Origin of the sequence: Micromonospora sonneratiae, from assembly GCF_042679305.1 — a bacterium.
Taxonomy (GTDB): domain Bacteria; phylum Actinomycetota; class Actinomycetes; order Mycobacteriales; family Micromonosporaceae; genus Micromonospora_H; species Micromonospora_H sonneratiae.
Map to the genome: position 1 here is coordinate 1 of NZ_JBHTMP010000060.1, position 40,673 is coordinate 40,673.

Consider the following 40,673-nt stretch of genomic DNA (forward strand, 5'->3'; position numbering starts at 1 on the left):
GCAGCGCGCCGGCTGCCGGTGGTGCGCCGGCAGCGCCCCGTACCCCGGCGGGGACCGCCGCACCGGCGACCACGGCGTCGTCGGCCGCCGCCGGCGACACCCCCAGCGGTACGCCCGTCGTCGCGACCTCCCCGGCTGAACCGCTGGCCTGGACCGGTGGCGAGGAACTCGTCCGGGAGGGGCGGAGCGGGATACCGGCCAGCACCCTGTTCGGCATCGGCCTGCTGGCGGTCCTCGGCATCGCCGCTGGTGTCACGGTCCGGCGTCGCCGGACCCGCCCCAGCGGCCCGGACGACTGACCGGTGGCGGCCCTGTCCGCGCGGCTGCCCCGCACCCTGCATCCGGGTGCGTGGTGGCTGTGGGCGCTCGGGCTGGCCACCGCTGCCAGCCGTACCACGAATCCGTTGCTGCTGGCGATGATCCTCGCCGTGGCCGGGTTCGTCGTCGTCCGCCGCCGTGGCGACGCCCCCTGGGCGATGGCCTTCCGCATGTACCTGCTGCTCGGCGGGTTCATCATCGCCGCGCGGCTGGTCTTCCGGGTCATCTTCGGGGGCGGCCAGGGGGACCACATCCTGTTCACCCTGCCGCAGATTCCACTCCCGCAGTGGGCCGCCGGTATCCGGCTGTTCGGCCCGGTCGCGCTGGAACAGCTGCTCGGCGGGTTCTACGACGGGCTGCGGCTGGCGACCATGCTCACCTGCCTCGGGGCGGCCAACGCCCTGGCCAACCCCAAACGGATGCTCAAGGCCGTGCCGAACGCCCTGTACGAGGTCGGCACCGCGGTCGTCGTCGCGCTCTCCGTCGCCCCGCAACTGGTCGAGAGTGTCCTGCGGGTCCGGCGGGCCCGCCGCCTGCGGGGTGGTGGTGGCCGAGGGATGCGGTCACTTCGCGCCATCGTCATCCCGGTCCTGGCCGATGCCCTGGACCGGTCCCTGGCGCTTGCCGCAGCGATGGACTCACGTGGCTACGGCCGTACCGGCGACGTCCCCCGTGGCACCCGGCTGCTGACCGGCATCCTGGTCGTCACCGGGATGATCGGCGTATGCGCCGGCGGATACGGGCTGCTCGACGGTAGCGCCCCCCGCTACCTCGGGGTCCCGATGCTGGTCGCCGGTCTCGCGGTGGCCACCGTCGGAATGCTGCTCGGTGGGCGGCGGGTACGGCGCAGCGTCTACCGCCCCGACCGGTGGAGGATCGCCGAGCACGGGGTGGCGGCCAGCGGTCTGGCCGCCGGCGCGCTGCTCTATCTCAGTGGCAGTGTCGATCCGGGGGACCTGTATCCCACCCTGAGCCCGCTGAGCTGGCCCGAGCTGTCACCACTGCCGACCCTCGCGGTCCTGGCCGGACTGCTGCCCGCCTGGCTGGCCCCACCCGCACCCACCGGTACGGACGGCCCGCCGAGTCCCATACCGCGGCAGCCGGCCGTGTCCGCCCGTACCGCCGCGGAGGCCCACTGATGATTATTTTCGACGGCGTCACGATCACCTACGCCGACGCGGTCGCGCCGACCCTGCGCGACGTCGACCTGCACGTCGACGAGGGGGAGTTGTGCCTGGTCGTCGGGGGTACGGGTGCCGGTAAGTCCACCCTGCTCGGTGCCATCAACGGGCTGGTTCCCCGGTTCACCGGGGGCCGGTTGGGCGGCCGGGTCGCCGTCGACGGCATGGAGACCGGCCGGCAACCGCCCCGCGAGTTCGCCGCCCTCGTCGGGGTCGTCGGCCAGGATCCGCTGGCCGGGTTCGTCACCGACACCGTCGAGGAGGAACTCGCGTACGGCATGGAGCAGTTGGCGGTGCCAGCTGACGTGATGCGCAAGCGGGTGGAGGAGACCCTCGACCTGCTCGGCATCGCCGAGTTGCGCCGCCGACCACTGCGTACCCTCTCCGGCGGACAGCAGCAGCGGGTGGCCATCGGGGCCGTGCTGACCAGCCACCCGAGGGTGCTCGTCCTCGACGAGCCGACCTCCGCCCTGGACCCGACCGCCGCCGAGGACGTCCTCGCCGCGATCACCCGGCTCGTCCACGATCTCGGGGTCACGGTGGTGGTCGCCGAGCATCGGATGGAACGAGTGGTCCAGTACGCCGATCGGCTCATCCACCTGCCCGGAGACGGCACCGTCCGGCACGGCCCACCGGCGGAGATCCTGGCCGAGAGCGTGATCGCGCCACCGGTGGTCGAGTTGGGCCGGCTGGCCGGCTGGTCCCCGCTGCCGTTGTCGGTGCGCGACGCCCGGCGGCGGGCCGGACCGCTGCGCGCCCGGTTGGCGAACCTGGCCCCGGCGGATCGGGGAACCGACCGGCCCAGCCCCCGACCGGCCGACGAACCGGGCGAGCCGGCGTTGCAGGGGCGACGGATCACCGTCCGGTACGGAGATGTGGTCGCCGTACGGGGGGTGGACCTGAACCTGCGCCGGGGGGAGGTGACGGCGCTGATGGGGCGCAACGGCTCGGGCAAGTCGTCGCTGCTGTGGGCGTTGCAGGGCAGTGGTCCACGGCATGGTGGCAGCGTGACGGTGGCGGGCGTCGACCCGTCGACGGTGCCCGCCCGCCGGGCCAGGCGGCTCGTCGGGCTCGTCCCACAGAGCGCCAGCGACCTGCTCTACCTGGACACGGTGGCGGCCGAGTGCGACCAGGCCGACGGGGAGTCGGCGGTGCCGGGCGGCACCTGCCGGGCGCTGTTGGATCGGATCACCCCCGGCATCGCCGGGGACCGGCATCCCCGGGACCTGTCCGAGGGGCAACGGCTGGCCCTCGTGCTGGCCATCCAGCTCACCGCCGCGCCCGACGTGGTCCTGCTCGACGAACCCACGCGTGGTCTGGACTACCGGGCCAAACGCCGGTTCACGGCGATCGTCCGGGAACTCGCCGCCGAGGGACGGGCAGTGGTCCTGGCCACCCACGACGTCGAACTCGTCGCGGTGGCCGCCGACCGGGTCGTCGTGATGGCCGAAGGTGAGATCGTCGCCGACGGGCCCACCGCGCAGGTGGTGGTCGCCTCGCCCGCCTTCGCGCCGCAGGTCGCCAAGATCCTGTCACCACAGCCGTGGCTGACGGTGGGCGAGATCGCGGACGCGTTGGGCGAGGCCGGCAGCCGGACCGGGGTCGGGGTGCAACACGGGGTCGGCCCGTGACCGGCCGGGTGGTACGGATAGGTCCACGCAGCGCGGTCGTGCTGGCGATGGCCAGTCTGGCCGGACTCGCCATGTTCTTCTGGCCGCTGTTCGCCCCCGCGCGCCCGGAGGCGGTCGCACACACCGGTGACGCCCCGCTGATCTTCCTGGTCACCCTGCCGGTTCTGGTGGCCGTCGTCCTCGCCGAGCTGACCTCCGGTGGCATCGACGCCAAGGCGCTGGCCATGCTCGGCGTGCTGGCGGCGATCAACGCCGGGCTCCGGCCGTTGGGTGCCGGTACCGCCGGGATCGAGACGGTCTTCTTCATGCTGGTGCTGGCCGGTCGGGTCTTCGGCCCCGGGTTCGGGTTTCTGCTCGGCTCCATCTCACTGTTCGCCTCCGCTCTGCTCACCGCAGGCGTCGGGCCGTGGCTGCCGTTCCAGATGCTGGCGGCCTCGTGGGTCGGTCTCGGTGCCGGACTCCTGCCCGGGGCGGTACGGGGACGCTGGGAGATCGCCCTGTTGGCCGGCTACGGCGCTCTCGCCGCGTACCTCTTCGGCTTCGTCATGAACATGTGGTTCTGGCCGTTCACCGCCAGCATCGACACCCAGCTGTCCTACGTGCCCGGGGCGCCGGTGCTGGAGAACCTGCACCGCTTCGTCGTCTTCACCGCCTACACGTCCACCCTCGGCTGGGACACCGGTCGGGCGGTCACCAACGTCGTCGCCATCGTCCTGATCGGTCCGGCGGTGCTGGCCGTACTCCGGCGGGCGGCCCGTCGGGCAGCCTTCGACGCACCGGTGACCTTCGACACGGTCGATGTCGGACGCGCGGTGTACCAGCGGATCAATCAGCCAATTCATCGACAAACTTCGGTCTAATGTGGGTGTGGGAGATGACAGGGTTCGTTCGAAGGGTTATGTTATGCATACCTAAGTAAGGCAACCCTCACTTGGGTGCTGGTGAGGGGGTGCATGCCGCCCCGATCGGGGAGGAGACGAATGCGCCAGAGTGGAATCGCCGGGGTGACCGCGCTGGTCACCGGAGCGGGCCAGGGCATCGGCCTGGCTGTCGCGCGGGCGCTGCTCACACACGGGGCCCGGGTCGCCGCCGTCGACCGGGACCCTGAGGGCGTCGACCGGCTGGCCGAGGAACACCCCGACGCTGTCGTCGGCTACCGGGCCGACGTGGCACAGCCAGCGGAGATCGACGCCGTGGTGGACGCCGCCGAGCGTGAGCTCGGCCCGATCGGGATCCTGGCCAACGTGGCCGGGGTGCTCCGGGGCGGCCCGGTGGTCGACTACCGCGACGAGGACTGGGCGGCGACGTTCGCGGTCAACACCTCCGGTGTTTTCCACACCTCCCGGGCGGTGGCCCGACGGATGGTTCCCCGTCGACGCGGTGCGATCGTCACCGTGGCCTCGAACGCCGCCGGTGTGCCGAGGGTCGGGATGGCCGCGTACGCCGCATCCAAGGCCGCCGCGACCATGTTCACCAAGTGCCTCGGTCTGGAACTGGCGGAACACGGCATCCGGTGCAACGTCGTCGCCCCCGGATCGACGGACACCCCGATGCAGCGCGCACTGTGGACCGAGGAGGGGCCGGCCAGGGTCATCGCCGGCGCACCCGACACCTACCGGGTCGGCATCCCGCTGGGCCGGCTGGCCGAGCCGGACGACATCGCCGACGCCGTGGTGTTCCTGGTCTCCGACCAGGCCCGGCACATCACCATGCACGACCTGTACGTCGACGGTGGTGCGACCTTGCGTGCCTGACCGGTCCCGTGCCGCTTCCGGGACATCCCGCGCCCCCATCCAGGTCGTACCCGTCCACCCAGCGCAGCCGTTTGCCTGCCGAAGGGAGCCACCACCGTGACCACCACCTCGCCGCAGGCCACCGCCAGCGACCTGCTGTCGGTCTACCAGCCGGGCGCATCGTCGCTGTTCGCCTCGCCGCGCGGCACGCTGCTGGCGGAGGGAACATACTTCGCGGTGCCACCTTCTGCCCGACCCCGTGGGCTGGGTGACCTGGCCGAGCGGGTGCAGGCCGTGTTCGGTGTCGCCGATGCCGCCGGCCACCAGGCCCGGATGGTCGTCGGAGCCGTGCCCTTCGACCCTGCTGCGCCGGCGCACCTCGTCGTACCGCAACGGGTCCGTCGGTCCGGGCCGCTACCCGCACCGACGTCCGCTCCGGACACACGCCAGGGGCCGGCCTGCGCCGTCACCGCCGAACCCGATGCACGTGACTATGCCGAGGCAGTCGGCCGGGCGGTCAGCCGGATCCGGGCCGGCGAATACACGAAGGTCGTACTCGCCCGGTCCCTGCGACTGACCCCGGCCGGGCCGCTGGACCTGCCGTACCTGCTCCGAGCCCTCGCCCGTCGGGACCCGAACGGCTACACCTTCGCGATGGACGTGGGCGACGGTCGTACCCTCGTCGGGGCGAGCCCGGAGCTGCTGGTCTCCCGGACCGGTCGGCGGGTGGTGGCCAACCCGATAGCGGGCTCCGCGGCCCGCCACCCCGATCCGGCGGAGGACGCCCGGCGTGGCGCGGCGTTGCTGGCCTCGGTCAAGGACCGGCACGAGCACGCGGTGGTGGTCGACGCGGTCGCGGCCGGTCTACGGCCACTGTGTGCCCGGCTGGACGTGCCGGCCGAGCCGTCACTGGTGCGTACGGCGGCCATGTGGCACCTGTCCACGACCGTCACCGCCGAGGTCTCCGACCCGGCCGTCTCAGCCCTGGCACTGGCCTGCGCGTTGCACCCGACGCCGGCGGTGTGCGGTGCCCCCACCGACGACGCCCGGGCGGCCATCGCCGAGCTCGAGGCCTTCGACCGGGGCTTCTACACCGGGCTGGTGGGCTGGGGGGACGCCGACGGTGACGGCGAGTGGGTGGTGACCCTGCGCTGTGGGCTGGTCGACGGGGACAGCTTGCGGTTGTACGCCGGGGCCGGCGTCGTCGCCGACTCCTCACCGGAGGCGGAACTGGCCGAGACCACGGCCAAGTTCACCACCTTCCTGACCGCGATGGGACTCACCGATGTGGCCTGAAGAATTCGCGGCACGCTACCGTGCCCTGGGCTACTGGCGGGGCGAGACCTTCAACGACCTGCTGGCGGCCTCGGCCCGGCGGTACGGCGACCGGATCGCCGTGGTCGGTGGCGACGTCCGGGTCAGCTATGCCGAGTTGGCTGTTCGCGCCGAGCGGTTGGCTGCCGGTCTGCACACCCTCGGCATCCGGCACGGCGACCGGGTGGTGGTGCAACTGCCCAACGTCGTCGAGTTCTTCGACGTCATCTTCGCGCTGTTCCGCATCGGGGCGCTGCCGGTGTTCGCGTTGCCCGCGCACCGGGCTGCGGAGATCGGCTACTTCTGCGGGCACACCGAGGCCGTCGCGTTCGTCACGACCGACGTGCACGAGGGATTCGACTACCGGGGATTGGCCGCAGCGGCCGGTGACGCGACGGTCATCGTCGCCGGTGACCCCGGCGGGCACACGGCACTCGCCGACCTGTACGCCGACCCGGTCGACCTGCCACCCGGGCCGGCCGCCGACGACCTGGCCTTCCTCCAGTTGTCCGGCGGCAGTACCGGACTGCCGAAGCTGATCCCGCGTACCCACGACGACTACCTGTACAGCGTGCGGGCCAGCGCCGAGATCTGCGAACTGGACACCGACAGCGTCTACCTGTGCGCGTTGCCGGTCGCGCACAACTTCCCGCTCTCCTCGCCGGGGGTGCTCGGCGTGCTGTACGCCGGTGGCCGGATCGTGTTGGCCCCGCGACCGGACCCGGCCACCGCCTTCGAGCTGATCGACCGGGAGGGCGTGACGATCACGGCGGTCGTACCGCCGTTGGCGCTGCTCTGGTTGGATGCCGCCGCCCGCCCCGGCAGGACCACCGATCTGTCCAGCCTGCGGGTACTCCAGGTGGGCGGGGCGAAACTGGCCGACGAGGTCGCCCGTCGGGTCACGCCCACCCTCGGCTGCCACCTCCAGCAGGTGTTCGGGATGGCCGAGGGCCTGGTCAACTACACCCGGTTCGGCGACCCCGACGACATCGTCCTGCACACCCAGGGTCGCCCCATCTCACCCGACGACGAGATCCGGGTGGTCGACGACGACGACGTCGAGGTGCCGGCCGGCGAGGTCGGTCATCTGCTGACCCGGGGCCCGTACACGATCCGGGGCTACTGGCGGGCCGAGGAGCACAACGCGACCGCCTTCACCCCGGACGGCTTCTACCGCACCGGCGACCTCGTCCGGATCGTCGACGGTGGCTACCTCGTGGTCACCGGTCGCGCCAAGGACCAGATCAACCGGGGCGGCGAGAAGATCGCCGCCGAGGAGGTGGAGAACCACATCCTGGCCCACCCCGGTGTGCACGACGTCGCCGTGGTGGCGGTCCCCGACGCCTACCTCGGCGAGCGGACGTACGCCTTCGTCGTGCCCCGCCCGGAGGCGGACCCGCTGACCGCGCCCCTGATCCGGGGCTTCGTACGGCAGCGCGGGCTGGCCGCCTACAAGATCCCCGACAAGGTGGAGTTCGTCGACGAGTTCCCCGTCACCGGCGTCGGCAAGGTCAGCCGCAAGGACCTGCGTGCCGCACTCCGGACCCGCCTCGCGGGTCCCACCGCACCAGTTGCGGGCCCCACCGCTTCAGTTGCGGGCCCCACCGCTTCAGTTGCGGGCCCCACCGCACCAGTTGCGGGCCCTACCGCACCAGTTGCGGGCCCCACCGCTTCAGTTGCGGGTCCCACCGCACCAAAGGAAGGCTGACCGTGCTGCCCAGCATCGCACCGTATCCGCTGCCCACCGAGGCCGAGTTGCCCGCCAACCGGGTGACCTGGCGTCCCGACCCGGCCCGCGCGGTCCTGCTCGTCCACGACATGCAGAACCACTTCCTCAACGCGTTCACCGCCGACGAGGCTCCGCTGCCGGGACTGATCGAGAACATCGCGGCGATTCGCAAGCACTGCGTCGACCTGGGGGTGCCGGTGGTCTACTCGGCCCAACCCGGCGGTCAGACCCCACAGCAGCGTGGTCTGCTGCTCGACTTCTGGGGCGACGGTCTGGCCGACGATCCCAGGGCCGCTGCCATCACCGATGCGCTGACCCCCGGCCCCGACGACATCCGGCTCACCAAGTGGCGCTACAGCGCCTTCGTCCGTACCGACCTGGCCACGCTGCTGGGCGACCGGGACCAGTTGCTCATCACCGGCGTGTACGGCCACATCGGCGTACTGGCCACCGCACTGGATGCTTTCATGCGGGACATCCAGCCGTTCGTGCTGGCCGACGCGGTGGCCGACTTCAGCGCCGAGCACCACCGGGACACCCTGCGGCACGTCGCCCAACGCTGCGGGTACGTCACCACGACCCGGACCACCGCCGACGCGCTGCTGGGGGTGGCCGCGTGAACCTCGAAACCGTACGGGCCCAGGTGCTGGCGGTGCTGGACGAGCCGGTGGGTGACGACGACAACCTTCTCGACGCCGGGCTGGACTCGGTACGACTGATGACGCTGGTCGAGCGGTGGCAGTCCGACGGGCGTGAGGTGTCCTTCCTCGACCTCGCCGAGCAGCCGACGATCGCCGGGTTCGCCGCCCTGCTGGCCGACGCCCGATGAGCGCCACCCTCGCCCCGGCCGGGCCGAGCGTGGTCGCCGGACTGCCCACCCCGGCACAGTTGCGGGCGGTGTATCCGGTCGGGCCGCAGCAGCAGGCGGAGATCGCCCGGCACCGACGGGCGATCGTCGACGTGCTCGACGGCACGGACGACCGGCTCCTCGTCGTCGTCGGTCCGTGCTCGGTCCACGACACCTCGGCCGGTCTGCACTACGCACGGCAACTGGCGGACGTGGCGGCCGAACTCGGCGACGACCTGCTGATCGTGCTGCGGACCTATCTGGAGAAGCCGCGCACGACGGTCGGCTGGAAGGGCCTGCTGGTCGACCCGTACCTGGACGACACGCAGGACCTCTGCGCCGGTCTGCGTCTCGGCCGGGAGTTCCTCTGCCAGGCCGCCGATCTCGGACTGCCGCTGGCGTACGAATTCGTGGAGCCGATGTTCGCCCCGTACCTGGCCGACCTGGTCTCGTGGGCGGCCATCGGCGCACGGACCGTGGCCAGCCAGCCACATCGCCAGCTGGCGTCGGCGTTGCCGATGCCGGTCGGGATGAAGAACACCACCAGCGGTGACGTCCGGGCCGCCGCCGAGGCGGTGCATGCCGCGGCCGTGGCACACGTCTACGCCGGGCTGACCCTGGACGGCCACCCCGCGGTGCTGCACAGCGCGGGCAACCGGGACTGCCACGTGGTCCTGCGCGGTGGCCCCACGCCGAACTACGACGCGGTCTCGGTGGCCTCCGCCCTGGCGATCCTGTGGGACGCCGGACTGCCGGCCCGGTTGATGGTGGACGCGTCGCACGGCAACAGCGGTAAGGACCACCGGCGGCAGCCGCTGGTGGTCGCCGATCTGGCGGCACAACTGGCCGCCGGGGAACGCGGCCTGGTCGGGGTGATGGTCGAGTCCTTCCTCGGCGAGGGACGGCAGGAGATCGACTCGACCCCACTGCGCTACGGCGTGAGCGTCACCGACGGCTGCCTCGGCTGGACCGCCACCCGGGACGCCCTGGACACCCTGGCCGGCGCGGTACGGCAGCGGCGCCGGGCCAGCGCGGCGCTCCCGCCGTCACCGGTTGCCGGGCAGCCGGCTGGACTGGCCGGCCGGTCGTGACCGACCCGGTGTCGCTGACCGAGGCGCAGGCCGGGATCTGGGCAGGTCAGCAGCTCGACCCGAACAGCCCGGCCTACAACGCGGGGGAGTACGTCGAACTGCACGGCCCGCTCGACGTGGTCGGGTTCGAGTCGGCGCTGCGCCGGGCGGTTGCCGAGGCGGAGGCGCTGCATACCCGGTTCGCCCCCGGACCGGTGCAGCTCGTCGAGCCGTCGGCGGACTGGCCACTGCACCGCCTCGCGGCAGCGTCCCGGGAGGAGGCCGAGGCGTGGATGCGGGCCGACCTGGCCACCCCGGTCGACCTGGCGACCGGGCCGCTCTTCGGCCAGGCGTTGATCACCATTGGCCCGGACCACCACCTCTGGTACCAGCGGGTGCACCACATCGCCGCCGACGGGTACGCCTTTGCCCTGCTGGCCCGTCGGGTCGCCCAGTTGTACACCGCCGCCCGTACCGGTGGCGATCCGGACCGGGGGCGCTTCGCGCCGTACCGACCGGTGCTCGACGAGGACCTCGGCTACCAGGGCTCCGAGCGACGGGCCACCGACCGCGACTTCTGGACCGCCTACCTGGCTGGTGCGCCGACGCCCGCCACGTTGGCACCACCCGCACCGATGAGCCACGGCGTGCTGCGGCACCGCGTGGCGCTGGCCGGGGTACTGGACGCCGCCGGCACCCGGTGGCCGGATCTGGTGCTGGCCGCGGTGGTTGCCCTGCTGCACCGCCGTACCGGCGCCGACGAGGTCGTCCTCGGCCTGCCGGTGATGGGCCGGCTCGGCTCCGCGTCGCTGCGGGTGCCGTGCATGGGCATGAACATCGTGCCGCTGCGGATCGCCGTCCCACCGGTGGCGACCCTGGCCGAGTTGGCGGCCGTCGTCGCCACCGAACTGCGGGCGACCCGGCCCCATCACCGTTACCGCTACGAGCAGCTGCGTCGTGACCTGGGCCTGGTCGGCGGTGACCGGCGGCTGTTCGGCCCGGTCGTCAACATCATGCCGTTCGAGTACCGGCTCGGCTTCGACGGGTTGACGGCCACCAGCCACAACGTGTCCGCCGGGCCGGTGGAGGACCTGTCCTTCGCGGTGGCCGACCGGGGGCAGGGCCGCTACCTCGACCTGGACGCCAATCCCGCCGCCTACGACGGTACCGACCTGACCGGGTACGCCGAGGAACTGCTCGACCTGCTGGCTGCCGCCGGTCAGGACCGGCCGGTGACCCGACCGGCGACCGTCCTCGACGGCGGACCGCTACCCGGGTCGCCCGTACCGGTCACCGACCTGATCAGCGCGGCGGCCCGCCGCCAGCCGGACCGGGTCGCCATCGTCGACGGGGCCCGGCAGAGGACGTACGCCCAACTGTTGGCGGACGCGACCGGCATCGCCGGTCGACTGGCCGAACTGGGGGCCGGACCGGGAACGCTGGTCGCGGTGGCGCTGCCCCGTGGGGCCGACGCGGTGACCGCGATCCTGGGCACGCTGCTGTCCGGTGCCGCCTACCTACCGCTCGACCCGGACGGACCGCTCGAGCGCGCCGGGGCCGTACTGGCCGACGCCCGTCCCGCACTGACCATCACCCGCGACGGCATCCAGGCCCGGGCGGACGGGGTCGACCGGACGTCCGACCTCGGCTACGTCATCTACACCTCTGGTTCCACCGGTCGGCCCAACGGGGTTGCGGTCGGCCGGGACGCGCTGGCCCACTTCGTCGCCGGGGCCACCCACCGGTACGGCATCACCGCCGCCGACCGCGTGCTCCAGTTCGCCCCGCTGCACTTCGACGCCAGCGTGGAGGAGATCTTCCTGACCCTGTGCGCGGGCGGCACCCTGGTGGTGCGTACCGAGCGGATGCTGGACTCCGTCGCGGATCTGCTGGCCGGCTGCGCCGAGTACGGCGTCACCGTGCTGGACCTGCCCACCGCGTACTGGCACGAACTCGCCTATGCGGCCCTGCCACTGCCGGCGTCGATCCGTACGGTGATCATCGGTGGCGAGGCGGCCCTACCGGAACGGGTCGCCCGCTGGCACGACACGGTCGGGCCGAAGGTGACGCTACTGAACACGTACGGCCCGACCGAGGCCACCGTGGTGGCGACGGTGGCCACGCTGACCGCCGACGACCCCGAGGCACCGATCGGCCGTCCGTTGCCGGGGGTGCGCTGCGCGGTCGTCAACGGGGAACTACGGTTGCTCGGCGGCGGCCTGGCCAGCGGCTATCTCGGCCGGCCGGAGCTGACCGCCGCCCGCTTCGTCGGGGCGGGGGAGCAGCGGGCGTACCGTACCGGTGACCGGGTGCGGGTACGCGCCGACGGGCAGTTGGTGTTCACCGGCCGGGTCGACGACGAGTTCAAGATCAGCGGTCACCGGGTCGACCCTGCCGAGATCGAGTCGGTGCTCCTGCGGCATCCGGCCGTGGCCGAGGCCGCCGTGGTGGGGCGCACCGGTTCCGGTGGCGTCAAGCACCTGGTCGCCCACGTCGTCACCGACCTTCCCGACGCGCAGTTGCGTGAGCACGCTGGCCGTACGCTGCCGGCGGCGATGGTGCCGACGGTCTTCGTGCGTACGGCCCGGCTGCCGCGTACCCCGAACGGGAAGATCGACCGCAACGCCCTGCGGGCGGTCCCGATCGAGCCGACCGAAGCGGTGGCCGGAGCCACCGACACCGAGCGCCGGGTGCTGGCCGTCCTGCGGGAGGTCCTCGGCGCGACCGAGGTCGGGGTACACGACGACTTCTTTGCCCTCGGCGGCCAGTCGTTGCAGACCATCCAGATCGCCAACCGGCTCGGGGTGCCGGTCGCGACCGTCTTTGCACATTCGACCGCAGCCGGGCTGGCCGGGGTGCTCGGGCACCGATCCGATCCGTCGACCCCGGCACCGGTCGAGGTCGAGCAGGTGGCCGAGCATGTGGCCGACGCGCTGCTGCCGGCCGACATCGGCCCTCGGTCGCCGGCAGTGGAGACCGGACGGGTGCTGCTCACCGGGGCCACCGGGTTCGTCGGGGTCCATCTGCTGGCCGAACTGCTGGCCACCCGCCCGGATACCCGGGTTGCCTGCCTGGTCCGCGCCGACGATGTGACGACCGGTCTGGCCCGGATCGAGGAGGCGCTGGCCCGACGCGGGCTGTCGGTTCCGCTCGACCGGGTGGAGGTCGTGGTCGGCGAGGTGGCCAAGCCGTACGCCGGGCCGCCGGTGGACGAGGTCTACCACGCTGCGGCATCGGTCAGCGTCGTACGCGGCTACCGCAGCCTCCGGCCGACCAACGTGGACGGTACGAGGAACGTGCTGGCGCTGGGGGTGCCGTTCCACCACATCTCCACCCTCGCGGTCTGCGCCGATCCCGGCTTCGTCCCGGCGCACGACGGGTTGCGGGACGGCTACCAGAGGTCCAAGTGGGCGGCGGAGGAACTGGTCCGTCAGGCCGGTGATCGGGGACTCCCGGTCACCGTCTACCGGCTGGGGCGGGTGGTCGGCCCAGCCGACACGGGTTACGTGAATCCCGACGACCTGGTGTGGCGCATCCTGCGGGCCGGCGTACCCCGAGGGGTGCTGCCCGATCTCGGTGTCGCCGAGCCGTGGACACCGGTCGACTGGGTGGCCGCGACGGTGGTCGCGCTGGCCCGGGCCGGGGCGACCGGCGTGCACAACCTGGTCCCGGCACCGCCGGTACGGCTGACGGATGTGGCCGACTGGGTACGGGACTACGGGTTCGACGTCGAACTGGTGCCACTGGCGTCGTGGCGGGAACGGGTCCGGGCGGACGCCTCGGACAGTGACGCCGCCACGCTGGCGTTCTTCGACCAGGCCGACCCGGTCGGTACCCCCGCGCCGGCGCGGGTGCAGCAGCCCGCGGTCGGTCCGCCCTGCCCGTCGATCGGCCGGGAGCTCATGCACCGTTACCTCGACCACGCTGTCGCGACCGGGTTGCTACCAGGAGGGATGTGACGCTGTCGGCCCCCATGGGGGACCGGCGTGGGGCCGAGGGCAGCCAGGGCTTATGTTAGCCTTACCAAACCTGAGCTTAAGAGGTGATCGTCGTGGCGGGACCTGCCCGGCTACATGCCGAGGGACTCGCGCTCGCCTACGACCAGCGGGTCGTCGCCGAGCAGTTGACCGTGACGATTCCGGACAACTCCTTCACCGTGATCGTCGGGCCGAACGCCTGCGGGAAGTCCACCCTGCTACGGGCGCTGTCCCGGATGCTGCGTCCCCGGTCCGGTGCGGTCCACCTGGACGGTAAGCAGATCACGGCGTACCCGCCGAAGGAGCTGGCCCGCCGACTCGGGTTGCTGCCCCAGACGCCGATCGCGCCGGACGGGATCACCGTGGTCGACCTGGTCGCCCGTGGCCGCTATCCGTATCAGACGGTGTGGCGTCAGTGGTCGCGGGAGGACGAGCGGATCGTACGCGAGTCGATGCTGGCCACCGGTGTGACGGACCTGGCCCACCGGCGGGTCGACGAGTTGTCCGGCGGACAGCGGCAGCGGGTGTGGCTGGCCATGGCACTGGCCCAACGTACCGATCTGCTGCTGCTGGACGAGCCGACGACCTTCCTCGACATCACCCACCAGATCGAGGTACTCGACCTCTGTGCCGACCTTCAGGAGGCCGGCCGGACGCTGGTCGCGGTCCTGCACGACCTCAACCAGGCCTGCCGGTACGCCACCCACATCATCGCGATGCGCGACGGTGTGGTGGTCGCGGAGGGCGTGCCGGCCGACATCGTCGACGCCGAACTGGTGCGCCGGGTGTTCGACCTGGAGTGCGAGGTGATCACCGACCCGCAGTCCGGTAGCCCGTTGGTGGTGCCGGTCGCCCGGCGTCGGGCCAGGGCCGCGCTGGTCAACGTATGACCACCGCATCCATCCACACCGGACCGGTCAAGGTCCCGACGGAGCAGACGGAGCCGCCCCGGCTCGGCCGCTTCCGTGGCCGGCGCTGGCTCGGTCTGCTGGTCGGCCTCGTGATCCTCGTCACCAGCCTGTTGCTCAGCGTCGCCGTCGGCGCGCGGGCGATCCCGCCCGACACCGTCTGGCAGCTGTTGTGGCACCCGGACGGATCAGAGCTTTCCGTCACCATCCACGACCTGCGCATTCCGCGTACCCTGCTCGGGCTGCTGGTCGGCGTCGGGCTCGGTCTGGCCGGCGTGCTCATGCAGGCGTTGACCCGCAACCCACTGGCCGATCCCGGCCTGTTCGGCGTCAACGCCGGTGCGGCGTTCGCGGTCGTGTGCTCGGTGGTGTTCCTCGGCCTCACCGAGCCGTCGCAGTACCTGTGGTTCGCGCTGCTGGGCGCGGGTCTCACCGCCGCTGTGGTGTACGTCCTCGGCGGTGGCGGCCGTCCATCCTCACACACCCGACTGGCCCTGGCCGGATTCGCGGTCGCAGCGGCCCTCCACGCGGTCACCCACGGCTTCACCACGATGAACGCCACCGCCTACGACGAGATTCGGTTCTGGCTGGTGGGGACGTTCGCTGGCCGTAGTGCCGAGGTCGTCGCCGGGGTGGCGCCGCTGATCGTCGTGGGTGCGGTCCTGGCCCTGTTCCTCGGCCGGTCACTGAACGCGCTCGCCCTCGGTGACGATTCCGGCCGCGCACTCGGCGCCCGACCGGGACGTACCCGGGCAATCGGCACGGTCGCCGTCCTGTTGCTCTGCGGGGCGGCCACCGCCGGGGCCGGGCCGATCTCCTTCCTGGGCCTGGCGGTGCCGCACATGGTACGTCTGGTCACCGGCCCGGACCACCGCTGGCTGCTGGCCTACAGTGCCGTGTACGCACCCGCACTGCTGCTGCTGGCCGATGTGCTCGGTCGGGTGATCGCCTTCCCGGGTGAGGTGCCGGTGGGCATCGTCATGGCCTTCCTCGGTGCGCCGATCTTCATTGTCCTGTTGCGTCGCCGCCACACGATGACGCACTGAATCGTCAAGCGAGGTAACCCCGTGACGGCCATCGACCACCGCCCGGTCGGCATGGGCGACGCAACGCTGACTCCCGCCCTGCGCTCGCCCGACGACCGGTTCTCCGTACGACTGCGCCGCCGCCCCCTGGTGGTGAGTCTTCTCCTGCTGGCGCTGGCACTGGGTACCGCGCTGTTCTCGCTGAGCTGGGGCAGTGCGGTGAGTGTCGGGGACACCCTGGCCGCGCTGGTCGGTGCCGGAACCCCGGCGGCGGATCTGGTGGTCTTCCAGTTCCGGCTGCCCCGGGTGCTGGGCGCGCTGCTGGTCGGGATCTGTCTGGGGGTGGCCGGAGCGCAGTTCCAGAGCCTGACCCGCAACCCGTTGGGCAGCCCGGACATCGTCGGTTTCACCAGTGGCGCGTCGGCCGGTGCCGTGTTCGTGCTGCTGGTCATCGGTGAACAGGCCATGGCCGTGTCCACCGGCGCGATCGGATTCGGGCTGGCCACCGCCGTCATCATGTACCTGCTGTCCTGGCGACGTGGTGTGAACGGGGTGCGACTGGTCCTGGTCGGTGTCGCGGTCAGCGCGATGCTCGAATCGGTGACCGCCTACCTGCTCATCCAGGCCGACATCTACGAGTCGCAGGCGGCGCACGTCTGGCTCGTGGGCAGCCTCGCCGCGACCAGATGGGACCAGATCTGGCTGCTCCTGGTCGCCGCCGTGGTGCTGGTGCCGGTGGCCGTGATCTTCTCCCGCCCGCTCGACCAACTGAGCCTGGGGGACGAGGCCGCGTACGCACTCGGGCTACGGGTCGAGCGGACCCGTCTGGTGGTTCTCGCGACGGCGGTCGTGCTGGCCGGTGTGTCGGTGGCCGCAGTGGGGCCGATCGCGTTCGTGGCACTGTCCGCCCCGCAACTGGCCCGCCGCCTCACCGCCGGTCCGGGGGTCGGCATCATCCCGGCCGCGTTCATGGGAGCCCTGTTGCTGTGTGTCGCCGACCTGGTGGCGCGCCTGTTGCCGCTGCCCGGTCAGCTCCCGGTCGGGGTGGTCACCGGCGGACTGGGCGGTTGCTACCTCGCCTGGCTGCTGTGGCGGGAGCACCGCTCCGGCCGCGCCTGAACCGGTCCGCCCGTGTTTGCGGCCACTCAGTCGAGGCAGAACTCGTTGCCCTCGATGTCCTGCATCACGATGCACGACTCGTTGTCTTCATCGGCGAGCAGTAGCTGCACGCGTACCGCACCGAGCGCGACCAGCCGTGCGCATTCGGCCTCGAGTACGGCCAGGCGCTCTTCGCCCACGAGCCCGGTGCCGACCCGAACGTCGAGATGCAGCCGGTTCTTGACGACCTTGCCTTCGGGAACGCGCTGGAAGTACAGTCGCGGGCCCACGCCTGAGGGATCACTGCAGGCGAACCATGAACCCCGATCCTCCGGCGGCTGCGTGCGGTCGAAATCTTCCCAGGTAGCAAACCCCTCCGGTGGCGGGGGTGCGACGTACCCCAACACCTCGCACCAGAAACGAGCGACGCGCTGGGGTTCTGCGCAGTCGAAGGTGACCTGGATCTGCTTGACCGATGCCATCGGGCAACCATAGAGGCTGGATCTTTCTTCGTCTCCACGGGCCCGCCCCCGGCCGGGTTGTGGCGCGGGCGGCCGACTCTTGCAGAAGAGCGGGACCTTGGCCGTGGGATGACGATCCTGACGGCACCGTCCCGTACCGGTGCCGGTGGTGGGCGCGGCGGCGGATGACGATGCTCACCGAAAACTGCGGGCTCCCGGACCGTGCCGGGAACCCGCAGTTTCGGATCGTCGTCGGGATCAGACCGCGAAGGCCTTCTCGACGCGCTCGAGTACCGCGGTGGCGCTGAAGTAGTCCATCCGGAACGAGTCCAGGCCCAGGTCGTACGCCCGGTTCTGGGTCACGGCGGGCAGCGACTTCCACAGCGGCGCGGCCTTGGCAGTGTCGATCTGCTCCTGGTTGTGACCGACGAAGAAGACGGAGCTGTCCGCCAGCGCCGGGCCGAGGTTCTCCTGGGCGATGGTGACGACGTCGGTGCGGTTACCACCCTCAGGGCCACCGCTGGCCTTGAAGTTCTCCGGAACCTCGTGCACCTTCAGTCCGAGGGCGGCGAGGAGCTTACCCTGCGCCGACTCCTTGGTGAAGATGACGATCTGCGTGCCGTTGTTGCGCAGCGGAGCGACGTCCTGCGTCGGGGCCTTGATCTTTCCCTTGACCTCGGTCACCCGGGTGTCGAACTTGCCCAGGATCTCCTTGGCCTTGTCGGCCAGGCCGATCGCATCGCCGAGCTTGCTGGTCAGGTCCTGCCAGGAGATGTTGTCGTACCGGTAGATCAGGGTCGGTGCGATGCCCTTGAGCTGGTCGTAGAACTTCGCCGTGCTGTCGGCTCCGGATGCGGCACCGATGATGAGGTCGGGCTTGGCTCCGACCACCTTCTCCAGGTTCGGCTCGGCCCCGGCGTAGACGACCTCGACGTTGCGCTGCTTGGCGATGTCGGCCCACTGTAGGAAGTAGCCGGTCTTGTCCGAGAACGGGCCGGGGGCGACCTGGGTGGCTACCACCGGGGCGTCCAGGGCCAACAGGTGCCCGGTGAGCGTGACGCTGAGCGAGACGATCCGCTTCGGCTTGGCCGGGACGTTGTCGGTGGTCCCCGCGTCGTGTGTGACGCTGCGGGTCTTGTCCGCGCCAGCGGTGTCCGAATCCCCGGTGTCCGAGCCACAGCCCGCGAGGGCCGTGAGGGCGACGACTGCGGCGGTGGTGATGAGCCCGACCCGCCGCCGGATGCCCGGCCGGTCGGTGCTGCCCGGTTCCCCAGGCGACCGACGGGAAAGCGCTGTCCGCACTTTTTCTCCTCCTTGCATAGGCCAGCGGGTCACGGCGCTGCCTGGCCGAATCGATAGGCCCGCGTTCGCAGGTTAGGCTAACCTATCTTCAAGTCGGGTGGTGGTGCGGGTAGGTGCGCAGTGACCACAGCCGGGCGGCAGGGGCGGCATACCTGGCATCACTGTGGACGAAACGGATCAGGTCAGGCAGACCCAGCTCGTCGCAACGTGGTATCCCGAGGTGTGGGCGTCCAGCCGTACCGGCTCGGACGGCGGCACTCGGAGCGTGAAATAGCCGGCCGGGTCGATGGTCGACTCGTCGAAGGTGCCCCTGCTCGTCCGCGCGGTCACCCGGCCGCCACTGGCGGGGGAGAGTTGGCCGATCACACCGGTGCTGGTGACCTCGATCTCGACCAGCACGTCACCGCTGCTGAACGCCAGGGTGCGCGAGCCGGATCCGGACCGGGTGAGACCAGCCGGCTCCATGTCACACGCCGAGTCGAACGCCAGTTGGGCAACCGCGAGTTCCTCGTCCACGTTGCGCCAGGCCCACGCCCCGCGAGCGGCGGTCAGGAACTCGGCCGGAACCGAGTCGGCTGCCCGTAGGGCGTCCCGTAACTCCGTCAGCAGGGCGTCGTCATCGTCCAGCCGCCATGATCCCATCACGATCACCTTCCCCACCTTCGGCCCGTCGCAGGGCGCTGACGAACGCGAGGATCGCCGGGCAGTTCCGCAGCTTGTGCAGGCACCGTGCCTGGGTCGGCCCGATGCTGCCGATCGGCATCGCCAGCCGCTGGCTGATCTCGCGGTAACTGGCCGGCGGATCGGCGGCCAGCAGGGACAACAGATCCCGGCAACGCTTCGGTAGCTGTGCGAAGCCGTCTCGCAATGCCTGGTGCTGCTCTGCCCGGAGCAGGTGCTCGTCCGGGCTGGCCGAATCCACCAACAACGGCATCCCGGAGGGCGACTCGAGCGAGTCGTCGTACGGGTCGAACGGTTGGGTGCGTCGGCCGACCCGGAGCAGCCGATGACACTCCCGTTGGGTGGTGGCCGCCAGCCAGGCATCCAGGTCGGCCGGATCCTCGATCCGGTCGAGATGCTCCACCAGACGCAGCCAGACGGTCTGGTTGACGTCGGCCGCGTCGACCCGGTCCATCCCGTACGACCTGATCACCGACAGGACGAGTGGGGTGTACCGCCGGACCAGTTCGGCCCAGGCGTCCTCGTTGCCGGTCGTGGCAGCGGCCACCAGGTCGACGGTGTTTCCGTTCATCGCGCCCCTGTCTCCTTGGTGCCAGTATCCATCCGCTGCGCCGCGCGGTCATCCGACGAGCACCCCGTAGTCCGGGTGCCATCGTGGCGTGGCCAGTAGCGCGAGCCGGGCCTGTTCGGCATCGAGGTTGCCAGCGGTCATCATCGCAGCCAACCGACCGGAGACGTGAGCGGTCGCGAACGAGGTGCCGCTCCAGCCGGCGAAGCCGTGGAACACCCGGACCGGCAGGCCGGTCAGGGCGAGTTGGCCGGGGACGTACGTACTGACCCGGTCACCGAAGGCGCATGCCGCCACCCAGGGGCCGAAACTGCTCTGCGGGTCCGGCTCGATGCCGGTGCCGGCCAGCCGCACCGCGCCGACCGACAGCACGTCCGCCAGAGCCGCCGGCCAGGTCGGGCGGCTGGTTCCCGCGTTGCCGGCGGCGGCCACCACGACGACCCGATCCGGCAGCGCGGCCACCGCGTTGGCGATCGGCAGGGACGGCAGGTCGTCCTGGGTGAAGCAACCCAACGACAGGTTGACGACGGTCACCGCCTGGCCGAGCCGCCCCAGAGCGTTGACGAGCATCTCCTCGTCGCCCACCCCGAACCGGTTCAGCGCCTGCTCGGGATCGAACCGGACACCCGGTGCCGCCTGGCGTACCACCCCGGCGACGAAGGTGCCGTGGCCACCCTGTACGGCCAGCTGGTCACTGTGGACGTACACCGGGTCCTCGTCGTCGGTTTCGGGCACGTAGCTGCCACCCAACCAGAGCGGGTGCAGCGCGCCGGCGTCCCGCCAGATGCCGGTGTCGCAGATGCCCACCGTCACCCCGGCCCCCTCGCCGAGCCGAGTCGGGTCAGGTGCGGGCAGGGGAGCGGCCACCCGGGGTGGCGTACCCGGGTTGCCCATGATGTTGCCGAAGCCCATCGTCAGATGGTGTGGCTGCACCGCCGGGACCGGCGACGTCGGCCACTGCTTCGGGTCACGTAACCGTCGGATGATGGACGGGACGTCCACCTCGGTGGCGAAGACCAACTTCGTGACGCCGGCGAACCGGTTGCCGAGCTGCGCCGGAAGGCCGTACTCCCGCAGTTTCGCGGCCACCCGCTGTGCGTCGGCATTCGCCGCGAGGATCTGCCGTGGTCGGTAACCGAACTCCCGACCCGGCTCCAGGTGGCGCCGGACCCTCGGGTCGCTGGCCAGTGCGGCCTCGACGGCCTGCTGGTACGCCTGCTCCTCCTCACCGGGTTCGGCCGCACCGGCGCTGAAGGCGACACCGGGTGGGACGGCCGCCACCAGTGGAACGCCGGCAACCGCTGCCGAAAAGATCATGAACTGCCGGCGGGAGACTCCGCCGGTCGGCCGCAACTCCATGAAGTGGTCTGACGACACCGTTCCTCCCAGAACCAGCGTGACAGTGAGTGGGCCTGACGTCGTGTGGTCGCCGGGTCAGGGGCAGCCGGCGCGGCGATCGGCCATGTATATAGTCTCACCTCAATGAGTTCGTTGTCCGAACAATTCACGACACCTGCCAGTGGATGATTGACCGGATTGACCCGGGGATGCCGGATCGGTCACGCTCTCCGCATGGCCGACAGCGAGGACTCCGACCACAACCTGGCCGAGGTTGCGCTCGCCGCCGTGCAGCGTTCCCCCCGCGAGGCGATCGCGATCGGACGACAGGTGCCCGTCTCGGCACCGGCCGACGAACGGTCCACCGCTGACCGGGCCATCGGCCTGGCGCTGCGCGAACTCAACGACCTGCCCGGCGCGTTACGACACCTGCGTCGTGCCGTACAGGTGGCCCAACGGGGCGGTTCACCACGGGCGACCGCGCTGGCTCAGATGAGCCTCGGTTACGTGTTGGCCAACGCTGGTCGCAACACGGCGGCATTGCGTACGGTCAGCGCCGCGCTGGCCCAACTGACCGGAGCGGACGCCGGTCGGGCCCGGATGCAACGCGGCGTGGTGTGGCACTACCGGGGCCGCTACACCGAAGCGGTACGCGACTACGCGGCGGCGGTGGAGATCGCGCAACGCGAGGGTGACCTGCTGCTGGAGGCCCGGGCCCGGAACAACCGGGGACTGCTGAACGCGCACCGGGGCACGGCCCGGGGCACCGAGGACGACCTGGACCGGTCAGCCGCGATATTCACCAGACTCGGCCTGGACCTGGCCGCCGCCGACACCCGCTGGAACATGGGCATCGCCGTCGCGCAGCGTGGTGACGTCGCGGGGGCCCTGCGTACCTTCGACGAGGGGGACGAGGCGTACCGGCGGCTGGCGGTGCCCCGTCCGGCACTGCTGCTGGACCGGTTCGAACTGCTGCTCTCGGTGCCGCTGGTCGACGAGGCGGTCCACGTCGCCACCGTCGCGGTGGCGGAACTGCGACGCAAGGGTATGGCCTCGGATCTCGCCGAGGCGCTGCTGGCCCGGGCCCGGGCGGCGTTGCTGGCCAGTGACCTGGACACCGCTACCGCCACGGCCGCCCAGGCGGCCGGCCGATTCCGCCGCCAGGGGCGACACACCTGGGCGGCGTTCGCCCGGCACGTCGAGCTACGGGCCGAGTTCCGCCGGGGCACCCGTTCCGTGGCGCTGCTGCGGGCGATGACGCGCAACGCGGAGCTGCTCGACGCCACCGGTTGGCCAGGTCCGCCGCTGACCACCCGGATCGAGGCGGCCCGGCTGGCCGTTCAGCTGGGCCGCGGCCGCCAGGCACGATGCCTGCTCGACGTCGCCAGCCGAGCCCGTCACCGGGGTACTGCCAGCCGCCGCGCCCAGGGCTGGTACGCGTTGGCGCTGCTGCGTCGGCTGGGCCGCGACGATCGCGGGGCCGCTGTGGCGCTACGCCGGGGACTGGCCGTACTGGACGGTCACCGGGCCTCGCTGGGGGCCACCGAGTTACGGGCGAACAGCGGCATGTACGGGCAGGAGTTGGCCAGCGAGGGACTGGACATCGCGGTCGGCTCCGGTAAGCCCCGGCAGGTGCTGGCCTGGGCGGAGCGCTGGCGGGCCAACGCGCTGCGGATGCGGCCGGCCCTGCCGCCGCGCGACCCACGCCTCGCCGAATGCCTCGCCGAGCTACGGATGATCAGTGCGGCGCTGGAGGATGCCCTGTTGGCCGGCCGGCCGGTGCAGGCCCTGCGTCGGCGGCAGGCCGAACTGGAGCAACAGATCCGGGAGCTGACCCGGCGGGTGGACGGCACCGGTAGAGCCATCACCCCACCGCCGGGAGTCCAGGCGCTCTCGGCCCGGCTGGCCGGGGCCGTGCTGGTCGAACTGGTGGCCAACGGTCAGCGGCTGATGGCGGTGGTGGTCCGTGCCGGTCGCGCGAGCCTGCACGACCTCGGTTCGCTCGACGTCGCGGTGCACCAGAGCCGGCTGCACCGTTTCGGCCTGCGCCGGCTGGTGAGCATGGGTGACTCGGCCGGCGCACGCGACAGCGTGGCCCGATCGGCGGGCAGCCTGGACGACCAGCTGTTCGGGCCGCTGCGTCGGCACCTCGGGGACCGGCCGCTGGTGCTGGTCCCCATCGGACAACTGCACGCCGTACCCTGGTCGGGGTTGCCGACCTGCGCCGGTCGACCGACGACCGTGACACCATCGGCCGCCGCCTGGCTGCAAGCGGTCGAGCGTACCGCCCCGGACGGCCCACCCGCCCTGGTCGCCGGGCCACGCCTGCCGGCGGCCCACACCGAGGTGCACACGCTCGCCGGCATCCTGCCAACGTCCCAGGTGCTGTCCGGTTGTGACGCGACGGCGGTCAAGGTCACCGCCGCGTTGGACGGTGCCCGGCTGGCCCACGTGGCGGCGCACGGCACGTTCCGGGCGGACAATCCACTGTTCTCCGCGCTGGAACTGGCTGACGGCCCACTGACCGCCTACGAGCTGGAGCGGTTGCACCGACCGCCCGGTTGTGTGGTGCTGTCCGCCTGCGACTCCGGCCTGTCCGGGGTACGGCCGGGCGACGAACTACTGGGCTTCACCTCGGTGCTGCTCGGGATCGGTACCCGTACCCTGGTCGCCAGCGTCCTACCGGTGCCGGCGGATGTCACCACGACCCTCATGCTCGACCTGCACCGCAGGATGCAGGCGGGCGCGACACCCGCGTCGGCGCTGTCCGGCGCGCAGGAGGCGCTCGTGCGCGGCGGTGATGGCCGGGCGTACGCCACCGCTGCCGCCTTCGTCTGCCTCGGCGCTGGCTGACCCCCACCAATCCCCGGTCGAGGTCACCGGCGTGCCATGGTGGAACAAATTGTAATTCGATGACTTCGATGCACGATGTCGGTTTGCCGGCGTCGGCGGTGAACGTCCTCGACTCTGTTTGTTGGCGGCCTATGGTGGTCAATGTCGTATTCTGCGATCATGTTGAGCGTGTTGCTCTGTCACAAGACTTTCATATTGCTTTTCCGGGACTTCCGTCTGTTACGAAGGGGTGGTGTCGACCTTGCGGAGATCCGGTGCCTGTGTAAGCCTGTAGCCGGTCAATGGCCGGCTGCGAACCGGGTGGATGTTCTCATCGCAACACTACGGAAGGGCTGAAGAATGGCCGCAGGGTGCGCTGATGAATGAAGCGGAGAGGTCACTGCCGATTGGGGGTGATCTGACGTTCAATATTCTTGGTCCACTTGAGGTGCTGTCCGGAACGGCATCCGTACCGATTCCTGGTAATACCATTCGTCTAATGCTGTCCATGTTGGTCATTCGGCCCAACGAATGGGTTCCCGAGGAGCGTCTGGCCAACTTCGGCTGGGGCCCGAGAGGGGCCACCCGGGCTGCTCTGCACTGCGCGGTCTCCCGGCTACGTAGATGTCTGGCGAGATATTCCGACCGGAACTGGATCGAGCATTCGGACGCGGGCTACCGGATCAGTGTGCCGCCGGAACGGGTGGACACAGCGGTGTTCCGGCAGACCGTCGAGGACGCGGCGAAGGCGGGCGGCGGCGTCGTCCGTCTACAACGGTTGGGGACGGCACTGCGGGTCTGGCGCGGACGGCCCCTCACGCACACCTCGGACTGGGTCCGGTGCGATCCGGAGGTCCTCGCTCTCGAACGGGACCGGCTCCAGTGCGGCTACGACCTGGCCGACCTCGGGCTCTCCTGTGGCAGGGCACAGACGGCACTTCCGTTGATCGAGCGGCTGGCCGTCGAACTGCCCTACGACGAGCCGCTCCAGGCCCGGCGGCTGTTGTTGATGAATGCGGTCGGCAGGCGCGCGGAGGCGTTACGGCTGTACGACCGGATCCGTCGCCAGCTCGCCGACGAACTCGGCGTCGATCCGTCCGGGACGCTCCGGACGACACATCTCGCGCTGCTCGGTGACGGCAGCGACGAGATGGTGGGCGAGTCGGCGCGGGTGCTCCAGACGTACCGGCGGGAGCAGGTCCGCCGACGTCGTCAGCGCCGGAGCGTGGTGAAACATGCCCTTTCCCGGCCGCTGCCGAGATAGTCGTCCAGGCGTCGACCGGCAACAGACCGCGGTCACGCCCCGGAACACCGGTCCGGTACGGACCGGCCGACCCACCCGATCGCCCGGTCAAGCAAGTGGAGGTCGTAATGACGATGTTGCTCGTTGGCAATAGCCGTACCGACGAGATGGTGGGCGACCTGACGACACTGTCCGCGGACGCGCTGGTTGCCGGCGGGTGTGCCGCCCAGCGCATGATCTGGTTCGCTGGGGACGGCGACATCCTGGTACTGCCCGGCAAACCGGAGGACGCCTATCTGGAATATGTCACCACCCTGACCGGCACCCGGCCGGAAACCCTGACGATTCTGGTACCACCGCCGGGTCTTCTCGGCGGGGACATACTGACCCCGGACCGGTTGGGGGACCGGGGCTTCCAGGACGAACTGCGTACGGTGCTGGCCGCCCGGCCGGTCGACCGGGTCCTGGCCGTCTACAAGGACGCGGCCATCGCCGACCTGGCCACAGCCGTCGGCATCGAGAACGCGCTGCCCGGGCACCGGTTCAGTGCCCAGGCCGGCGACGCACTGATCAACAGTAAGGCGGCCTTCCGGGCGGTTGCCGCCGGTGCCGACGTACCGACCGCCCCGGGCGGCGTGGTCACCCGTCCGGAGCAGGCGGAGGACGCGATCAACGCGCTCCTGGGCCGGGGCCACGACGTCATGGTCAAACAGGAGTTCCACGGCGGCGGCTTCGGCAACGAGATCGTCACCCGCGTCGCCGGGGTACGTCCCGCCGGCGCGCAACACGTCGTCGTCCTACCGGACGGTCCGAGCGTCCACCGCTACGTGGCGCAGCGGTGGGCGTGGCTCACCGGCGGTCGGGACCACCGGCTGGTGGTGGAGCGCTACTTCGCCGAGTCCACCACGGTCTACGCCGAGTTCGTCATCGGTGACGACGGCATCGACCTCGTCGGTGTCGGGGAGATCCTGATGGAACCGGTGGCCGTCGGTGAGATCGTCCCGGCCCAGTCGATCGGCCCGGACGTGCGGGACCGGCTCGTTGCCGCCGGTCGTCGGTTGTGTGAGCCGATCCGGGTACTGGGGTACCGGGGCAACATCAGCACCGACGCCATCCTGACCCCGGACGGAGAGATCGTCTTCACCGAGACCAACGGTCGGATCACCGGCTCCACCCACCTGCACACGGTCGTCGGTGGTCGCCTCCTCGGCGACGGCTACCGGGACCGTCGGGTCATCATGGAACGCGGAGGCTGGGCGGTGCCGTCGTTCACCGGAGGGCTCGAACAGCTCACCGCCGCCGGCCTCGCCTACGACCCGGCCACCCGGACCGGCGTCATCCTCACCTCGGGCTACCTGCCGACCGACGGCAGCGTCGTGTACTGCGTGGTCGCCGAGGACCTGGCATCCGTACGCAACTACGAGCGCCGGCTCGCGGACCTGCTGACCGGTGCGTCGGCGTGACGGGGATCGTGGCGACCGGGACCGGACGGTCGGGCAGATGAGAGCGGTGTTGCTGCGCCGTACCGGCGGCCCGGAAGTGCTCCGGGTGGAGGACGTACCCGATCCGGTGCCCGGTGTCGGCGAGAGTCTGATCGACGTGTCGCTGGCCGGTGTCAACTACGAGGACCTGGAGTTCCGCAGCGGACGGCATCCGGTGCCGCTGCCCGCGCGGCTGGGCCTGGACGCGGTCGGTCGTCGCCGTGGCGACGGGCGTCGGGTGGCGGCCCTGCTGCGCGAGGGCGGCGGGTACGCGCAGGTCGCCGCGGCCGTCGACGCGTACACGGTGGAGGTTCCCGCCGAGGTGGATGACGGTCAGGCCGCCGCGCTGCTGGAACAGGGCAGCACCGCGTACGGGGCGCTGGTCCTGGCTGGTCGGCTCCAGCCCGGCGAGAGCGTGGCCGTGTCCGCGGCGGCGGGTGGGGTCGGCCACCTCGCGATCCAACTGGCCCGGCTCCAGGGTGCCGGTCGGGTCGTCGGTCTCGCCTCCACAGCCGACAAGCGGAGGTTTGTCGAACGGCTCGGTGCCGACGTGGCGCTGGACCCGGCCGCCCCGGATCTCGTTGACCAGCTGCGGGCCGCCTCCGGCGGTGGGGTCGACCTGTTCGTCGACTCGGTCGGTGCCGGGGTGCTGCGGTCGGCGCTGCTCGGACTGGCCCCGTTTGGTCGACTGGTCTGCATCGGCTGGCGGGGGCGTCCGGACGAGGTGACCACCGAGGAACTGGCCGAGCGGTCCGTCGGCTGTGCCGGTTTCTGGATGCGACATGTCGTCGACAACCGGGAACTGCTCTGCGCGATCGTCGATCGGCTCTTCGAACTCGCCGTCCGGGGCGACCTGGTCGCTCAGGTCGACCGGATCGTCGCGCTCGACGAGATCGGTGCCGCACACGCCGCGATGGCCGCTCGCGCCACGATCGGCAAGATCCTCATCGACGTGAACCGGGAGGTGACGACCCCGGCTCGCTGAGCATCACCGCCCGCCCATGGACCCGACCGCATACCCGAACGTGTCGTATCAGCGCCGTCCCGAAAGGGAGACCGCATGAAGTACACCCGGTACTGCCGATCCATGCTGTGCACCCCCGCGACCTCGGTCGAGTGGTACGTCAAGTCCCATCAGACCGGTGCCGACATCTGCCAGGTCGATCTGGAGGATTCCGTGCCGCCGGCGCAGAAGGAGGAGGCCCGGATCAAGGCCGAGACATTCTTCTCCGCGCCGTCCGCCTCGACCACCCGGTGCGCCGTACGGGTCAACGGGGTCACCGAGCCGGACGGGCTGCGCGATCTGCTGGCGCTGCGCAGCTATCCGGTGAAGCCGGCCATCGTGGTGGTCCCGAAGGTGGAGGCACCGCGTGACATCGAGATAGTCGAGCAGTTGTTGAGCCAGAGCTGCCCGGACGTCGCGCTGTTCGCCGTCATCGAGACCCCTCGGGGAGTGGAGAACGTCACCGAGATCGCGACCACGTCCCGACGGCTGCGTGCCCTGGTCTTCGGTGCGGCGGACTACTCGTTCTCGCTCGGATCCGGGATGTCCTGGGAGCCGCTGGTGTACGCGCGTGCCCGGATCGTGAACGCGGCCCGGTCCGCCGATATCGACGTGATCGACTCACCGACGTTCGAACTGGCGGACCTGTCCAGACTCGAGTACGAGGCGACCATGGCCCGGGAGTTGGGCTTCAGCGGCAAGGTCGCGCTCAACCCCCGCCAGGTGTCCGTGATCAACGAGATCTTCTCGCCCGGCTCCGAGCTGCTGGAGCGGGCCCGTCGGGTCGTCTCCGCCGCGCAGGAGAACGGCCAGGGGGTAACCGTCGTCGACGGGTCGATGGTCGGCCGGCCGTTCTTCGAGGCGTCCCGACGGCTGCTCGACGAGTTCGGCCCGTCACGCTGATCCGCCGTACCACGTCTGTGCGGTCGCCGACCGCACCACGTCTGCGCAGTCGCCCGCCGTCCGGGTGGACAGCGGCACGGTGAGCACCGCGAGATCCGGTGCCACCACCCGACCGCCGTGGTCGCCGCCCGGCGACCGGACCGCTGCGCATACACCGGCCCATTCCTCCCGTTTCGTCCATCGTCAACAGGGGAGCCCATGACCACCAACGCGGATGTAGAGCAGAGCATCGTCGGGCCACGCCGCTACCGCAACGGCGAAAAGATGATCCGTACGGCCGATCCGGTCTGGCAGGCAGCAGCCGACCACGGGCTGATCGGCATCCACGTCGACGCGGAGTCGAACAACCGGCTCGTCGTACGGGAGACCGGCCACGAGTTCGTCAACATGTGTTCCTGCGCCTATCTGGGGCTCAACTACCATCCCGCCGTCATCGAGGGAGCGATGGATGCGCTGCGGGAGGCCGGAACCACCTGGTTGGTGGTCTCCACCACCCGCATCCGGCACAACCTCCTGGCCCGACTGGAGGACGAACTCGGCGACCTGTTCGGCGCCCACGTCCTGCCCGGTGCCTCGTGCAGCGCGTTGACCGCTGGCATCCTGCCGCTGGTCGCCTCGGGGCACCTCGACGGTGGCGGTCCCCGGGTCATGGTCTTCGACCGCTTCTGCCACTTCTGCATGTCGTACGTCAAGCCCATCTGCGCGGACGAGACCACGGTCCTCACCTGCGACCACAACGATCTCAACTTCCTGGAGGACGTCTGCCGCAGGTACCCCCGGGTCGCCTACGTCGCTGACGGGGCCTACTCGATGGGGGGTGCAGCGGCGCTGGACGGCCTGTTGGAGTTGCAGGACCGCTACGGTTTGTTCCTCTACATCGACGACTCGCACTCGCTGTCGATCATGGGTGAGCGGGGCGAGGGGTTCGTCCGGTCACGGCTCACCATGAATCCGCTCACCGTGGTCGTCACCAGCCTGGGGAAGGGCTTCGGCACCGGCGGCGGGGTTGCCATGCTCGGGTCGGCCAGGATGCACAGCTTCCTGGCCCGGCACGCGGGACCCGTGGGATGGTCGCAGAACATGGCGGTGCCCCTGGTGGGTGCCTCGCTGGCCAGCGCTGCCATCCACCGCTCGGCGGAACTCGGCGAGTTGCAGCGCAGGCTGCGGAGCAACGTCGACTACTTCGACGAGCTGCTGCCGACATCCTTCGCGGGTAACGGACTGCCGGTCCGCCGGATCACCGTCGGCGACTCCGATCGGGCCGTCCAACTGTCGGCCGAACTCTACCGTCGCGGTTTCTACAGCTCCGCGGTCTTCTTCCCGATCGTGCCGAAGGGCGAGGCGGGGATCCGGATCATGATCCGCGCCGACATCGAGCGGGAGCAGCTCGCCGAGTTCGCCGGACATGTCGAAGAACTCACCGCTGTCCGCTGACGCCCGGGAGGAGAGCCGTGGAGGAGATGGAGCCCACCGGATACCGCCGGATCGGCGAACACCGGTACCGGGAACTGATCGGTTTCTACTACGAGGAGTTCGCCGTGGGGATGGTGGTCGAACACCGGCCCGGTCGGACCGTGACGGAGATGGACAACGTCCTGATGAGTGCGTTGAGCATGAACAACTCACCGCTGCACATCGACGCCGCGTTCTGCGAACACACCCCGTGGCAGCGGACCCTGGTCTCCAGCCTGGTCACCCTGAGCATCGTCGGTGGCATGGCGGTACGGAGCACGAGCGGCCGGGGCATCGCGAATCTCGGCTGGGACCGCATCCGGCTGACCACCCCGGTCTTCGCCGGCGACACGCTCTACGCCCAGAGCGAGGTCCTCGCCAAACGGCTCTCCAGGAGCCGGCCGGGCGAGGGCATCGTGACCTCCCGGACGACAGGGATCAAGTCGACCGGCGAGGTCGTGCTCACCTTCGACCGGAGCTTCCTCGTGCCGACCTCCGACAACGGCACCGACGACCGGACCGGGTACTGACGTACCGAGCCGGTCACCGTATGTCAGGGCCCATGTTCCGAGGAGTCGACGTGCCCTGTCCCGCCCCGACTTCCGAGCCATCCCGACCGTCCCGTCACCAGAGGAGACCAGCATGACCACAGGTCAGATCGTCGGATCGATGCCCCGGCCGGCGACTCCGGACGGCCGGCCTGGGCCGGCCGTACCGACAACCGGGGCCGACCGTCCGGTGGTCAACTCCTGGGACGAGTTCACCACCCTCCGGGAGGTCGTAGTCGGTGACGCCACCCACGCCCGGATCCCGGACCAGGCCGATCGATCGGCCTGGTTGAACTGCTACCCCAGGCTGACCGCCGCCGAGTTGAAGGCGGTCGAGGTCGGTCAGTTCCCGAAGCATGTGATCGACGAGACGAACGAGGACCTGGCCATCCTGATCGCGACGCTGCGCGGGCTGGGCGTCACGGTGCATCAACCGTCCGCCCCCGACCACAGCGTTGAGTTCCGGTCCCCGGACTGGCGCAGCGTCGGACTGGCCTCGTACTGCCCCCGGGACCTCACCCTGGTCATCGGGTCCACCATCATCGAGACCGCCAGCCCCATGCGGGCGCGCTACTTCGAACTGTTCGGGATGCGCCAGCTTTTCCAGGACTATCTGCTCCGGGGCGCACACTGGTTGGCCGCGCCCAGGCCGCAGTTGCGCGACGAACTGTTCGAGGTCGACCCGGACGGCCTGCCCGACCTCGGGGAGGCCGAACCGGTCTTCGACGCGGCCAACGTGCTCCGGCTCGGTCGAGACATCTTCTACCAGGTGTCCCGCAGCGGTAACGAACTCGGACTGCGTTGGCTGACGTCGACCCTGCGGCTGATCAGGGACGACCTGCGGGTGCACCCGCTGCGCGGGGTGTACGGCTACACCCACATCGACAGCACCATCGCCCTGCTGCGTCCCGGCCTGGTACTGCTCAACCCGGAGCGGATCAAGCCGGACGGGATCCCTGAGCCGTTGCGGGGGTGGGACGTGCTGTGGTGTCCGGCCCTCGAAGAACGACCGACGGCGCTGCCGTACACGCTGAGTGAATCCTGGATCAGCATGAACCTGCTCATGGTCGACCAGGACCATGCGATCGTCGACGCCGAACAGCCGGAGTTGATCGCCACGCTCGAGCGTCGGGGCATCACCGTACTGCCGCACCGGCTACGCCACGCGCGGGTCCTCGGGGGCGGTTTCCACTGCGTCACCCTGGACACGGTTCGGGACGGTGGGCCGGAGAACTACCTCGACTGACGAGGGTGGATGCCGATTCCGGCGGGGTGCGGTCAGCCGGACCCCGCCGGAATCGGGCCTCTTCGGCGGTGGTCTGGTGCGGGAGTGGGGTGCCGCACCGTGGGACCGGGTTGCGAGGTGGCCCGCCAGGTGGTCACCTTGTCTGGTGACTTCGGTTCCCGCTCCGGTTCGGGACATCTTCACGGTGTGCCTGATCGCGGTTACGGCTTTGTCGGTCGACGACCGGCTCTGTCGTCGCGGCGTCGCCACCGGCTGACCGGATCCCGGTCCGTCGGCTGCGGCGCCGTCTCCCGGCCGACGACCTTGCGAACCGAGGACCTTCGATGACCGTTCCACGTGCCAACCCGACGCCCGCCCGGCAGCCCGATCGACCCGCTACCACCGGGGATCCGGCTGAGAACGGCTCAGCCCCGTCGACAGAGCCAGCCGTGCCCGTCGGACGGAGGTGGCTGCGGATACTGCGCCGGACCGGAGCGGCCGTTGCCACCGCGCACACCGACCGGGTTCCGTTCTGAGCCGGTCCCGGTGATCCGAGCCTGATCCGCGTTTGGTCCGCGCCGAGGTCACGGCTGCGTCGCCAGCCCGGCAGGGATGCTGTTCCCAGCCCGTGCCCTGACCGGCACCCGGAGTCCTGGATGTCATGTGGGTGGTCGCGTGCCTCGTGAGGACAGCCGGTCAGTCGGGTCCGCGGCAGGAGCAGCCCAACGCCACCACCAGCGATGTCGGCGGCCCGGGTGCGGGCCAGGTCAGGCGAGGCCCTTCAGCATCAGGTGCCAGTAGAGCGCCGGCAGGCCGTACCGCTTGAGCAGCCACATGTCGCGCCGTTCCCGGGTGGTGTCGATGAACGGGAGGCTCGGTGTGGGACGCATCGTGTAGTCGAACTCGGCCAGCAGCATCTTGTTCCGGGCGGTGGTCAGTGGACAGGACGCGTACCCGTCGTAGCTGGCCGGCAGGGGAAGTCCCTGTACGGCGGCCAGCAGGTTCTCGACCACGACGGGTGCCTGTTTCCGGATGGCCGCGCCGGTCTTCGAATTGGGGGTGGAACCGGCGTCGCCGAGGGCGAACACGTCCGGGTAGCGGGTGTGCCGCATGGTGTGCTTGTCGACCTGGACGTACCCGGCGGGGTTCTCCGGGTCGGCCAGCGGGGTGGCCTTGAGCCAGTCCGGGGCGGACTGTGGCGGTACGACGTGCAGCAGGTCGTAGTCGAGTACGTCCTTGGTGCCCGCGGCGTGATCGACGATCACGGCCTGCCGGCCGGTCGCGTCCACCTGCACGAGTTCACTGCTCTTGCGTACCTCGATGCCGTACCGGGCGGCGACCCGTTCGAGTTCGTGGGCGAACTCCTGCACGCCGAACATCGCCGGGGTGGGCAGGACGAGCACGATCCTGATCCGGCCGAGTACGCCCTGCCGCCGCCAGTGGTCGGCGGCCAGATAGGCGATCTTCTGCGGTGCACCGGCGCACTTGATCGGCCCGGCGGGCATCGTGAACACCGCCGTACCGGAGCGGAGGCCCTGGATCAGTTGCCAGGTCTTCGGGGCGAGGTGGTAGGCGTAGTTGCTCGAGGCGTACGGGGTGTGCATGGCTTCGGCCAGGCCGGGAACCCGGTTCCAGTCCAGTTGGATGCCGGGGCAGACGACCAGTTGGTCGTAGCCGATGACGTGGCCACCGGCGGTGGTGACCGTGTGCCGGTCCGGGTCGATGGCCACGGCGGAGTCCCGGGTCCAGCCGACCCCCTTGGGAATGACCGAAGCCTGCGGCCGGGCGCTCTGCCTGATCGGGGCCCGCCCGCCCCCGACCAGCGTCCAGAGCGGCTGGTAGTAGTGGGTGTCCGACGGCTCTATCACGGTTATGTCCGCGGTGCCGGCGCGGCGGAGCCGGGCGGCGACCGTGATGCCGGCGCTGCCGCCGCCCACGATGACGATCCGGTGATGCGAAGCGTGGCGGGTCATGGTTGCCTCCGATGATCATGGTCGGGCCGGCGCTGCCGCCGCCACGCCGTCTGCGGGCGGTGACCGTTCGCCGGTCGTCATCCCGGTACGCACTGCCGGGTCGTACTCGTCATCGATGTAAACGACGTCTTGCCCGGATGCTCACCGGGCTGGCGAGTTCATGGAGCCCTGCCTTCCCAGATAGCGGGATCGGCCGCCACCGTCGGCGCCGCGCTTGCCGACGTGTTCGAATGTCCGTACATTATTGCCCGATTGACGATACGGCAAGACGAACAGGATGATCGATGAAGACAACGGCATCCACCTGCGGAGCGCGGCCGGTGGATCGCAGCAGTGCCCTGCCACTGTGGGCGCAGATCCACGTCGATCTGCGCCGTCGGCTCGACGCCGGCGAGTTCACCGACGTCTTCCCGGGGGAACACGCCCTGGTCACCGAGTACGCGGTGAGTCGTCACACGATCCGTGAGGCGTTGCGTCGACTGCGCGACGACGGGATCGTCGTGGCCGAACGCGGCCGACCGCCGAGGGTGGCGGGTGCTGTGGAGATCACCCAGCCGATCGGCGCCCTCTACAGCCTGTTCGCCTCGGTGGAGGCCGCCGGCCAGCATCAGCGCAGCGTGGTACGGATTCTCGACATCCGTGCCGACGGGGTCGTCGCCGCGCGGCTCGGGCTGGAGGAGTCCACCCCGCTGCTGCACCTGGAACGGCTACGCCTGGCCGACGAGGAACCACTGGCTGTGGACCGGGTCTGGCTGCCGGCGCAGTCGGCCGCGCCGTTGCTGCACGTCGACTTCACCCACACCGCGCTCTACGACGAACTCGCCGAACGCTGCTCGATCCGCCTCACCGGCGGCGAGGAGACGATCCGCGCGGTGCTGCCCACCCCTGCCGAGCAGCGACTGCTGGAAATCCCCGACGGGGTGGCCGCCTTCGCCATCGACCGTCTCGCGCACCACCACGGGCGGCCGACCGAGTGGCGGCACACCCTCGTCCGCGGTGACCGGTTCGCTGTCACCGCCGCCTTCTCCGGCCGTTCCGGCTACCGGTTGGACGTCACCGCGCCGCCGAGACCCCGCCGTCGCCCCTACAACCGGACAGGAACTCCCCGCCCATGACCATCGGCAGCCCGAACCCGGACAGCGCCGACCTCGACCCGGTGACCGCCCATCACCTGGTCGGCCGAGGTGCCCTCCTGGTCGACGTCCGTGAGCCCGACGAGTGGGCGGCCGGCCACGCGCCAGCAGCCATCCACGTCCCGCTGGGTGAGTTGGATCCGGCGGCGCTACCCGCCGGGCGTGACATCATCGCGGTGTGCCGGTCCGGACGACGTTCCGGGCGAGCCGTCGACGAGTTGCGTGCCGCCGGCCGGTCGGCCCGCAACCTTGCCGGTGGCATGCAGGCCTGGGCCGCTGCGGACCTGCCCGTGCGCGACGACCAGGGACGGCCCGGGATCGTGGCGTGACGATCTTCGCCGGCCTCGCTCTCGGCGTGGTGATCGGTGCGGTCCTCGGCGCGCTGGGCGGTGGCGGTGCGGTCCTCACCGTGCCGGCACTGGTCTACCTGCTCGGCCAGCCGGCCGGGGAGGCCACCACCAGCAGCCTCTTCATCGTCGGACTCACCTCCATCGTCGGGGTCCTGAGCCATGCCCGCTCCGGCAACGTACGCTGGCGCACCGGCCTCGCCTTCGGCGCTGCCGGCACGGCCGCCGCACTTCTCGGCAGCATCGTCAACCAGCACGTCGATCCGGACCTCCTACTGCTGGTCTTCGCCGCTTTCATGGCCCTCGCCGCGACCGGTATGCTGCTGAACTCCCGTGCCCGCAGCGACGGCGAATCCGTTCCGGAGGAATCTCCGGTCGTGGCCGGACCGGCCGGGCCGACGGCTGTGACCACCCGCGCCCCCACCCTGGCCACCGTCAAGGTCGTCCTGATCGGTACGGCGGTCGGCTTCCTCACCGGTCTGCTCGGTGTCGGTGGCGGGTTCATCATCGTTCCCGCCCTCGTCCTGGCCATCGGGCTGCCGATGCCGGCCGCTGTCGGGACCTCGTTGCTCATCATCGTGATCAATTCGGCGGCGTCGCTGGCCGCCCGCGTCGGTACGGCACACTTCGACTGGGCGCTCCTGGTTCCGTTCACCCTGGCGGCGATGGTCGGCACCCTGGCGGGAAAGCGCGTCGCCGACCGGCTGCCGGCCGCCGTGAGCACCCGGGCGTTCGCCGTGTTGATCCTTGCGGTCGCCGCCTACACCGTCGGGAACACCGTTCTTCATCCGCACTGATCCACCGGTACGGGTAGCTGACCGTGTCGTCGTTGGGACGGGCCGTGTCGCCTGTCCCGACGACGGGTGACGGCTGGTACGGCGAACCTGCCGATCGGTCCGGTGGCTGGTTGTCGTTCAGACCGCCGGCGTACCCCGGACGGCGAGGCCACGCAACCGACCGATGTTGTCGAACGACCCGAAACCGACCCGGCCGGCGGTGAAGGTGTGGTCCCTCGCCGTCATCAAGGGGTCCTTGGCCCCGTTGAGGTAGACAGCGATCTCGCCGGTCGCCGGCAGGTGCCTGATCCGTACGGAGTGCCAGTCCGCGTCCACGATGGCCGGTGGCGCACCCCGGGAGCGGCCGTTCCACTGGTAGTCGATCCGTTCCCGGTCGGCGTTGTCGACCTTGAAGATCCCGTTGTGCGGCAGGATCGTGTTGTCCGTGGAGAGGTGCACGTAGTAGAACTGCGTGTCGGACTGGTAGCCGAAGATGATGACCACGTCGCGGTCGGTCACCTGGACCGGAGTGTCGATCCGTACCTCGGCCCTGATCTCGACCGCCCCGAGCCTGGGGCCGGCGGTGAGCACCGCGTACTCGAACGGTCGGCGTGGGCCGGGCCGGGGCTGGCCGGCCTCCGTCAGGACGACCTCCTTGCCGGTGAAGCGCCACTTCGCCGGGGTGACCGGGGCCCAGTTGGCGGGACGCAACGCGCCCGGGACCCGGGTGTGGCCCACGGTCCCTGTGGCGAACTCCTTCGTGCCGGTCACCTTCCAGATCCTGCCGTTCGCCTTGGCGAGGACATAGACCTCTCCCTGCGCGTCGGTGCCGAACCGCAGGTCGACCCGGTTCCGGTCGCCCGGTGCGCCAACACCGGAGAGATCCTGCATCCGTACCGGATTGCCAGCAGCGTCGAACAGCGACAGTCGGTGCACCGGTGCCGGTTCCTCCCCACGGCGCATCTGCCCGACCTCGGTGTAGAACACCCGGCCGTCGACGAGGTCACCGAAGAGGTACTTGCCGCGCAGCGCCGGTAGGTTCCGGCCACGGTAGACGAACCCGCCGGCCACCGCGACGCCAACGTCCGAGGTGCAGTTCCATCCAGGGGCGGGGTCATGGTCGTAGGCGGCGACCGGGTAGGTGTAGCCGTACCGCTCATCGTCGGGCGGCAACGGTCGCAGCTTGTCACAGGGGTTGGCCGTGGTCCGGTCGAAGACGAAGTTGCCCTCGCGCTCGCTCCAGCCGAAGTTGTCGCCGGCCCGTACCTCGTAGATCGCCTCGATGGCGTGCTCGCCGATGTGGCCCAGGTACATCCTGCCGGTCAGTCGGTCCCAGCTGAACCGGTGGGGGTCCCGCAGGCCCAGTGCGTAGATCTCGTGGAGCGCGTTGGTGCCGCCGACGAACGGGTTCGTCGGCGGGATGCCGTACCTGCCGTTGGTGGAACCACTGCCGGTCGGGTCGATCCGCAGCAGCTTGCCGTGCGGTACGGTCAGGTTCTGCGGATCGGTGTTGCGGAACCCCTGGCCCCCGTCGCCGACGGCGATGTAGAGCAGCCCGTAGTCGGCATGGCGTTTCCTGGCCGTCGGGTTGAAGCCGATCTCCTGAATGCCGTGGATCTGGCCACCGAAACCGATGCGCAGCACCTCGCGGTTGGTGCCGGTGAAGGTGTCGGCGGCCGGGTCGGTCGCCGTCCACTCGGTGATCACACCGTGGTACACGGTGTTGGTCTGTGACCAGTCCGGCACCTCGGGGGCCAGTGACGCCCGTTCGGTGTGCACCGTGTAGAACTTGCCGTTGTTGGCGAAGTCGGGGTGGAAGGCCACGTAACCGAAGCCCTGGCCGAGACCACGGCCGGAGAAGAACTGCGGCGCGAACTGTGCGGCCACGTCGAGGTAGACGTACGGTACGCCGTCCTTCACGAGGTAGAGGTTGCCGTTGAGGTCGGGTACGGCCTGACGGTGGGAGCCGTCGGGGACCTCCATCAGGGTGTTGATCCGGGCCTGGCGCACCAGCCGGCCGTCGACCGGTGCCGGTGTCGGCTCGGACTTCGGGAAGGACGTGTGTTCGGAGAGCACGAGCCCGAGGCGGCTCTGGCCCGGCACTTCGGGAATCGGGTCCCGGACCGGGTCGGCGATCTGATCGGGCGTGGTGGCCGGCGCGGACCCGGCGGCCCGGGTGGGGCCGATGGCCGTCAGCGGTAGGGCCAGTGCGGTCGCCATGACGATGGCAGTCATCACGGATCTGCGGACGCTACGGGTCAGGATGCACACTAGGCGACTCCGATCTCGGCAACGGTTGTGGAAATCCGCCGGGCGGGGTGATCTCGCAGGGCAGTGCGATGCCTGCGCAGGACCATTGGAACCGATGTCCCGGTAAGCACGGCATCACAGTCGGCAATCAACCAGTTCCGTACTGCTCCTGATTCGCCCTTTTGGTCGGTCGTTGTCGGTCCGGTGGGCTTGTCTGTGGCGCCTTGCCAGATATTGCCGGCTGTCGTCGGATGGATGGCGACCAGTTGACGAGTAAATCATTGCATGAGAATGTCTCGATGTTTGGCGGGCATCGAAGTGACGCCGGGAAACCACTCTTCACGAATCGGCCAACGGTCCTGGTGACCGCGCCCATCCTCCGTAACCCCCAAGGAGACCCAGATGAGACGCAGAGCGATGCCGGCCGGGGTAGCCCTGGCCGTGATCGGCGCGATGGTGGTGCCCGCCCAATCGGCCACGGCCGTTCCGACAGCCCGATCGGGACCGGTCGGACCTGCGGTCGCCGTCGCCGACGCGCCGCCGGACATCGACGTGGCGAACGTCCAGGCGCACCTGACACAGTTCAACACCATCGCATCGCAGAACGGTGGCCACCGACGGGCCGGTAGCAGCGGCTACACCGCCTCGGTGGCATACGTCAAGGGCAAGCTGCAGCAGGCCGGCTACACGGTGACCGAGCAGGACTACCGACTGCACCTACCGTTCCAACAACCTCATCGCCGAGTGGCCCGGCGGCCCGGCCGACCAGGTCGTCATGTTCGGTGCGCACCTGGACGGCGTTTCGGCCGGCCCCGGCATCAACGACAACGGCTCCGGGTCGGCCACCCTCCTGGAGAACGCGCTGGTGTTGGCGCAGCGGAATCCGACGATGACCAAACGGGTCCGGTTCGCCTGGTGGACCGATGAGGAACAGGGACTGAACGGATCGGACTTCTACGTCCGCTCGCTCAGCGCGACCCAGAAGAGCTACATCAAGGGCTACTACAACTTCGACATGGTCGCCTCCACCAACGGGGGATACTTCATCAACCGCATCACCTCGACCACCGCGGCACCGCTGAAGGCGTACTGGGACTCGCTCAACCTGCAACCCGAGGAGAACGTCGAGGGGCAGGGGCGTTCGGACGACTACTCGTTCCAGCAGGCCGGCATCCCCACCTCGGGGTACGCCATGGGTGCGGGGGCCCGTAAGACCACGGCCCAGGCCACCAAGTGGGGCGGCACCGCCAACTCCTCCTACGACCCCTGCTACCACCGCGCCTGCGACACCACCAGCAACATCAACGCCACCGGGCTGAACCGCAGCGCGGACGGGGTCGCGTACGCCATCTGGAACCTCGCCGTCGCCGCCACACCGGTACCGGACGACTTCTCGATGGCGGTGAGCCCCGCATCCGGCAGCGTCCAGCAGGGCCAGTCGACGACCACCACGGTGTCGACGGCGATCACCAACGGCTCGGCCCAGTCGGTGGCCCTTTCGGCGACCGGTGCGCCGAGCGGCGTGACCGTGACGTTCACCCCGGCGTCGGTGCAGTCCGGCCAGTCCTCGACGGCGACGCTCTCGGTCGGCTCGACCGCGACACCCGGGACGTATCAGATCACGATCGTCGGAACGGGAGTCGTCACCCGTACCACCACCTACACGCTCACGGTCACCGGCACCGGCGGCTGCAACGGTGGGCAGTTGATCGTCAACGGCGGCTTCGAGAACGGGACCTCGCCGTGGACCGGCACCACCGGCGCCATCGGTAGCCCCGCTGGTCAGACCCCACATTCCGGTACGCGGTTCGCCTGGCTGTCCGGCAACGGTAGCTCCTCCACCGAGACGCTGAACCAGACGGTCACCATCCCGGCCGGGTGCACCAGCGTGACGTTGCGCTACTGGTTGCACATCGACACGGCGGAGACCACCCAGGTCACGCAGTACGACAAGTTCACCGTCAAGGTGAACAACACCGTGCTGACCACGCTGTCGAACCTGAACGCCGCAGCGGGTTACGTCGAGCGTAGCCTCAACCTCGGCTCCTACGCCGGTCAGCAGATCACGCTGACCTTCACCGGCACCGAGGACTACAGCCTGCAGACCAGTTTCGTGCTGGACGACGTGACGATTCAGGCTGGCTGACTTCCTGGGGAGGGAGACAGGGGTGAGGGCGGTCCGGACCGGACCGCCCTCACCTGTTCTGCTCCAGCACGGCTCCTGGCGGTGGTCAGGAGATGTCGAGTGCGGTGTCGTCGACGACGAACGAGGTCTGTAGCGAGATGTCTTCGACGGCGGTGAACCTGAGGGTGATGGTCTGGCCGG

At 70.2% G+C, this 40,673-nt stretch carries 32 protein-coding genes and 1 pseudogene; 26 read left to right on the plus strand and 7 right to left on the minus strand.

Annotation, left to right across the window (positions count from 1 at the left end):
* From ACFQ4H_RS27590 to ACFQ4H_RS27655, 14 genes and pseudogenes are all read left to right on the plus strand, one after another.
* Positions 1-299, plus strand: a pseudogene (locus ACFQ4H_RS27590) (hypothetical protein); the annotation flags it as partial.
* Positions 300-302: 3 nt separating this feature from the next.
* The gene (locus ACFQ4H_RS27595; RefSeq protein WP_377576168.1) at positions 303-1,457 is read left to right on the plus strand and encodes a CbiQ family ECF transporter T component; all 1,155 of its coding nucleotides are present in this window, start codon (positions 303-305) and stop codon (positions 1,455-1,457) included.
* Complete coding sequence (locus tag ACFQ4H_RS27600) at positions 1,457-3,130, plus strand: ABC transporter ATP-binding protein (protein WP_377576171.1); 1,674 nt, start codon at positions 1,457-1,459, stop codon at positions 3,128-3,130. Before ACFQ4H_RS27595 ends, ACFQ4H_RS27600 begins: the two co-directional genes overlap by 1 nt.
* A gap of 47 nt (positions 3,131-3,177) precedes the next feature.
* Positions 3,178-3,990, plus strand: a complete 813-nt coding sequence (locus ACFQ4H_RS27605) for an ECF transporter S component (RefSeq protein WP_377576255.1) — start codon at positions 3,178-3,180, stop codon at positions 3,988-3,990.
* A gap of 120 nt (positions 3,991-4,110) precedes the next feature.
* On the plus strand, positions 4,111-4,884 hold the full coding sequence (locus ACFQ4H_RS27610; RefSeq protein ID WP_377576174.1) for a 2,3-dihydro-2,3-dihydroxybenzoate dehydrogenase: 774 nt from the start codon (positions 4,111-4,113) through the stop codon (positions 4,882-4,884).
* A gap of 96 nt (positions 4,885-4,980) precedes the next feature.
* The gene (locus ACFQ4H_RS27615) at positions 4,981-6,159 is read left to right on the plus strand and encodes an isochorismate synthase (RefSeq protein ID WP_377576177.1); all 1,179 of its coding nucleotides are present in this window, start codon (positions 4,981-4,983) and stop codon (positions 6,157-6,159) included.
* Positions 6,149-7,885 (plus strand): (2,3-dihydroxybenzoyl)adenylate synthase, encoded by a 1,737-nt coding sequence (locus ACFQ4H_RS27620; RefSeq protein WP_377576180.1) that lies wholly within the window; start codon positions 6,149-6,151, stop codon positions 7,883-7,885. The genes ACFQ4H_RS27615 and ACFQ4H_RS27620 overlap by 11 nt, the downstream gene beginning before the upstream one ends.
* Before the next feature lie 2 nt (positions 7,886-7,887).
* A complete protein-coding gene (locus ACFQ4H_RS27625) occupies positions 7,888-8,526 on the plus strand; it encodes an isochorismatase family protein (protein ID WP_377576183.1) in 639 nt (212 codons plus the stop codon).
* Positions 8,523-8,735, plus strand: a complete 213-nt coding sequence (locus tag ACFQ4H_RS27630; RefSeq protein WP_377576186.1) for a phosphopantetheine-binding protein — start codon at positions 8,523-8,525, stop codon at positions 8,733-8,735. Before ACFQ4H_RS27625 ends, ACFQ4H_RS27630 begins: the two co-directional genes overlap by 4 nt.
* Complete coding sequence (locus ACFQ4H_RS27635; RefSeq protein WP_377576189.1) at positions 8,732-9,844, plus strand: 3-deoxy-7-phosphoheptulonate synthase; 1,113 nt, start codon at positions 8,732-8,734, stop codon at positions 9,842-9,844. The genes ACFQ4H_RS27630 and ACFQ4H_RS27635 overlap by 4 nt, the downstream gene beginning before the upstream one ends.
* Complete coding sequence (locus ACFQ4H_RS27640) at positions 9,841-13,782, plus strand: thioester reductase domain-containing protein (protein WP_377576192.1); 3,942 nt, start codon at positions 9,841-9,843, stop codon at positions 13,780-13,782. The genes ACFQ4H_RS27635 and ACFQ4H_RS27640 overlap by 4 nt, the downstream gene beginning before the upstream one ends.
* A gap of 92 nt (positions 13,783-13,874) precedes the next feature.
* Complete coding sequence (locus ACFQ4H_RS27645) at positions 13,875-14,690, plus strand: ABC transporter ATP-binding protein (RefSeq protein ID WP_377576195.1); 816 nt, start codon at positions 13,875-13,877, stop codon at positions 14,688-14,690.
* On the plus strand, positions 14,687-15,754 hold the full coding sequence (locus ACFQ4H_RS27650) for a FecCD family ABC transporter permease (RefSeq protein ID WP_377576198.1): 1,068 nt from the start codon (positions 14,687-14,689) through the stop codon (positions 15,752-15,754). The genes ACFQ4H_RS27645 and ACFQ4H_RS27650 overlap by 4 nt, the downstream gene beginning before the upstream one ends.
* Positions 15,755-15,775: 21 nt before the next feature.
* Complete coding sequence (locus tag ACFQ4H_RS27655) at positions 15,776-16,852, plus strand: FecCD family ABC transporter permease (protein ID WP_377576201.1); 1,077 nt, start codon at positions 15,776-15,778, stop codon at positions 16,850-16,852.
* Positions 16,853-16,878: 26 nt separating this feature from the next.
* Here the strand turns inward: ACFQ4H_RS27655 and ACFQ4H_RS27660 are convergent, their stop codons facing one another.
* The 5 genes from ACFQ4H_RS27660 to ACFQ4H_RS27680 form a co-directional block, all read right to left on the minus strand.
* Positions 16,879-17,313 (minus strand): VOC family protein, encoded by a 435-nt coding sequence (locus ACFQ4H_RS27660; RefSeq protein WP_377576204.1) that lies wholly within the window; start codon positions 17,311-17,313, stop codon positions 16,879-16,881.
* A gap of 237 nt (positions 17,314-17,550) precedes the next feature.
* Entirely contained in the window at positions 17,551-18,594 is a 1,044-nt protein-coding gene (gene fepB / locus ACFQ4H_RS27665; RefSeq protein WP_377576207.1) for a Fe2+-enterobactin ABC transporter substrate-binding protein, read from the minus strand.
* Between the two features lie 177 nt (positions 18,595-18,771).
* Positions 18,772-19,236, minus strand: a complete 465-nt coding sequence (locus ACFQ4H_RS27670) for a hypothetical protein (protein ID WP_377576209.1) — start codon at positions 19,234-19,236, stop codon at positions 18,772-18,774.
* Complete coding sequence (locus ACFQ4H_RS27675) at positions 19,211-19,846, minus strand: RNA polymerase sigma factor (RefSeq protein ID WP_377576212.1); 636 nt, start codon at positions 19,844-19,846, stop codon at positions 19,211-19,213. The genes ACFQ4H_RS27670 and ACFQ4H_RS27675 overlap by 26 nt, the downstream gene beginning before the upstream one ends.
* Positions 19,847-19,894: 48 nt before the next feature.
* Positions 19,895-21,220 carry a S8 family peptidase gene (locus ACFQ4H_RS27680; protein WP_377576215.1) on the minus strand — a complete coding sequence of 442 codons (1,326 nt, stop codon included), beginning with the start codon at positions 21,218-21,220 and terminating at the stop codon, positions 19,895-19,897.
* A gap of 195 nt (positions 21,221-21,415) precedes the next feature.
* Here ACFQ4H_RS27680 and ACFQ4H_RS27685 point away from each other — a divergent pair, with 195 nt between their 5' ends.
* From ACFQ4H_RS27685 to ACFQ4H_RS27720, 8 genes are all read left to right on the plus strand, one after another.
* Entirely contained in the window at positions 21,416-24,034 is a 2,619-nt protein-coding gene (locus ACFQ4H_RS27685; protein ID WP_377576218.1) for a CHAT domain-containing protein, read from the plus strand.
* 478 nt (positions 24,035-24,512) lie between these two features.
* Positions 24,513-25,277 (plus strand): AfsR/SARP family transcriptional regulator, encoded by a 765-nt coding sequence (locus tag ACFQ4H_RS27690; protein WP_377576221.1) that lies wholly within the window; start codon positions 24,513-24,515, stop codon positions 25,275-25,277.
* Positions 25,278-25,384: 107 nt separating this feature from the next.
* Positions 25,385-26,719 carry a preATP grasp domain-containing protein gene (locus tag ACFQ4H_RS27695; protein WP_377576223.1) on the plus strand — a complete coding sequence of 445 codons (1,335 nt, stop codon included), beginning with the start codon at positions 25,385-25,387 and terminating at the stop codon, positions 26,717-26,719.
* 37 nt (positions 26,720-26,756) lie between these two features.
* Positions 26,757-27,722 (plus strand): quinone oxidoreductase family protein, encoded by a 966-nt coding sequence (locus ACFQ4H_RS27700; RefSeq protein WP_377576226.1) that lies wholly within the window; start codon positions 26,757-26,759, stop codon positions 27,720-27,722.
* Between the two features lie 75 nt (positions 27,723-27,797).
* A complete protein-coding gene (locus ACFQ4H_RS27705) occupies positions 27,798-28,643 on the plus strand; it encodes an HpcH/HpaI aldolase/citrate lyase family protein (RefSeq protein WP_377576229.1) in 846 nt (281 codons plus the stop codon).
* A 198-nt stretch (positions 28,644-28,841) separates the two neighbouring features.
* Positions 28,842-30,077: an 8-amino-7-oxononanoate synthase family protein gene (locus ACFQ4H_RS27710; RefSeq protein ID WP_377576232.1), complete on the plus strand. Its 1,236-nt coding sequence runs from the start codon at positions 28,842-28,844 to the stop codon at positions 30,075-30,077.
* A gap of 26 nt (positions 30,078-30,103) precedes the next feature.
* The gene (locus ACFQ4H_RS27715) at positions 30,104-30,625 is read left to right on the plus strand and encodes a MaoC family dehydratase (RefSeq protein WP_377576257.1); all 522 of its coding nucleotides are present in this window, start codon (positions 30,104-30,106) and stop codon (positions 30,623-30,625) included.
* Between the two features lie 112 nt (positions 30,626-30,737).
* Positions 30,738-31,889, plus strand: coding sequence for a scyllo-inosamine-4-phosphate amidinotransferase (locus ACFQ4H_RS27720; RefSeq protein ID WP_377576235.1), 1,152 nt, complete (start codon positions 30,738-30,740; stop codon positions 31,887-31,889).
* A gap of 746 nt (positions 31,890-32,635) precedes the next feature.
* On the opposite strand, the gene ACFQ4H_RS27725 is transcribed toward ACFQ4H_RS27720, so the two are convergent.
* Positions 32,636-33,841 carry an NAD(P)/FAD-dependent oxidoreductase gene (locus ACFQ4H_RS27725; protein WP_377576238.1) on the minus strand — a complete coding sequence of 402 codons (1,206 nt, stop codon included), beginning with the start codon at positions 33,839-33,841 and terminating at the stop codon, positions 32,636-32,638.
* A gap of 284 nt (positions 33,842-34,125) precedes the next feature.
* Between ACFQ4H_RS27725 and ACFQ4H_RS27730 the strand changes: the two genes are divergently transcribed.
* The 3 genes from ACFQ4H_RS27730 to ACFQ4H_RS27740 are packed head-to-tail and all read left to right on the plus strand — an operon-like array spanning position 34,126 to position 36,118.
* On the plus strand, positions 34,126-34,956 hold the full coding sequence (locus tag ACFQ4H_RS27730) for a GntR family transcriptional regulator (protein ID WP_377576241.1): 831 nt from the start codon (positions 34,126-34,128) through the stop codon (positions 34,954-34,956).
* Positions 34,953-35,303 carry a rhodanese-like domain-containing protein gene (locus tag ACFQ4H_RS27735; RefSeq protein ID WP_377576244.1) on the plus strand — a complete coding sequence of 117 codons (351 nt, stop codon included), beginning with the start codon at positions 34,953-34,955 and terminating at the stop codon, positions 35,301-35,303. Before ACFQ4H_RS27730 ends, ACFQ4H_RS27735 begins: the two co-directional genes overlap by 4 nt.
* Positions 35,300-36,118: a sulfite exporter TauE/SafE family protein gene (locus ACFQ4H_RS27740; RefSeq protein ID WP_377576247.1), complete on the plus strand. Its 819-nt coding sequence runs from the start codon at positions 35,300-35,302 to the stop codon at positions 36,116-36,118. The genes ACFQ4H_RS27735 and ACFQ4H_RS27740 overlap by 4 nt, the downstream gene beginning before the upstream one ends.
* 117 nt (positions 36,119-36,235) lie before the next feature.
* On the opposite strand, the gene ACFQ4H_RS27745 is transcribed toward ACFQ4H_RS27740, so the two are convergent.
* The gene (locus ACFQ4H_RS27745; RefSeq protein ID WP_377576249.1) at positions 36,236-38,332 is read right to left on the minus strand and encodes a PQQ-dependent sugar dehydrogenase; all 2,097 of its coding nucleotides are present in this window, start codon (positions 38,330-38,332) and stop codon (positions 36,236-36,238) included.
* Between the two features lie 790 nt (positions 38,333-39,122).
* Between ACFQ4H_RS27745 and ACFQ4H_RS27750 the strand changes: the two genes are divergently transcribed.
* Positions 39,123-40,493: a M28 family peptidase gene (locus tag ACFQ4H_RS27750; protein WP_377576252.1), complete on the plus strand. Its 1,371-nt coding sequence runs from the start codon at positions 39,123-39,125 to the stop codon at positions 40,491-40,493.
* Positions 40,494-40,673 lie beyond the last annotated feature (180 nt).

Excerpts from the sequence above, each read along its gene's own strand:
- ACFQ4H_RS27600 (WP_377576171.1), top strand. The coding sequence starts at position 1,457 with ATGATTATTTTCGACGGCGTCACGATCACCTACGCCGACGCGGTCGCG.
- ACFQ4H_RS27605 (WP_377576255.1), top strand. The coding sequence starts at position 3,178 with ATGGCCAGTCTGGCCGGACTCGCCATGTTCTTCTGGCCGCTGTTCGCC.
- ACFQ4H_RS27610 (WP_377576174.1), top strand. The coding sequence starts at position 4,111 with ATGCGCCAGAGTGGAATCGCCGGGGTGACCGCGCTGGTCACCGGAGCG.
- ACFQ4H_RS27620 (WP_377576180.1), top strand. The coding sequence starts at position 6,149 with ATGTGGCCTGAAGAATTCGCGGCACGCTACCGTGCCCTGGGCTACTGG.
- ACFQ4H_RS27635 (WP_377576189.1), top strand. The coding sequence starts at position 8,732 with ATGAGCGCCACCCTCGCCCCGGCCGGGCCGAGCGTGGTCGCCGGACTG.
- ACFQ4H_RS27650 (WP_377576198.1), top strand. The coding sequence starts at position 14,687 with ATGACCACCGCATCCATCCACACCGGACCGGTCAAGGTCCCGACGGAG.
- ACFQ4H_RS27660 (WP_377576204.1), bottom strand. The coding sequence starts at position 17,313 with ATGGCATCGGTCAAGCAGATCCAGGTCACCTTCGACTGCGCAGAACCC.
- ACFQ4H_RS27670 (WP_377576209.1), bottom strand. The coding sequence starts at position 19,236 with ATGGGATCATGGCGGCTGGACGATGACGACGCCCTGCTGACGGAGTTA.
- ACFQ4H_RS27675 (WP_377576212.1), bottom strand. The coding sequence starts at position 19,846 with ATGAACGGAAACACCGTCGACCTGGTGGCCGCTGCCACGACCGGCAAC.
- ACFQ4H_RS27685 (WP_377576218.1), top strand. The coding sequence starts at position 21,416 with ATGGCCGACAGCGAGGACTCCGACCACAACCTGGCCGAGGTTGCGCTC.
- ACFQ4H_RS27690 (WP_377576221.1), top strand. The coding sequence starts at position 24,513 with ATGCTGTCCATGTTGGTCATTCGGCCCAACGAATGGGTTCCCGAGGAG.
- ACFQ4H_RS27695 (WP_377576223.1), top strand. The coding sequence starts at position 25,385 with ATGACGATGTTGCTCGTTGGCAATAGCCGTACCGACGAGATGGTGGGC.
- ACFQ4H_RS27700 (WP_377576226.1), top strand. The coding sequence starts at position 26,757 with ATGAGAGCGGTGTTGCTGCGCCGTACCGGCGGCCCGGAAGTGCTCCGG.
- ACFQ4H_RS27705 (WP_377576229.1), top strand. The coding sequence starts at position 27,798 with ATGAAGTACACCCGGTACTGCCGATCCATGCTGTGCACCCCCGCGACC.
- ACFQ4H_RS27710 (WP_377576232.1), top strand. The coding sequence starts at position 28,842 with ATGACCACCAACGCGGATGTAGAGCAGAGCATCGTCGGGCCACGCCGC.
- ACFQ4H_RS27715 (WP_377576257.1), top strand. The coding sequence starts at position 30,104 with ATGGAGCCCACCGGATACCGCCGGATCGGCGAACACCGGTACCGGGAA.
- ACFQ4H_RS27720 (WP_377576235.1), top strand. The coding sequence starts at position 30,738 with ATGACCACAGGTCAGATCGTCGGATCGATGCCCCGGCCGGCGACTCCG.
- ACFQ4H_RS27725 (WP_377576238.1), bottom strand. The coding sequence starts at position 33,841 with ATGACCCGCCACGCTTCGCATCACCGGATCGTCATCGTGGGCGGCGGC.
- ACFQ4H_RS27730 (WP_377576241.1), top strand. The coding sequence starts at position 34,126 with ATGAAGACAACGGCATCCACCTGCGGAGCGCGGCCGGTGGATCGCAGC.
- ACFQ4H_RS27735 (WP_377576244.1), top strand. The coding sequence starts at position 34,953 with ATGACCATCGGCAGCCCGAACCCGGACAGCGCCGACCTCGACCCGGTG.
- ACFQ4H_RS27745 (WP_377576249.1), bottom strand. The coding sequence starts at position 38,332 with ATGACTGCCATCGTCATGGCGACCGCACTGGCCCTACCGCTGACGGCC.
- ACFQ4H_RS27750 (WP_377576252.1), top strand. The coding sequence starts at position 39,123 with ATGTTCGGTGCGCACCTGGACGGCGTTTCGGCCGGCCCCGGCATCAAC.